The 56,333-nt window shown below is 55.4% G+C and carries 57 protein-coding genes (2 of these 57 cut by a window edge); 30 read left to right on the forward strand and 27 right to left on the reverse strand.

The genetic code is table 11. The features are described 5' to 3' along the window. The 3 genes in view from dacB to pmrB are tightly spaced (at most 2 nt apart) and all read left to right on the forward strand, a layout consistent with a single transcriptional unit that may run on beyond the window. Positions 1 to 350 carry the end of a serine-type D-Ala-D-Ala carboxypeptidase gene (dacB, locus tag BM007_RS11650; RefSeq protein WP_032650378.1) on the forward strand. The gene continues 1,084 nt to the left of window position 1, outside the view, so only the last 350 of its 1,434 coding nucleotides appear in the window; the start codon falls outside the window, past its left edge; its stop codon occupies positions 348 to 350. Between the two features lie 2 nt (positions 351 to 352). Further along, positions 353 to 1,015 carry a two-component system response regulator PmrA gene (gene pmrA, locus BM007_RS11655; RefSeq protein ID WP_024906362.1) on the forward strand — a complete coding sequence of 221 codons (663 nt, stop codon included), beginning with the start codon at positions 353 to 355 and terminating at the stop codon, positions 1,013 to 1,015. Then, positions 1,012 to 2,055, forward strand: a complete 1,044-nt coding sequence (pmrB, locus tag BM007_RS11660) for a two-component system sensor histidine kinase PmrB (RefSeq protein ID WP_032650381.1) — start codon at positions 1,012 to 1,014, stop codon at positions 2,053 to 2,055. The genes pmrA and pmrB overlap by 4 nt, the downstream gene beginning before the upstream one ends. Positions 2,056 to 2,089: 34 nt before the next feature. On the opposite strand, the gene cgtA is transcribed toward pmrB, so the two are convergent. From cgtA to rplU, 4 genes are all read right to left on the reverse strand, one after another. Beyond that, positions 2,090 to 3,265, reverse strand: a complete 1,176-nt coding sequence (cgtA, locus tag BM007_RS11665) for an Obg family GTPase CgtA (RefSeq protein ID WP_023333597.1) — start codon at positions 3,263 to 3,265, stop codon at positions 2,090 to 2,092. A 15-nt stretch (positions 3,266 to 3,280) separates the two neighbouring features. Continuing rightward, complete coding sequence (locus BM007_RS11670; RefSeq protein WP_090418869.1) at positions 3,281 to 4,246, reverse strand: DMT family transporter; 966 nt, start codon at positions 4,244 to 4,246, stop codon at positions 3,281 to 3,283. Positions 4,247 to 4,342: 96 nt separating this feature from the next. Beyond that, positions 4,343 to 4,600, reverse strand: a complete 258-nt coding sequence (rpmA, locus tag BM007_RS11675; protein WP_004385076.1) for a 50S ribosomal protein L27 — start codon at positions 4,598 to 4,600, stop codon at positions 4,343 to 4,345. Between the two features lie 19 nt (positions 4,601 to 4,619). After that, positions 4,620 to 4,931, reverse strand: a complete 312-nt coding sequence (gene rplU / locus BM007_RS11680) for a 50S ribosomal protein L21 (RefSeq protein ID WP_003025032.1) — start codon at positions 4,929 to 4,931, stop codon at positions 4,620 to 4,622. Positions 4,932 to 5,188: 257 nt separating this feature from the next. Between rplU and ispB the strand changes: the two genes are divergently transcribed. Together ispB and sfsB are read left to right on the forward strand one after the other, a co-directional pair. Beyond that, the gene (gene ispB / locus BM007_RS11685; protein ID WP_048989794.1) at positions 5,189 to 6,160 is read left to right on the forward strand and encodes an octaprenyl diphosphate synthase; all 972 of its coding nucleotides are present in this window, start codon (positions 5,189 to 5,191) and stop codon (positions 6,158 to 6,160) included. Between the two features lie 230 nt (positions 6,161 to 6,390). Next, the gene (sfsB, locus tag BM007_RS11690; protein WP_024906359.1) at positions 6,391 to 6,678 is read left to right on the forward strand and encodes a DNA-binding transcriptional regulator SfsB; all 288 of its coding nucleotides are present in this window, start codon (positions 6,391 to 6,393) and stop codon (positions 6,676 to 6,678) included. Between the two features lie 60 nt (positions 6,679 to 6,738). On the opposite strand, the gene murA is transcribed toward sfsB, so the two are convergent. The 7 genes from murA to mlaF form a co-directional block, all read right to left on the reverse strand. Beyond that, positions 6,739 to 7,998 (reverse strand): UDP-N-acetylglucosamine 1-carboxyvinyltransferase, encoded by a 1,260-nt coding sequence (gene murA / locus BM007_RS11695; protein ID WP_024906358.1) that lies wholly within the window; start codon positions 7,996 to 7,998, stop codon positions 6,739 to 6,741. Between the two features lie 50 nt (positions 7,999 to 8,048). After that, entirely contained in the window at positions 8,049 to 8,303 is a 255-nt protein-coding gene (gene ibaG / locus BM007_RS11700; protein WP_008501458.1) for a BolA family iron metabolism protein IbaG, read from the reverse strand. Positions 8,304 to 8,429: 126 nt separating this feature from the next. Continuing rightward, a complete protein-coding gene (mlaB, locus tag BM007_RS11705; protein WP_024906357.1) occupies positions 8,430 to 8,723 on the reverse strand; it encodes a lipid asymmetry maintenance protein MlaB in 294 nt (97 codons plus the stop codon). Then, positions 8,723 to 9,358 carry a phospholipid-binding protein MlaC gene (gene mlaC, locus BM007_RS11710; protein WP_032650393.1) on the reverse strand — a complete coding sequence of 212 codons (636 nt, stop codon included), beginning with the start codon at positions 9,356 to 9,358 and terminating at the stop codon, positions 8,723 to 8,725. The genes mlaB and mlaC overlap by 1 nt, the downstream gene beginning before the upstream one ends. Before the next feature lie 18 nt (positions 9,359 to 9,376). Beyond that, positions 9,377 to 9,925: an outer membrane lipid asymmetry maintenance protein MlaD gene (gene mlaD / locus BM007_RS11715; RefSeq protein WP_024906355.1), complete on the reverse strand. Its 549-nt coding sequence runs from the start codon at positions 9,923 to 9,925 to the stop codon at positions 9,377 to 9,379. A 4-nt stretch (positions 9,926 to 9,929) separates the two neighbouring features. Then, on the reverse strand, positions 9,930 to 10,712 hold the full coding sequence (gene mlaE / locus BM007_RS11720; protein ID WP_010436044.1) for a lipid asymmetry maintenance ABC transporter permease subunit MlaE: 783 nt from the start codon (positions 10,710 to 10,712) through the stop codon (positions 9,930 to 9,932). Positions 10,713 to 10,719: 7 nt separating this feature from the next. Next, the gene (gene mlaF, locus BM007_RS11725) at positions 10,720 to 11,532 is read right to left on the reverse strand and encodes a phospholipid ABC transporter ATP-binding protein MlaF (RefSeq protein ID WP_024906354.1); all 813 of its coding nucleotides are present in this window, start codon (positions 11,530 to 11,532) and stop codon (positions 10,720 to 10,722) included. A gap of 227 nt (positions 11,533 to 11,759) precedes the next feature. Between mlaF and BM007_RS11730 the strand changes: the two genes are divergently transcribed. The 11 genes from BM007_RS11730 to npr all read left to right on the forward strand — a co-directional run bounded on the left by BM007_RS11730 (position 11,760) and on the right by npr (position 19,678). Continuing rightward, entirely contained in the window at positions 11,760 to 12,737 is a 978-nt protein-coding gene (locus BM007_RS11730) for a calcium/sodium antiporter (protein WP_023309354.1), read from the forward strand. A 12-nt stretch (positions 12,738 to 12,749) separates the two neighbouring features. Continuing rightward, positions 12,750 to 13,736, forward strand: a complete 987-nt coding sequence (kdsD, locus tag BM007_RS11735) for an arabinose-5-phosphate isomerase KdsD (protein WP_008501450.1) — start codon at positions 12,750 to 12,752, stop codon at positions 13,734 to 13,736. Positions 13,737 to 13,750: 14 nt separating this feature from the next. Next, positions 13,751 to 14,317 carry a 3-deoxy-manno-octulosonate-8-phosphatase KdsC gene (gene kdsC, locus BM007_RS11740; RefSeq protein WP_023309356.1) on the forward strand — a complete coding sequence of 189 codons (567 nt, stop codon included), beginning with the start codon at positions 13,751 to 13,753 and terminating at the stop codon, positions 14,315 to 14,317. Beyond that, a complete protein-coding gene (gene lptC / locus BM007_RS11745; protein ID WP_024906353.1) occupies positions 14,314 to 14,889 on the forward strand; it encodes an LPS export ABC transporter periplasmic protein LptC in 576 nt (191 codons plus the stop codon). The genes kdsC and lptC overlap by 4 nt, the downstream gene beginning before the upstream one ends. Further along, positions 14,858 to 15,412 (forward strand): lipopolysaccharide ABC transporter substrate-binding protein LptA, encoded by a 555-nt coding sequence (gene lptA, locus BM007_RS11750; RefSeq protein WP_024906352.1) that lies wholly within the window; start codon positions 14,858 to 14,860, stop codon positions 15,410 to 15,412. The genes lptC and lptA overlap by 32 nt, the downstream gene beginning before the upstream one ends. 6 nt (positions 15,413 to 15,418) lie before the next feature. Then, complete coding sequence (gene lptB, locus BM007_RS11755) at positions 15,419 to 16,144, forward strand: LPS export ABC transporter ATP-binding protein (protein ID WP_025756692.1); 726 nt, start codon at positions 15,419 to 15,421, stop codon at positions 16,142 to 16,144. 47 nt (positions 16,145 to 16,191) lie between these two features. Beyond that, positions 16,192 to 17,625 carry an RNA polymerase factor sigma-54 gene (rpoN, locus tag BM007_RS11760; RefSeq protein WP_090418872.1) on the forward strand — a complete coding sequence of 478 codons (1,434 nt, stop codon included), beginning with the start codon at positions 16,192 to 16,194 and terminating at the stop codon, positions 17,623 to 17,625. A gap of 22 nt (positions 17,626 to 17,647) precedes the next feature. Next, a complete protein-coding gene (gene hpf / locus BM007_RS11765; protein ID WP_008501444.1) occupies positions 17,648 to 17,935 on the forward strand; it encodes a ribosome hibernation promoting factor in 288 nt (95 codons plus the stop codon). A gap of 82 nt (positions 17,936 to 18,017) precedes the next feature. After that, positions 18,018 to 18,509 (forward strand): PTS IIA-like nitrogen regulatory protein PtsN, encoded by a 492-nt coding sequence (ptsN, locus tag BM007_RS11770; RefSeq protein WP_008501443.1) that lies wholly within the window; start codon positions 18,018 to 18,020, stop codon positions 18,507 to 18,509. Between the two features lie 45 nt (positions 18,510 to 18,554). Then, a complete protein-coding gene (gene rapZ, locus BM007_RS11775) occupies positions 18,555 to 19,409 on the forward strand; it encodes an RNase adapter RapZ (RefSeq protein ID WP_014885397.1) in 855 nt (284 codons plus the stop codon). Further along, positions 19,406 to 19,678, forward strand: coding sequence for a PTS phosphocarrier protein NPr (gene npr, locus BM007_RS11780; protein ID WP_003861872.1), 273 nt, complete (start codon positions 19,406 to 19,408; stop codon positions 19,676 to 19,678). The genes rapZ and npr overlap by 4 nt, the downstream gene beginning before the upstream one ends. Positions 19,679 to 19,717: 39 nt before the next feature. Here the strand turns inward: npr and mtgA are convergent, their stop codons facing one another. The 5 genes from mtgA to lptF form a co-directional block, all read right to left on the reverse strand. After that, positions 19,718 to 20,443: a monofunctional biosynthetic peptidoglycan transglycosylase gene (gene mtgA / locus BM007_RS11785; protein WP_024906349.1), complete on the reverse strand. Its 726-nt coding sequence runs from the start codon at positions 20,441 to 20,443 to the stop codon at positions 19,718 to 19,720. Next, on the reverse strand, positions 20,440 to 21,093 hold the full coding sequence (gene elbB / locus BM007_RS11790; protein WP_090418875.1) for an isoprenoid biosynthesis glyoxalase ElbB: 654 nt from the start codon (positions 21,091 to 21,093) through the stop codon (positions 20,440 to 20,442). Before elbB ends, mtgA begins: the two co-directional genes overlap by 4 nt. A gap of 232 nt (positions 21,094 to 21,325) precedes the next feature. Next, complete coding sequence (gene arcB, locus BM007_RS11795) at positions 21,326 to 23,659, reverse strand: aerobic respiration two-component sensor histidine kinase ArcB (protein WP_024906347.1); 2,334 nt, start codon at positions 23,657 to 23,659, stop codon at positions 21,326 to 21,328. A gap of 135 nt (positions 23,660 to 23,794) precedes the next feature. Next, complete coding sequence (gene lptG, locus BM007_RS11800; protein WP_090418879.1) at positions 23,795 to 24,877, reverse strand: LPS export ABC transporter permease LptG; 1,083 nt, start codon at positions 24,875 to 24,877, stop codon at positions 23,795 to 23,797. Continuing rightward, the gene (gene lptF, locus BM007_RS11805) at positions 24,877 to 25,977 is read right to left on the reverse strand and encodes an LPS export ABC transporter permease LptF (protein WP_024906345.1); all 1,101 of its coding nucleotides are present in this window, start codon (positions 25,975 to 25,977) and stop codon (positions 24,877 to 24,879) included. The genes lptG and lptF overlap by 1 nt, the downstream gene beginning before the upstream one ends. Positions 25,978 to 26,243: 266 nt before the next feature. Here lptF and pepA point away from each other — a divergent pair, with 266 nt between their 5' ends. The 5 genes from pepA to BM007_RS11835 all read left to right on the forward strand — a co-directional run bounded on the left by pepA (position 26,244) and on the right by BM007_RS11835 (position 32,902). Continuing rightward, complete coding sequence (pepA, locus tag BM007_RS11815; RefSeq protein ID WP_024906344.1) at positions 26,244 to 27,755, forward strand: leucyl aminopeptidase; 1,512 nt, start codon at positions 26,244 to 26,246, stop codon at positions 27,753 to 27,755. Positions 27,756 to 27,873: 118 nt separating this feature from the next. Next, positions 27,874 to 28,317, forward strand: a complete 444-nt coding sequence (gene holC / locus BM007_RS11820; protein ID WP_008502815.1) for a DNA polymerase III subunit chi — start codon at positions 27,874 to 27,876, stop codon at positions 28,315 to 28,317. Next, the gene (locus BM007_RS11825) at positions 28,317 to 31,172 is read left to right on the forward strand and encodes a valine--tRNA ligase (protein ID WP_032650401.1); all 2,856 of its coding nucleotides are present in this window, start codon (positions 28,317 to 28,319) and stop codon (positions 31,170 to 31,172) included. The genes holC and BM007_RS11825 overlap by 1 nt, the downstream gene beginning before the upstream one ends. A gap of 123 nt (positions 31,173 to 31,295) precedes the next feature. Then, positions 31,296 to 31,799 (forward strand): GNAT family N-acetyltransferase, encoded by a 504-nt coding sequence (locus BM007_RS11830; RefSeq protein ID WP_024906342.1) that lies wholly within the window; start codon positions 31,296 to 31,298, stop codon positions 31,797 to 31,799. A gap of 83 nt (positions 31,800 to 31,882) precedes the next feature. Further along, the gene (locus tag BM007_RS11835) at positions 31,883 to 32,902 is read left to right on the forward strand and encodes an NADPH-dependent aldehyde reductase Ahr (protein WP_032650403.1); all 1,020 of its coding nucleotides are present in this window, start codon (positions 31,883 to 31,885) and stop codon (positions 32,900 to 32,902) included. A gap of 49 nt (positions 32,903 to 32,951) precedes the next feature. Here BM007_RS11835 and BM007_RS11840 read toward each other — a convergent pair whose 3' ends face one another. Beyond that, positions 32,952 to 34,586 (reverse strand): dihydroxyacetone kinase subunit DhaK, encoded by a 1,635-nt coding sequence (locus BM007_RS11840; protein ID WP_090418881.1) that lies wholly within the window; start codon positions 34,584 to 34,586, stop codon positions 32,952 to 32,954. 137 nt (positions 34,587 to 34,723) lie between these two features. Here BM007_RS11840 and BM007_RS11845 point away from each other — a divergent pair, with 137 nt between their 5' ends. Further along, positions 34,724 to 36,226, forward strand: coding sequence for a helicase HerA-like C-terminal domain-containing protein (locus tag BM007_RS11845; RefSeq protein ID WP_023309371.1), 1,503 nt, complete (start codon positions 34,724 to 34,726; stop codon positions 36,224 to 36,226). Here BM007_RS11845 and BM007_RS11850 read toward each other — a convergent pair. Next, positions 36,206 to 37,147, reverse strand: a complete 942-nt coding sequence (locus BM007_RS11850; protein WP_139210906.1) for a tRNA modification radical SAM protein MnmL/YtqA — start codon at positions 37,145 to 37,147, stop codon at positions 36,206 to 36,208. The two genes, BM007_RS11845 and BM007_RS11850, sit on opposite strands and share 21 nt — an antisense overlap. A gap of 687 nt (positions 37,148 to 37,834) precedes the next feature. On the opposite strand from BM007_RS11850, the gene gltB reads away from it, so the two are divergent. Continuing rightward, a complete protein-coding gene (gltB, locus tag BM007_RS11865) occupies positions 37,835 to 42,295 on the forward strand; it encodes a glutamate synthase large subunit (protein WP_032650412.1) in 4,461 nt (1,486 codons plus the stop codon). A 9-nt stretch (positions 42,296 to 42,304) separates the two neighbouring features. After that, positions 42,305 to 43,723 (forward strand): glutamate synthase subunit GltD, encoded by a 1,419-nt coding sequence (gene gltD / locus BM007_RS11870; RefSeq protein WP_023309377.1) that lies wholly within the window; start codon positions 42,305 to 42,307, stop codon positions 43,721 to 43,723. 29 nt (positions 43,724 to 43,752) lie between these two features. Here the strand turns inward: gltD and sspB are convergent, their stop codons facing one another. From sspB to zapE, 5 genes are all read right to left on the reverse strand, one after another. Continuing rightward, on the reverse strand, positions 43,753 to 44,250 hold the full coding sequence (sspB, locus tag BM007_RS11875; RefSeq protein ID WP_090418959.1) for a ClpXP protease specificity-enhancing factor: 498 nt from the start codon (positions 44,248 to 44,250) through the stop codon (positions 43,753 to 43,755). A gap of 5 nt (positions 44,251 to 44,255) precedes the next feature. Then, positions 44,256 to 44,894: a stringent starvation protein SspA gene (gene sspA, locus BM007_RS11880; RefSeq protein ID WP_023333624.1), complete on the reverse strand. Its 639-nt coding sequence runs from the start codon at positions 44,892 to 44,894 to the stop codon at positions 44,256 to 44,258. 308 nt (positions 44,895 to 45,202) lie between these two features. Beyond that, the gene (gene rpsI / locus BM007_RS11890) at positions 45,203 to 45,595 is read right to left on the reverse strand and encodes a 30S ribosomal protein S9 (RefSeq protein ID WP_003860436.1); all 393 of its coding nucleotides are present in this window, start codon (positions 45,593 to 45,595) and stop codon (positions 45,203 to 45,205) included. Between the two features lie 15 nt (positions 45,596 to 45,610). Next, positions 45,611 to 46,039, reverse strand: coding sequence for a 50S ribosomal protein L13 (gene rplM, locus BM007_RS11895; RefSeq protein WP_006178824.1), 429 nt, complete (start codon positions 46,037 to 46,039; stop codon positions 45,611 to 45,613). Between the two features lie 351 nt (positions 46,040 to 46,390). Then, entirely contained in the window at positions 46,391 to 47,515 is a 1,125-nt protein-coding gene (gene zapE, locus BM007_RS11900) for a cell division protein ZapE (protein WP_024906336.1), read from the reverse strand. Between the two features lie 189 nt (positions 47,516 to 47,704). Here zapE and zapG point away from each other — a divergent pair, with 189 nt between their 5' ends. The 3 genes from zapG (at position 47,705) to degS (ending at position 50,801) form a co-directional block, all read left to right on the forward strand. Further along, the gene (gene zapG, locus BM007_RS11905) at positions 47,705 to 48,103 is read left to right on the forward strand and encodes a Z-ring associated protein ZapG (RefSeq protein WP_008502832.1); all 399 of its coding nucleotides are present in this window, start codon (positions 47,705 to 47,707) and stop codon (positions 48,101 to 48,103) included. A 171-nt stretch (positions 48,104 to 48,274) separates the two neighbouring features. Then, on the forward strand, positions 48,275 to 49,642 hold the full coding sequence (gene degQ, locus BM007_RS11910; RefSeq protein WP_024906335.1) for a serine endoprotease DegQ: 1,368 nt from the start codon (positions 48,275 to 48,277) through the stop codon (positions 49,640 to 49,642). A 91-nt stretch (positions 49,643 to 49,733) separates the two neighbouring features. Then, positions 49,734 to 50,801: an outer membrane-stress sensor serine endopeptidase DegS gene (degS, locus tag BM007_RS11915; protein WP_090418889.1), complete on the forward strand. Its 1,068-nt coding sequence runs from the start codon at positions 49,734 to 49,736 to the stop codon at positions 50,799 to 50,801. 57 nt (positions 50,802 to 50,858) lie between these two features. On the opposite strand, the gene mdh is transcribed toward degS, so the two are convergent. Continuing rightward, positions 50,859 to 51,797, reverse strand: a complete 939-nt coding sequence (mdh, locus tag BM007_RS11920; RefSeq protein ID WP_023309387.1) for a malate dehydrogenase — start codon at positions 51,795 to 51,797, stop codon at positions 50,859 to 50,861. Between the two features lie 397 nt (positions 51,798 to 52,194). Between mdh and argR the strand changes: the two genes are divergently transcribed. From argR to yhcN (BM007_RS11935), 3 genes are all read left to right on the forward strand, one after another. Continuing rightward, on the forward strand, positions 52,195 to 52,665 hold the full coding sequence (argR, locus tag BM007_RS11925) for a transcriptional regulator ArgR (protein ID WP_023309388.1): 471 nt from the start codon (positions 52,195 to 52,197) through the stop codon (positions 52,663 to 52,665). A 375-nt stretch (positions 52,666 to 53,040) separates the two neighbouring features. Further along, positions 53,041 to 53,304 (forward strand): peroxide/acid stress response protein YhcN, encoded by a 264-nt coding sequence (gene yhcN, locus BM007_RS11930; RefSeq protein WP_024906333.1) that lies wholly within the window; start codon positions 53,041 to 53,043, stop codon positions 53,302 to 53,304. A 111-nt stretch (positions 53,305 to 53,415) separates the two neighbouring features. Beyond that, positions 53,416 to 53,682, forward strand: a complete 267-nt coding sequence (yhcN, locus tag BM007_RS11935; RefSeq protein WP_014885424.1) for a peroxide/acid stress response protein YhcN — start codon at positions 53,416 to 53,418, stop codon at positions 53,680 to 53,682. 62 nt (positions 53,683 to 53,744) lie between these two features. Here yhcN (BM007_RS11935) and BM007_RS11940 read toward each other — a convergent pair whose 3' ends face one another. The 3 genes from BM007_RS11940 to aaeB all read right to left on the reverse strand — a co-directional run. Next, on the reverse strand, positions 53,745 to 54,017 hold the full coding sequence (locus BM007_RS11940) for a barstar family protein (RefSeq protein ID WP_090418892.1): 273 nt from the start codon (positions 54,015 to 54,017) through the stop codon (positions 53,745 to 53,747). 45 nt (positions 54,018 to 54,062) lie between these two features. Next, complete coding sequence (locus BM007_RS11945; protein WP_090418896.1) at positions 54,063 to 55,517, reverse strand: NAD-dependent succinate-semialdehyde dehydrogenase; 1,455 nt, start codon at positions 55,515 to 55,517, stop codon at positions 54,063 to 54,065. A gap of 90 nt (positions 55,518 to 55,607) precedes the next feature. Beyond that, positions 55,608 to 56,333, reverse strand: the final stretch of a protein-coding gene (gene aaeB, locus BM007_RS11950) for a p-hydroxybenzoic acid efflux pump subunit AaeB (RefSeq protein ID WP_090418899.1). Its footprint extends 1,242 nt past the window's final position; the window shows 726 of its 1,968 coding nt (coding positions 1,243–1,968); its start codon lies beyond the right edge, outside the window; its stop codon occupies positions 55,608 to 55,610.

Here is a 56,333-nt window from a genome sequence, read left to right on the forward strand (position 1 = left end):
ATAATTTGATCTCTCCGGCCACGATGATGCAGGTGCTTCAGTACATTGCACAGCATGACACTGAGCTAAACTTTATTTCAATGCTGCCGCTGGCCGGGCATGACGGTTCACTGCAGTACCGCGCCGGGCTTCACGCTGCCGGTGTGGATGGCAAAGTATCCGCTAAAACAGGCTCACTGCAGGGGGTTTACAACCTTGCAGGCTTCATCACTACCGCCAGCGGACAACGCATGGCATTCGTGCAGTATCTTTCCGGCTATGCCGTCGAACCGACCGACCAGCGCAATCGTCGTATTCCGCTTGTTCGCTTCGAAAGCAGGCTTTATAAGGACATCTACCAGAATAACTAGCGATGAAACTACTTATAGTTGAAGACGATCTGTTATTGCAGGAAGGGCTGGCGCTGGGGCTGGCCAATGAAGGGTATGCCCTCGACTGTGCCGGCACCGCAGCGGAGGCGGACGCCCTGATTCAGAGCGGCGAATACAGTCTGGTGATCCTCGATTTGGGCTTGCCTGATAAAGACGGCGCTACGCTGCTCAGCCAGTGGCGACGCCGCGGTATCGCCAACCCGGTGTTGATCCTGACGGCACGCGATGCCATTGAAGACCGTATCACCGGTCTCGATGCAGGCGCAGATGATTACCTGGTGAAGCCTTTTGCGCTTGCGGAGCTGCAGGCTCGGGTGCGAGCGTTGATTCGCCGCTATCAGGGACATAGTGATAACTTACTGACCGACGGCGATATTACGCTGAATCTGCAAACCCAGCAGGTACTGCGCCAGGATCAGGCGGTCGAGGTAACACCAAAAGAGTTCGCCTTGCTTACGCGTCTGATCATGCGCAGCGGGCAAACGGTGCACAGAGAAACGCTCCAGCAGGATATCTACTCCTGGCAGGACGATCCGGGGTCAAATACCCTTGAAGTCCACATTCACAACCTGCGTCGTAAGCTCGGCAAGGACAGAATCAAAACCGTCCGTGGCGTTGGCTATCGCCTGGAGAGCCAGAAATGAACAGCATGCGTCGGCGTTTGATGGTGCTGCTGGCGGTCATTCTGTTATTTTTCCAGCTGATAAGCGTCATCTGGCTGTGGCATGAAAGCCGTGAGCAGATTAGTTTCCTGGTCAGTGAAACGCTGTCAGCAAAAGCGCGTAATAACCATGTCGAAAAAGAGATCCGCGAGGCGATTGCCTCGCTGCTGGTCCCTTCTCTGGTGATGGTCGGTTTTACCCTGCTCTTCTCCTTCTGGGCGGTCACCTGGATCACCCGGCCCCTGAATAAACTGCGTGTCAGCCTGGCTAACCGTTCGGCGGATAACTTAACCCCGCTTCCTATGTATTCCGACATGGAAGAGATCGGCGCGGTGACGACCTCCCTGAACCAGCTCCTCGCCCGGCTGGACAATACCATTCAACAGGAGCGTCTCTTCACTGCAGACGCCGCGCACGAGCTTCGAACGCCTCTTGCCGGTATCCGGCTCCATCTGGAGCTGATGTCGCAGTCTGGTGCGCCACAGGCGGCAACGCTGATTAGCCGTATCGATCAGCTCATGCATACCGTCGAACAGCTGCTGATGCTGGCCCGGGCCGGACAGGCAATGGCGAGCGGCCACTACGAAACCGTAAGCTGGACGGAAAATATCATTGAACCTCTCGGCCTGGGTCATGAAGCCAAAGAGCATACGGTGATTTGGCCCGCTAAAAGCGAGCTCACGGTTCAGGGAGACGCCGTGCTCCTGCGCCTGATGCTGCGCAACCTGCTGGAAAATGCAGGACGCTACAGCCCGGCAGGGACAACGATTACAGTGACGTTAACCGAGGTCGACGGGGGGACGCAGATCAGCGTTATCGATCAGGGCCCAGGGATTGATGAAGCGCACCGGCAGTCCATTACCGAGCCATTCCGCCGTCTTGACCAGCGCTACGGCGGCAGCGGTCTGGGGCTGAGCATCGTGCAGCGCATCGTCCAGCTTCACCACGGCAGGCTCACGCTTGAGAATGGCGCTGAAGGCGGTTTAATCGCCAGCTGCTGGCTGCCTGCGACGCTGGAATAAAAAAAGCCCCCATAATGGGGGCTTTGGACAGATATTAGTGCTTGTAGATGAACTCGACGCCTTCTTCGTCGTCTTCATCCCAGTCATCGTCCCAGTCTTCATCGTCTTCTTCCGCTTCCAGCTCTTCGAGCTGCTGGCGGTGGTAGTCATCCCACATGAATTCGACTTTTTCAGGCTGTTTGGCTTCTTCCGCCTGAACGATTGGGTTCTCAATGATGAAGGTCATCACATCCCAGCACAGATCTTTCACGCCAACCTGGCTTGCCGCAGAGATCAGGTAGTATTTATCTTCCCAACCCATCGCTTCAGCAATGGCTTTCGCTTTTGCTTCCGCTTCGGCTTTGTCCATCAGGTCGATCTTGTTGAAGACCAGCCAGCGTGGTTTATTCGCCAGTTTTTCGCTGTATTTTTCCAGCTCACCGATGATGATGCGGGCGTTTTCAACCGGATCGGAACCATCGATAGGATCGATATCAATGAGGTGCAGCAGTACGCGGCAACGCTCAAGGTGTTTCAGGAAGCGAATACCCAGACCCGCGCCTTCCGCAGCGCCTTCAATCAGACCCGGAATATCGGCAACCACAAAGCTCTTCTCGTTATCCATGCGGACAACGCCCAGGCTTGGTACCAGCGTGGTAAACGGATAGTCCGCCACTTTCGGTTTCGCCGCAGAGACGGCACGAATGAACGTTGATTTACCGGCGTTTGGCATACCCAGCATGCCCACGTCAGCCAGAAGCATCAGCTCCAGCTGCAGGTCGCGCTTATCGCCCGGGGTACCCATCGTTTTCTGACGCGGCGTACGGTTAACGGAAGATTTGAAACGGCTGTTACCCAGACCGTGCCAGCCGCCTTTCGCTACCATCAGGCGCTGACCGTGTTTGGTCATGTCACCCATGGTTTCACCGGTTCCCTGGTCAATCACACGCGTACCGACCGGAACCTTAATGGTGACGTCTTTACCGCGTTTCCCGGTACAGTCACGGCTCTGGCCGTTCTGGCCACGTTCAGCGCGGAAGGATTTTTCGAAACGGTAGTCGATCAGCGTGTTGAGGTTCTCATCCGCCTCCAGCCACACGTCACCACCATCCCCACCGTCGCCGCCATCAGGACCGCCACGAGGGATATACTTTTCACGGCGGAAGCTCACGCAACCGTTGCCGCCATCACCAGCCACGACCAGGATCGTCGCTTCATCAACAAACTTCATTTTACTCTCCGTAACTCATTCGCCTGAGCGGGGGACTACTACAACCGCTTCATTTTTGCGCCAACGTCCCCAAAGACGATGACCAATGGCGGAATACATCGCGCCCGCAACCACGACAAACGCACCGAGATAACCCAACAGGTTGAGCATCGGTCTGACGAAGACATCGGGCCAGGCCATTGATAACAAATCTGAAAATAACAGCGTAAACAGCGGGGTAAGCGTGATCAACGCGCTCACCTGTGCTGCCTGCCAGCGCGCCATCGCTTCGGCCAGCGCGCCATAACCGACCAGCGTGTTCAGCCCACAAAAAATGAGGCACGCCAGTTGCCAGTCGCTAAGCTGAGTAATCACACCCGGCTTCGCTAATGGCAGCAATGCTATTGTACACAAAGTGTACAGCAAAAAGAGGATCTGCTGTGAGGCAAGTCGACGCAATAACACCTTTTGCGAGACGCCATAGCTCACCCAGACCGTTGCTGCCCCCACACCGAAAATGACACCCCATGTGTAATCCGTCAGGCGGGTAAAAATCTCGATCAGACTGGTGTTGAAGAACATCACCAGACCGCACAGCAGCATGCTCGCCCCGATAATCTGCGTACCGCGCATCTTCTCCTTGAGGATAAAGACGCTGGCGACCATCATGCCCACCGGTGAAAGCTGACCTATTACCTGCGACGCCGTGGGGCTAAGATATTGCAGGGAAGAACTGAACAGGATGAAGTTACCGAACAGACCGCCCGTCGCGATAGCCAGCAGCACCAGCCAGCGCGGTTTACGGAAGAGCCGCAAGGGTGGAAGCTTACCTTTGACGGCCAGAATCGCCCCGAGGCCGATGCTTGCCATCAGAAAGCGATAAAAGACCACCGTAGGCGGCTCCATCACTTCCAGTACCTGCTTCATTGCAATTGGCAGCGCACCCCAGCACATTGCGGTTGTGAGCGCCAAAAGAATTCCTATGCCGGCCTGCTGCTTCATGCCCGTTTTCCCTACAGAAAAAATTACCGGGTTTCCAATGTAAAAAGCCCCGCAACAGGTTGCGGGGCTTTAATCCGTTACCGGACCGAGAAAACCTTACTCAGCAACGATGCTGATGTATTTACGGTTGTTCGGGCCTTTAACTTCAAATTTCACTTTACCGTCTGCTTTAGCAAACAGAGTGTGGTCACGACCGCAACCTACGTTGTTGCCAGCGTGGAATTTGGTACCACGTTGACGAACGATGATGCTACCCGCCAGAACGGATTCGCCACCGAAACGCTTAACGCCCAGGCGTTTAGCTTCTGAATCGCGACCGTTACGTGTGGAGCCGCCAGCCTTTTTATGTGCCATTTAAATCTCTCCTCAGGTCTTAGGCGCTGATGCCAGTAATTTTCACATCAGTGAACCACTGACGGTGGCCCTGCTGCTTACGGTAGTGCTTACGACGACGAAACTTAACGATTTTAACTTTCTCGCCACGACCGTGCGCAACAACTTCAGCTTTGATAACGCCGCCATCAACGAAAGGAACGCCGATTTTGACTTCTTCACCGTTTGCGATCATCAGAACTTCTGCGAACTCAACAGATTCGCCAGTTGCGATGTCCAGCTTTTCCAGGCGAACGGTCTGACCTTCGCTTACTCGGTGTTGTTTACCACCACTTTGGAAAACCGCGTACATATAAACTCCGCTTCCGCGCACATCCTCGTATGATTCAGAGTGCGCTATAAATATTCACAATAGGGCGCGAATATTACGCAAAACGCGAGCCTTTGACAAGTGCTACCGTCAATACATGAAGAAAAAAAACACAACACGTACGGTAACGTTTATCTGAGCCGTTTTTTCAGTACAATCAGCACTACTATTGATAAACCGAAACCCTTCGTTACCCCATTGAAGATGGGATCAACAGGATAAAAAGCCCGGCTTTTGCGATGAATTTAGAAAAAATCAACGAGTTAACCGCGCAAGATATGGCGGGTGTGAATGCAGCAATCCTGGAGCAACTCAACTCTGACGTCCAGCTGATCAATCAGTTGGGCTATTACATTGTCAGCGGCGGTGGTAAACGCATTCGTCCGATGATCGCCATTCTGGCTGCCAGAGCCGTTGGTTATCAGGGAAATGCCCACATCACTATCGCAGCGCTCATCGAATTTATCCACACGGCGACGCTTTTGCACGACGATGTGGTGGATGAATCGGATATGCGTCGTGGCAAAGCCACGGCTAACGCCGCGTTCGGGAACGCAGCCAGCGTACTGGTGGGGGACTTTATCTACACCCGCGCCTTCCAGATGATGACCAGTCTGGGCTCCCTGAAAGTGTTGGAAGTGATGTCCGAAGCCGTAAACGTCATTGCTGAAGGCGAAGTGCTGCAGCTGATGAACGTCAACGACCCGGACATCACCGAAGAAAACTACATGCGCGTGATCTACAGCAAAACCGCGCGCCTGTTTGAAGCGGCGGCCCAGTGTTCCGGCATTCTGGCTGACTGTACCGAAGCACAGGAAAAAGGCCTGCAGGACTATGGTCGCTATCTGGGTACGGCATTCCAGCTGATTGATGATTTGCTGGACTACAGTGCGGACGGCGAGACGCTCGGCAAAAACGTGGGAGATGACCTTAATGAAGGCAAACCGACCCTGCCGCTGCTCCATGCCATGCGTAACGGAACAGCCGAACAGGCGAAAATGATCCGTGAAGCGATTGAGCAGGGAAATGGCCGCCATCTTCTGGAACCTGTGCTGGAAACCATGGCTATCTGCGGATCGCTGGAATGGACGCGGCAGCGTGCGGAAGAAGAAGCCGACAAAGCCATCGAAGCTCTCCAGGTCATTCCCGACAGCCCGTGGCGCGAGGCATTGATAGGTCTTGCCCACATCGCCGTTCAGCGCGACCGTTAACCCTCCTTGTTTCTCCCCGCGACCAGGGCGGGGGGATTCCAGAAAAATCCTGTAAATTACGTATTCCTGTAAATCCATCGGTTTAGAGACCGCATGAATAAAGCCATGTCTTATTCTGAATATCCCTTCAAGTAACGCGAACTTTTTAGAACAAAAGCTTGAAATGGGTATATTAACCCCGTCGTTTCAGAAGAAACGGCGTAGGTGAATCCGAACTTAAGGACGGTGTTATGGATACGAAATTTATCGACTGGCACACGGCTGATATTATTGCCGCACTGCGCAAAAGAGGCACTTCACTGGCAGCAGAGTCCCGCCGCCATGGACTGAGTTCTTCAACTCTGGCAAACGCCCTCACCCGCCCCTGGCCCAAGGGAGAATTAATCATCGCGACGGCGCTGGATACGCATCCGTGGGTGATTTGGCCTTCGCGCTACCACGATCCCATCACCCATGAATTTATCGACAGAACGCGCATGATTCGCCAGAGAAAGGCAAAAAGAGAACCGCAGAAGTAATGCGTTTTTGACAGGAACAGCAACCCCCCGGTCATTGCTGGCAGGGGGCTGCCGGAACGATTACTCGCCCTTCACACGCTCGATATTGGCACCCAGCGCGCGCAGTTTATCTTCGATACGCTCATAACCACGATCGATGTGATAAATACGATCCACGATCGTTGTGCCTTCCGCGATACAACCCGCCAGCACCAGGCTTGCAGACGCACGCAGATCGGTTGCCATCACCTGAGCACCTGACAGTTTCTCAACGCCATGGCAAATCACGGTATTACTTTCGATCTCAGCATGCGCACCCATACGGATCAGCTCCGGTACGTGCATAAAGCGGTTTTCGAAAATGGTTTCTGTGATGAAGCCAGTACCTTCGGCGACCAGGTTCAACAGGGTGAACTGCGCCTGCATGTCCGTTGGGAACGCCGGATGCGGTGCCGTCCGCACATTGACCGCTTTTGGACGCTGGCCGTGCATATCAAGGCTGATCCAGTCTTCACCGATTTCGATATCCGCACCCGCATCGCGCAGTTTCGCCAGCACCGCATCCAGGGTATCGGGCTGCGCGTTGCGACAAACAATCTTACCGCCAGAGATCGCGGCAGCGACCAGGAAGGTACCGGTTTCGATACGGTCCGGCAGAACGCGATAAACACCACCGCCCAGACGCTCAACGCCTTCGATGGTGATACGGTCGGTACCCTGACCGGTGATCTTCGCACCCAGCGCCACGAGGAAGTTGGCGGTATCCACAATTTCCGGTTCGCGCGCGGCGTTTTCGATGATAGTGGTCCCTTCTGCCAGCGTCGCCGCAGACATAATGGTCACCGTTGCGCCCACGCTCACTTTGTCCATGACAATGTGCGCGCCTTTCAGACGACCATTGACGGACGCTTTAACGTAGCCTTCTTCCAGCTTGATCTCTGCGCCCAGTTTTTCCAGACCAAAGATGTGCAGGTCAACCGGACGCGCACCGATAGCGCAGCCGCCCGGCAGAGAGACCTGACCCTGACCAAAACGCGCCACCAGTGGGCCAAGCGCCCAGATGGATGCACGCATGGTTTTCACCAGATCGTAAGGGGCAGAGAAGTTGTTCACCTTGCTGGCGTCGATCCAGACGGAACCGTTACGCTCGACTTTCGTGCCCAACTGGGTGAGCAGCTTCATGGTGGTATCGATATCTTTCAGCTTCGGTACGTTCTGAATTTCTACCGGCTCTTCCGCGAGCAGCGCAGCAAAGAGGATTGGCAGCGCGGCGTTTTTCGCGCCAGAAATTGTGACTTCGCCCTGGAGACGCGTTGGCCCCTGTACACGAAATTTATCCATTGTGTGCTCTCTTATAAATTCAACCGTGCTGCGGGCCTGTCGCCCTCAGCTCAAAAACCGTTTAGTTTGCGATCGCGTGCCCACTCTTGCGGGGTGAACGCTTTAATCGACAGGGCGTGGATGCGGTTATCCGCAATATATTCCATCAGCGGCGCGTACACAGCCTGCTGTTTCTTCACACGGCTCATACCGTCGAACATCTCACCCACAGCAATAACCTGGAAGTGACTGCCATCGCCAGTGACGTGGGCTTCCTGAAGGGAGAGTGCATTCATCAGCACTGTCTGGATTTCATGATTTTCCATGGGTTCTTAATCATCTGATAGTGAAAACAAGCCCAACATCTTAGAGCAAAGTGGCGTCGTCTTAAACAAGCAAAAAGCCCCGACGATGAAACTGTCAGGGCTTTCGGAAGTAACGCACTGAAAATATTAACGAGGCAATACGTCCTGAGGCAGATTGTAGAGCTGCGCCAGGGTAACGACATTATCGCTCGCGCCGCGAAGCGTGACGCTCGCCCCCTGCTTTTTCCCTACCGCAACCAGATGGGCAAGCAGCGCAACGCCTGCCGTATCGACCCGTGTGATGTCGGTTAAGTCGATAAGCGTCACGCCCTGCATAGCCTCATGGCGTTTATCCCATAAGGGGTTCAGCAGATCCTGATCCAGCTCACCGGACAGCTTTAATGTCTCGCCTTCACGCGACCAGCTGAGTTGCTGTGACATTACTTCTTCTCGTCCAACGTGATTTTCTGACGAGCAATGGACTGCAGCTGCGCGGTCAGGCCATCAATACCCTTAGTGCGCAGCAGGTCACTCCACTCGTTCTGTTTGGTGGTGATCATGCTTACGCCTTCGGCGATCATGTCATACGCCTGCCAGTGGCCGGTCTGGCTGTTTTTACGCCACTGGAAATCCAGACGAACCGGCGGACGGCCGTTAGGATCGTTGATCGTTACGCGGATAGGCACGATGGTCGCATCACCCAGCGGCTGCTCAGGCGCAATCTGATAGGTCTGACCGTGGTACATTGCCAGCGCCTGACCATAAGCCTGCTTCAGGTATTCACGGAACGCGGCAAAGTAGGCATCACGCTGCGCAGGGGTCGCGTCTTTGTAATAACGGCCCAGTACCAGCGCACCCGCATATTTTATCTGCACATACGGCAGCAGTTCCTGGTCAACGACTTCACGCAGATAATCAGGATTAGCACGAATTTTAGGCTGTTCGTTTGTAAGGCGGTCAAAGGTCTTCTTCGCCGCTTCGTCCATCAGTTTGTACGGGTTACTCTGATCCGCAGCGTGGGCAGCGGTAAGAGGGGCGATGACCAGCATGGCAACCATTAACAGTCGTTTAAACATGAATGACTTCTCCTGAAATTAATTCGCAGCACCAGGTGTCGGTGCGGCGTCGGTATGCTCTTCGCTCTGCGCAGGGGCTGCATCGGATTTTTTCTCATCCCCTTTGCTGTTGTAAAGGAACTGACCAATCATATCCTCCAGAACCATCGCGGATTTCGTATCCTGAATGACGCTACCGTCTTTAAGGATAGTCGTTCCCAGCTCGGGGTCTTCAAAACCGACGTTAAGCGCCAGATATTGTTCACCCAGCAGGCCGGAAGTACGGATAGAAAGGGAACTGGTGTCCGGGATATGGTTATAACGCTCTTCGATATCCATCGCGACGCGTGGCAGATAGGTTTTCTCATCGAGCGTAATGTCCGTTACGCGTCCGATCACCACGCCGCCAATACGGACCGGTGAACGCGCCTTCAGCCCGCCGATGTTATCGAAGGTGGCATAGATGCGATACGTCGGCTCGGTGCGCACAGACGTAATATCCGCCGCTCTCAGGCAGATGAACAGCGCGGCCAGCAGCGCCAGAAGCAGGAATACACCGACCCAAATTTCATTTTTTCTCGTTTGCATGAACTCAATTCCCAAACATCAGTGCGGTGAGCACAAAATCCAGACCCAGTACGGCCAGCGACGAATGTACGACGGTACGTGTAGTTGCACGGCTAATGCCCGCCGACGTCGGAATGGCATCGTAACCATTGAACAATGCAATCCACGTGACCGTAATGGCAAATACCACGCTTTTAATCAGGCAGTTAACCAGATCCATTCGCAGGTCAATGGCGTCCTGCATCGCGGACCAGAAGAAACCAGCGTCAATGCCTTTCCAGTGCACGCCAACCAGCGAACCGCCCCAGATACCCACGGCGACAAACAGAATAGTCAGTAACGGTAAAGAGATCACCCCAGCCCAGAAACGCGGCGAGATCACGCGACGTAGCGGATCGACCGCCATCATCTCCATGCTGGAGAGCTGCTCGGTCGCACGCATCAGGCCAATTTCAGCCGTTAATGCCGACCCCGCACGCCCGGCGAACAACAGCGCCGCCACAACCGGCCCCAGTTCTCGTAGCAGCGAGAGCGCCACCAGCATCCCGAGGCTGGTTTCCGCACTGTAGGTTGTCAGAACAAGATAGCCCTGTAGCCCAAGCACCATACCGATAAAAAGACCGGAGACAATGATGATGAGCATCGACAGCACGCCGACATTATAAAGCTGCCGCACCAGCAGCGGTGCGTGCTTACGGAATTCCGGCTTGCCGACCAGCGCGTTGAATAACATCAATCCGGCACGCCCGAACGTCCTGATGGTTTTTATGCCACGGTGTCCGAGAGCGGCCAACGCATTTAACAGCATGAGTGGCTTAACTCCCTATTCCCAGTAAATCGTCACGATAGTCGCCCGCCGGGTAGCGGAACGGCACAGGGCCATCGGCAATACCGTCGAGGAACTGCCGCACGCGCGGATCGCAATTCTCCTGCAGCGCCTGGGCGCTACCGTGCGCGACGATCTTTTTGTCCGCCACGATATAGGCGTAATCGGCAATGCTCAATACTTCCGGTACATCGTGAGATACCACAATGCAGGTGACGCCAAGCGCACTGTTCAGTTCAGAGATGAGCTTCACCAGCACGCCCATCGTGATGGGATCCTGTCCAACGAACGGTTCGTCAAACATGATTAAATCAGGTTCGAGTGCAATGGCTCGCGCCAGCGCGGCGCGGCGCGCCATCCCCCCGGATAGCTCTGAAGGCATCAGTTTCGCGGCGCCCCGCAAACCGACGGCTTCAAGCTTCATCATCACCGTGCTTTTCAGCAGTTCAGGCGGCAGGCTGGTATGCTCGCGCAGCGGATAGGCCACGTTATCAAAGACATTCATGTCGGTGAACAAGGCTCCAGACTGAAAGAGCATGCTCATGCGTTTGCGGACAGTATACAGGCGCGAGCGTGACATCTCCGGGATGTTTTCGCCATCAAAGAGAATTTCACCGCTATCCGGTGGGATCTGCCCACCAATAAGGCGCAACAGGGTCGTTTTACCGATCCCGGACGGCCCCATGATGGCAGTGATCTTGCCACGCGGTACGGTCAATGAAATATCATCAAATATCAATCTGTTGGCGCGAGAAAAACTCACACCGCGAACATCGACTAAATTCGCCATCGTTTGGCTCATTTATGGTTCCTTTATTACCCTGCTCACATTAAGGCATGCTGCCTGAATCAGCCCTCAACTCCGCATTTTTACAGAATAATAGCCGTTGAGGTTAGCGAAAGCTGGCATTTGTTTTACTTTTCCGGCGCATAAAGTCAAAATTAGGAATTCGTTACGCCTCAGACTGTATGCAGTCCAGCCATTTCCGCGCGATGGACCGACGAGTATACCTGAAGAAAGGACTTTTGATGCTTTTAGCAACAGCACTGTTAATAATTGGTTTACTTTTGGTGGTCTACAGTGCTGACCGTTTAGTGTTTGCTGCATCTATCCTGTGTCGCCTGACGGGCGTACCGCCTGTCGTCATCGGGATGACCGTGGTCAGTGTTGGAACGTCACTTCCTGAAATCATCGTCTCTGTCTCGGCATCGCTGCATGGTCAGTTAGACCTGGCAGTAGGCACTGCGATTGGCTCTAACATCGTCAATATACTCTTGATTTTAGGCCTGGCGGCACTGCTCCATCCATTTCGCGTGCATTCTGATGTTCTGCGCCGTGAATTGCCGCTAATGTTAATCGTAAGTCTGCTGGCAGGGTGCGTATTTTACGATGGTGTACTGAGCTACAGCGACGGCATTTTCTTGCTGGCGCTGGCCGTTATTTGGCTGCTGTATAGTGTTAAAATCGCCCGTCTGGCTGAAAAGCAGGGCCAGGATAGCCTCACGCGTGAGCAGGTCGCCGAACTTCCGCGAGAAGGCACGCTGCCTGTTGCCCTGCTGTGGCTTGGCGTTGCGCTGATCATCATGCCGATGGCAACGCGTATGGTTGTGGATAACGCGACGGTGCTGGCGAACTATTTCGCCATCAGTGAACTGACCATTGGTCTGACGGTGATTGCCATCGGTACCAGCCTGCCGGAGCTGGCCACGGCCATTGCGGGGGCACGCAAAGGTGAGGATGACATTGCCATTGGTAATATCATCGGTTCCAACATATTTAATATCGCCATTGTGATGGGTCTGCCGGCCCTGATTACGCCAGGGCCCTTTAATCCCCTGGCGTTCTCACGCGACTACGGCGTGATGTTATTGGTCAGCGTGATATTTGCCCTGCTCTGCTGGCGGCGGCAACGACAGATCGGCAAAGGCGCAGGCGCGCTGCTGACGGGTGGATTTATCGTATGGATGGCGATGCTGTACTGGCTCTCGCCTCTTCTCTCTGGGTAACGGAAACGCATTATGTCGCAAATAGAATTGCAGCCGGGTTTTGACTTTCAGAAAGCAGGCAAAGACGTTCTGGAGATTGAACGTGAAGGTCTGGCGCAGTTAGATCAGTACATTAATCAGGATTTTAGTCTGGCATGTGAGAAGATATTCTACTGTGCCGGCAAAGTCGTGGTGATGGGGATGGGTAAGTCCGGCCACATTGGACGCAAAATGGCGGCAACATTTGCCAGTACCGGCACCTCGTCCTTCTTTGTGCACCCGGGAGAAGCCGCGCATGGCGACCTGGGTATGGTCACGCCGCAGGATATCGTCATCGCGCTGTCCAACTCCGGTGAGTCCAATGAGATCCTGGCGTTGATTCCGGTACTGAAGCGCCTGCAGGTGCCGCTTATTTGCATGACCAGCCGTCCGGAAAGCAGCATGGCGCGGGCGGCAGACATTCACCTGTGCGTGAAAGTGCCCAAGGAGGCCTGTCCGCTCGGCCTGGCGCCGACGTCCAGCACCACCGCCGCGCTGGTCATGGGTGATGCGCTTGCCGTCGCGCTGCTCGAAGCCCGTGGTTTTACGCCGGAAGATTTCGCGCTTTCCCACCCGGGCGGTGCGCTGGGGCGCAAGCTGCTGCTTCGGGTAAACGATATTATGCACACCGGGGATGAGATCCCTCACGTCAGTAAAGAAGCCTCCCTGCGTGATGCGCTGCTGGAAATCACCCGCAAGAATCTGGGGATGACGGTCGTGTGCGACGATCTGATGAAAATTCAGGGGATCTTCACCGATGGCGACCTGCGTCGCGTGTTCGACATGGGTGTCGATGTCCGCACGCTCGGCATTGCCGACGTGATGACGCCAGGCGGTATCCGCGTGCGTCCGGGTACGCTGGCCGTGGATGTGCTGAACCTGATGCAGTCCCGCCATATCACCTCCGTTATGGTTGCCGATGGCGACCAGTTGCTGGGTGTGGTACATATGCATGATCTGCTGCGCGCAGGCGTAGTGTAATGAAGGATAAGACAATGAGTAATGCGGGTGCATCCCTTGCAACCTGTTATGGTCCGGTCAGTACCCAGATGATGGCAAAGGCGGAAAACATTCGTCTGCTCATCCTGGATGTGGATGGGGTACTCTCCGACGGCCTGATTTACATGGGCAATAATGGTGAAGAGCTGAAAGCGTTTAACGTTCGCGACGGCTACGGTATCCGCTGTGCGCTCACCTCAGGTATTGAGGTGGCTATCATCACCGGGCGAAAAGCTAAACTGGTAGAAGACCGCTGTGAAACCTTAGGCATTACCCATCTGTATCAGGGGCAATCCGATAAGATGGCGGCGTTTAAAGATTTACTGGGTAAACTGGCTATCGCACCGGAAAACGTGGCCTACGTCGGGGACGATCTGATTGACTGGCCCGTGATGGCTGAAGTTGGGCTGAGCATCGCCGTTGCCGATGCGCATCCGCTGCTGATCCCGCGCGCTGACTACGTTACCCACATCAACGGGGGCCGCGGTGCCGTACGTGAAGTCTGCGATCTGCTCCTGCTGGCGCAGGGCAAGCTTGATGAGGCCAAAGGGCAATCGATATGAGTAAAACCAGACGTTGGATTATCATTTTGCTTTCGCTTGTCGCACTGGTATTGATTGGCGTGAACCTTGCCGATCGCGACGATACGCAAACGGAAGTGATCAACAATAACGATCCAACCTATAAAAGCGATCACAGCGACACCGTGGTCTACAGCCCTGAAGGCGCGCTGAACTATCGCCTGATTGCCCAGCATGTTGAATATTTTTCAGATGACGGTATTTCGTGGTTTACCCAACCTGTCATGACCACATTTGATAAGGACAAAGTGCCGACGTGGTCAATTAAGTCAGATCGGGCAAAACTGACAAATGACCGTATGCTTTATCTGTATGGCCACGTTGAAGTCAACGCCCTGACCGCTGACTCGCAGCTACGAAAAATTACGACGGATAATGCCCAGATCAACCTGGTAACCCAGGACGTGACGTCGCAGGATCTGGTCACACTGTATGGCACAACATTTAATTCCAGCGGTTTGAGAATGCGCGGGAACTTACGCAGCAAAAACGCCGAGCTGATTGAAAAGGTTAGAACCTCCTATGAAATTCAAAACAAACAAACTCAGCCTTAAAGTAATTATCGCCAGCGCGATGCTGGCGACCAGTCTCCCCGCGCTTGCTGTAACGGGCGATACCGACCAACCGATCCATATCGAGTCCGATACCCAGTCTCTCGATATGCAGGGCAATGTCGTCACCTTCACGGGTAACGTCGTCATGACTCAGGGCACCATCAAAATTAACGCCGACAAAGTGGTCGTGACCCGTCCGGGTGGCGAGCAGGGCAAAGAGATCATTGATGGTTACGGTAACCCGGCCACCTTCTACCAGATGCAGGACAATGGCAAGCCGGTGAAAGGTCACGCTACGCACATGCACTATGAGCTGGCGAAGGACCTGGTCATCCTGACCGGTAATGCGTACCTGGAACAGCTGGACAGCAACATTACCGGCGACCAGATTACCTATCTGGTAAAAGAGCAAAAAATGCAGGCCTCCAGCGAGAAAGGCAAACGCGTCACCACCGTACTGGTTCCGTCGCAGCTGCAGGACAAAGGCAAAGGCCAGGCCCCGGCACAGAAGAAGAGTAACTAATTCGTTATGGCAACATTAACTGCAAAAAATCTCGCAAAGGCCTATAAGGGCCGCCGTGTCGTAGAAGATGTCAGTCTGACCGTCAACTCCGGCGAAATTGTAGGGCTGCTTGGCCCTAACGGTGCGGGTAAAACCACCACTTTCTACATGGTCGTTGGCATTGTGCCGCGCGATGCCGGCAACATTGTCATTGACGATGAAGACATCAGTCTTCTGCCGCTGCACGCGCGCGCGCGTCGCGGGATCGGCTACCTGCCGCAGGAAGCCTCCATTTTCCGTCGTCTTAGCGTTTACGATAACCTGATGGCGGTCCTGCAAATTCGTAACGATCTGACCAGCGAACAGCGTCAGGATCGTGCCAACGAGCTGATGGAAGAGTTCCACATTGAGCATCTGCGCGACAGCCTCGGTCAGGCTCTCTCCGGGGGCGAACGCCGTCGTGTTGAGATTGCCCGTGCGCTGGCCGCAAACCCGAAGTTTATTCTTCTGGATGAACCGTTTGCGGGCGTTGACCCGATCTCGGTTATCGACATTAAACGTATCATTGAACACCTGCGTGACAGCGGGCTTGGCGTACTGATCACCGACCACAACGTCCGTGAAACGCTGGCCGTGTGTGAACGCGCGTATATTGTGAGCCAGGGCAATCTGATCGCCCACGGTACGCCGCAGCAGATCCTCGAAGACGATCATGTTAAGCGCGTCTATCTTGGGGAAGACTTCAGACTCTGATAGGGTAGAGGTAACGTAACGCCGAACCGGAGAAAAATGCTCTGAACATGAAGCAAGGTTTGCAATTAAGGCTCAGCCAACAACTGGCGATGACGCCGCAGCTACAGCAGGCAATTCGCCTGTTGCAACTGTCCACGTTAGAACTTCAGCAGGAGCTCCAGCAGGCGCTGGACAGCAACCCCCTGCTGGAACAAACCGATCTTCATGACGAGGTAGATACCCAGCAATCGCAGGATACAGAAGCGCTCGACACCGCGGATGCACTCGAACAAAAAGAGATGCCGGACGAGCTTCCGCTGGATGCCAGCTGGGATGAAATCTACACCGCCGGAACCCCTTCCGGTACGCGTGCAGACTACCAGGATGATGAGCTACCGGTCTACCAGGGCGAAACCACCCAGTCACTGCAGGATTACCTGATGTGGCAGGTGGAACTTACTCCCTTCTCCGATACCGACCGCGCGATTGCCACCTCAATTGTCGATGCCGTTGACGACACTGGCTATTTGACCGTCACGCTGGACGATATTCTGGAAAGCATGGGCGACGACGAGATAGAGCTTGAGGAAGTTGAAGCCGTTCTGAAGCGCATCCAGCGTTTCGATCCGGTAGGCGTGGCCGCAAAAGATCTGCGCGACTGCCTGCTGATCCAGCTTTCTCAATTCAGCAAAGAGACGCCGTGGCTCGACGAGGCGCGCTTAATCATCAGCGATCATCTGGATCTGCTGGCGAACCACGATTTCCGCTCCCTGATGCGCGTCACGCGCCTGAAGGAAGAAGTGCTGAAAGAAGCGGTGAATCTGATCCAGTCGCTCGATCCGCGCCCGGGACAGTCGATCCAGACCAGCGAGCCCGAGTACGTCATCCCGGATGTACTGGTCAGAAAACACAATGACCGCTGGGTCGTTGAACTGAATTCAGACAGCATCCCTCGTCTGCAAATCAACCAGCAGTATGCCTCCATGTGCACCAGCGTGCGTAACGACTCCGACAATCAATATATTCGTAGCAATTTGCAGGAAGCGCGATGGCTGATCAAAAGTCTGGAGAGCCGAAATGATACGCTGCTTCGCGTCAGCCGCTGTATTGTCGAACAGCAGCAGGCGTTCTTTGAGCAGGGCGAAGAGTATATGAAACCGATGGTACTGGCGGATATCGCCCAGGCCGTCGAAATGCATGAATCAACCATTTCCCGTGTCACCACGCAGAAGTATCTGCACAGTCCACGCGGTATTTTTGAGCTTAAGTATTTCTTCTCCAGCCATGTGAATACCGAGGGCGGCGGCGAAGCGTCGTCAACGGCCATTCGTGCCCTGGTGAAGAAGTTGATCGCCGCGGAGAATCCCGCGAAGCCACTAAGCGACAGTAAGTTAACCACCATGCTGTCCGATCAGGGTATTATGGTGGCACGTCGTACTGTTGCGAAGTATCGAGAGTCTTTATCCATTCCGCCGTCCAACCAGCGTAAACAGCTGGTCTGACACAACCGATAAGGAAGACACTATGCAGCTCAACATCACTGGACAAAACGTCGAAATTACTGAGGCTTTACGCGACTTTGTGAACGCGAAGTTTGCAAAACTCGAGCAGTATTTCGAAAGGATCAATCAGGTCTATATTGTGTTGAAAGTGGAGAAAGTGACTCATATCTCGGATGCCACCCTGCATGTTAACGGGGGTGAACTGCATGCCAGTGCGGAAGGGCAAGACATGTACGCTGCTATCGACGGCTTGATTGATAAGCTTGCACGACAGCTCAATAAACATAAAGATAAACTGAAACAACACTAATTGTCCGGGCAGTTAACGGGTGCAGGACGGCCTGTTGTGAAACACAACAGGCCATTTGTACAGTTAGCGCTTAGGTGAAATTATGATGAACAACGATTCCGCTCTTCAACTGAGCAATGTCCTTAACCAGGAATGTACCCGCAGTGCGGTTCACTGCCAGAGCAAAAAACGTGCGCTGGAGATCATCAGTGAACTGGCTGCAAAACAGCTGGGCCTGCCGCCGCAGGTGGTATTCGAAGCGATTCTGACCCGTGAAAAAATGGGCAGTACTGGTATCGGCAACGGCATCGCGATCCCGCACGGCAAACTGGAAGAGGATACCCTGCGTGCCGTTGGTGTGTTTGTGCAGCTTGAAACACCCATCGCCTTCGATGCCATTGATAACCAGCCCGTCGATCTCCTCTTCGCGCTGCTGGTGCCTGCCGATCAGACTAAAACCCATCTGCATACGCTGTCGCTGGTCGCAAAACGTCTGGCCGATAAAACCATTTGCCGTCGACTGCGTTCGGCCCAAAGTGATGAAGAGCTCTATCAGATTATCACTGAAGCAGAAGGCAATCAGGATGATGCATAACCAGGAGATGGCCTTCACATCTGTTGTCCTGAGGAGAAACGGAACATGGTGCTGATGATTGTCAGTGGCCGTTCAGGGTCGGGGAAATCCGTTGCTCTGCGCGCGCTGGAAGACATGGGTTTTTACTGCGTCGATAACCTGCCGGTCGTGTTATTGCCTGACCTGGCCCGTACGCTTGCGGAGAGGCAAACCTCTGCCGCCGTCAGCATCGACGTCCGTAACATGCCTGAATCGCCAGAGATCTTCGAGCAGGCCATGAGCAACCTGCCTGATGCGTTCTCCCCTCAGCTGCTTTTCCTTGATGCAGACCGCAATACGCTGATCCGTCGCTACAGCGATACCCGTCGCTTGCACCCGCTTTCCAGTAAGAACCTCTCACTGGAGAGCGCGATCGATGAAGAGAGCGATCTGCTGGAGCCGCTGCGCTCTCGTGCCGACCTGATTGTCGACACTTCTGAGATGTCCGTTCACGAGCTGGCGGAAATGCTGCGTACCCGACTGTTGGGCAAGCGCGAGCGCGAACTGACGATGGTGTTCGAATCCTTCGGCTTTAAGCACGGTATTCCGATTGATGCGGATTACGTTTTCGACGTGCGCTTCCTGCCGAACCCGCACTGGGATCCGAAGCTGCGCCCAATGACAGGTCTGGATAAACCCGTCGCGGCCTTCCTCGACCGGCACACAGAAGTTCACAATTTTATCTACCAGACGCGAAGCTACCTTGAGCTATGGTTACCTATGCTGGAGACAAACAATCGTAGCTACCTGACGGTGGCGATTGGCTGTACCGGCGGTAAACATCGTTCGGTTTATATCGCCGAACAGCTGGCCGACTATTTCCGCTCGCGCGGGAAGAACGTTCAGTCCCGTCATCGCACGCTGGAAAAACGTAAAACATGACCGTAAAACAAACCGTTGAGATCACCAATAAGCTGGGTATGCATGCACGCCCGGCGATGAAACTGTTTGAGCTGATGCAGGGTTTCGATGCAGAGGTTCTGCTGCGGAATGACGAAGGTACCGAAGCGGAAGCGAACAGCGTGATAGCCCTGCTAATGCTGGATTCCGCCAAAGGGCGTCAGATTGAAGTCGAAGCCACAGGACCTCAGGAAGAGGAAGCGCTGGCGGCGGTGATTGCCCTGTTTAACGCCGGATTTGACGAAGACTAACGTTCGCCCCTTCGGCGGGTGGCGCTGCGCTTACCCGCCCTACTTAAGATTGTTACGCTGCATAAAACCCTCTCCACCCAGCTGATTCATCTGGCGTAGGATCCACGCCTGACGGCTTCGCACGTACCCTGATGGGGCGCTGGCTTTAAAGCGGATGGGATTCGGTAAGACAGCGGCCAATAGTGCTGCTTCTGACATGCTCAGACGGCTGGCTGGCTTATTGAAATAACGCTGCGCGGCAGCTTCCACGCCAAAAATACCGTCGCCAAATTCAGCGACGTTGAGATAGACGGTCAGAATGCGCTTTTTGCTCCAGACCGTTTCCATCCCCAGGGTCAACCCCGCTTCCAGCCCCTTTCGCACCCAGCTGCGGCCGTCCCACAGAAACAGATTTTTGGCCGTCTGCTGCGACAAGGTTGAGGCACCGCGCACGCGGTTTTCATGGCGTTCGTTATGGGCCAGCGCCTTCTCGATGGCCGCCACGTCGAACCCCCAGTGCTCCGGGAATTTCTGGTCCTCCGCCGCGATGACCGCCAGACCCATGAACGGCGAGATCTCGTCCATGCTTACCCAGTCAGAGTGGGCAACATAGCTGAAATCGCCGCTGAGCCACGCGCCGAGCTGGCGCTCAACCATCACGGCAGAGAACGGGACTGGCATAATGCTGAACAGGGCGAGTCCACCGCCCCAAAACACCGCCAGCACCAGAACGATGCGCAACAGGGTACGTTTTACCCACGCGCCGGCACCGGATTGACGACTCATTCAGCCAACACCAGCACGCGGGCGACCAGCTTTTCGATCCCCATAGCCGCTTCTGCAATATTCTTCGCCAGCATATACGCAGGCGTGGTGACAATTTTGTTATCTTCATCAACCACAATGTCATCTACCGGGCACGGAACGTGTTCGCCCCCCATTTCCTCGACGATCTCTGCGGTATCGATATCCGTCCCGATGGTCAGGCGCAGCGGGAAATCAAAAATCTTAGGCAACATCGCCGGTGCGATACAGATAAAGCCCAGCGGTTTTCCTGCCGCATGCATAGCCTGCGACAGCGCTTTCAGATGAGGATCGATCTGACACTCCGCGCCCTGCGCAGCAAAGGTACTGAGATTTTTGGCCGCGCCAAACCCACCCGGCACAATGAGCGCATCAAGCTCTGTAGGGGCTGCCTGGATAAGAGGATGGATATCACCTCGCGCAATACGCGCGGCTTCAATCAGTACATTACGGGTTTCCGCCATCGGCTCACCGGTCAGATGGTTAATCACATCCGCCTGATTTTTGTCTGGCGCAAAACAAATAACCTCTGCTCCCTGCTTAGCCAGGGCTAGCAGCGTAATGACGGCTTCGTGTATTTCAGAACCATCGTAAACACCGCATCCGCTCAGCACGACACCAATCTTTTTCATCATGACAATCCTTTTCTGCAACTTGCTGAAGCACATTAATAATTTTGATTAAAACGCTATGCTTCACACATTTCACTGATTCATGTAACAAACCATTTAAGATTTGCTATCTTATCTGCGTGCGGCCTAAATTTTTCAGGCGGCGCCCTTTCGAAAATAACGTTTAAAAACAGGCGCAGCCACGATTTCCCTGGTGTTGGCGCAGTATTCGCGCACCCCGGTTAATCCGGGGTCATTTTTTTCTGGCGTCAACCCAGGCTTTAAGCACCGCAACATCGTTTTGCCACTCTTGCTTCATCTCTTCAACCCAATCACCCACGTTATCTTCCCATGCAGGTAAATCAGGCGACTGAATCTGTTGACCCAGCTGCTGCAGGTGGCGTAGGCCAACCGAGCCGGCGGCACCTTTAATTTTATGTCCTTCTTCCACGATGCCCTTCTGATCACGCGCCGTCAGGTTGGATTCCAGCACGCTCAGATAGCCCGGCATCATTTTTTCGAACACCGCCAGACCATCGGTAATCAGTTTCGGGCCGACCAGATCGATGTACTGCTCCAGCATCGCGGTATCGAGTATCGTTTGGGCTTTTGCGCTATCAACAGACGTCATGGTGCTCTCCTCTTCATCACGGGTATCCCAGAACTTCTTAATCATGGCGGTCAGAGCAGGCACCGCCAGCGGCTTGCTGAGTACATCGTCCATACCGGCATCGAGATACTCTTTTTTATCTTTCAGTACGTTCGCCGTCAGAGCAACCAGCGGCGGCAGTTCGTCGGCCGCGTACTGACGCGTCAGCTCGCGCGAGATATCCAGCCCGGTCATATCCGGTAACTGAATATCCAGCAGAACAAGATCGTATTCGCCGGGTTTAAACATCTCCAGCGCGGCTTTGCCGGTCATCGCGACATCCACGCTGTTGCCCAGTTTTTCCAGCACGGAGCGCGCCACGATCACGTTCAGCTCAATGTCTTCCACCAGCAGGACGTGCAGCGCAGGCAGCGGCATATCGTCATTTTCAAAGGTATCTTCTACCTCTTCCGCCACCGCCGGCGCATGGACCGTCAGCGTGAAGGTTGACCCTTTGCCCGGCTGGCTGGCAACGGTGATATCGCCCCCCATGCTCTTCGCCAGTCGTTTAGAGACCGCCAGGCCAATGCCCGTTCCGGTAGCTGGTTTTCCGCCGTTGCTGTCCTTCACCTGGTAGTACATGGCGAAGATTTTGTCCTGCTCCTCCTGCGGAATACCCATCCCGGAGTCCTCTACCTCAAAGTGCAGCATGTCGCCTTCGTCAAAGCGGATGCGCACCGCAACCTGCCCCTTCTGGGTAAATTTCACCGCGTTGCTGATAAGGTTCCACAGGATCTGGCGCAAACGCGTACCGTCAGTCACCACTTTATGCGGCAGCGGCAAGGTTGGCTCCATGACAAAACTTAGCCCCTTCTGCTGCGCCTGCAGGCCGGACAGGTTTTCCAGATCGGCAAGGAAGCTGGTGAAATCAACAGGCTGATTATCAAGCTGAACTTTACGGCGCTCCATCTTATCCATATCAATAATATCGTTGAAGATATTACCCAGCGTGACCGCCGAAACATGGATAGTCTTGAGGTATTTTTCCTGCTCTGCGGTCAGGTCGGTATCCAGCAGAATACGGCTCAGCCCGACGATGCCGTTAAGCGGCGTACGCAGCTCGTGGCTGATGGTGGAGATAAAGGTGGTCTTGTCGCGGCTGGCACGCTCAAGGGCATCCTGATAGCGCTTACGCTCGGTAATGTCGCGGCCAAAGCCCATCAGGCCATGGCGTTTCCCCACGCGGTCATAGTAGGGCACCTTACGGATCTCAAAGCAGGCTTTGCGTCCGTCCGGGTAATCCAGCCACTGTTCATAGGTCAGCGAGACGTTATGACGGAAGACTTTTTCGTCGGTCTCCATGACCTTGGCCGCCGCCTCTTCAGAGTAAACGTCCTGCGGTTTCAGGTTAATCAGCTGCTTCTCGCTTTTCCCGGTGAGCAACTCCATCGCCCGGTTACAGCCGGAAAACTCTTTATCTTCATTACGGTAAAACACCAGATCCGGCGAAGCATCGAGGAACGACCGCAGGAAAGAGGATTGCTGCTCAAGCTGGATCTGCGTGACCTCGCGCTCTTTCATTTCGATTTTCAGCTGCTCCAGCGTGGCCTGGCGCTCGGCCTCCGCCTTCTCACGATCTGAAATCTCCTGGTTCAGCTGCGCAATGTTGTCTTTAAGCTGGACGTTGAGCTTCAGGTCGCGCTCGCGCATCTCTTCCAGTTTATCGACCAGCTTAGACAAACGCTGACGGGACTCTTCCAGCTGTTCAACCACCACGGAAAGGAAATAGACCGCCCAGGGGGTAATAAGCAAGCCAAAGAAGATGGAGCGGATGACGTCGATACTCTCGACCTGACCATGCAGAACCATGGTGACGGCCATTTGCACGACAATGGCCAGAACGACCAGTGCCAGCGCAAGCAGCATAGAGAAACGCACCAGCCCAAGCTTCATCATCAGGTCGACGTAATACTGGGCAAGCATTCGAATTTGCTTCATAGAGGATCCCTTCACGACTTTATCGCTCAATAATACTCAAATTCAGGGCGAGGCGTTGAAGGTTGTGAGAAAAAGTGCGGGGTGAAACAGGAGATTAGCCTCGCTCCCGGTGAACCGGAAGCGAGGAGAGGTCAATCAGGAGCGTTTCAACAACAGCCAGAGGCTGATCAGGAGGAAACTGGCGCTTGGCAGCAGCGCACCAATTATCGGCGGAATGCCATAAACCAGCGTCAGCGGACCGAAGATCTGGTCGAGCACGTAGAACACAAAGCCGAAACTGATACCGGTCACGACGCGCACGCCCATCGGCACGCTGCGTAACGGGCCGAAGATAAACGACAGCGCCATCAGCATCATCACCGCCACGGACATCGGCTGGAAGATTTTGCTCCACATGTTGAGCTGATAACGTCCCGCATCCTGCCCGCTCGACTTCAGGTATTTCACATAGTTGTGTAAACCGCTGATGGAGAGCGCGTCTGGATCCAGCGCCACGACCCCGAGCTTATCGGGCGTCAGGTTGGTCTTCCACGTCCCGGTTACCGTCTGAGAACCCGTAATCTGTTTCGGATCGGTCAGGTTAGATTCATCAACCTGGGACAACCGCCACTGCTTATGTTCGGCGTCAAATTTCGCCGAAGAGGCGTGGCGAACGGACTCCAGACGGCGCTTGTCATCGAAAGCGTAGATGCTCACCCCACCCAGTTCGTCATTCCCCTTTACCCGCTCGATGTAGACGAAGTTTTTACCGTCTTTCGCCCATAAACCTTGTTGAGTCGAGAGCAGTGAGCCACCGTACATTGCCTGCGCACGGTAGTTACGCGCCATCTGTTCGCCCTGCGGCGCGACCCACTCGCCGATCGCCATGGTCAACAGCACCAGTGGGATCGCGGTTTTCATTACCGACAGCGCAACCTGCATGCGGGTAAAGCCTGAGGCCTGCATAACGACCAGCTCACTACGCTGCGCCAGCATTCCCAGCCCCAGCAGCGCGCCCAGCAGGGCCGCCATCGGGAAGAAGATCTGCACATCTTTCGGCACACTGAGCAGGGTATACATCCCCGCGCCCATCGCGTCATAGCTCCCCTGCCCGGCTTTTTTCAGCTGATCGACAAATTTGATAATGCCGGAGAGCGACACCAGCATGAACAAGGTCATCATGATGGTGGTAAAAATGGTTTTACCGATATAGCGATCAAGAACGCCAAACGCCTGCATTAGATGGCTCCTTTACGCGAGAATCGGGCACGTATGCGGCGCACAGGCACCGTATCCCACAGGTTTAACCCTAGCGCCAGTAAGATGTACAGGCTGTTGACGAACCATGTCCAGACCATAGGGTCCAGCTTACCCTTCGCGCCGTTAGAACGAATCGAGGTTTGCAGCAGGAAATAGATCAGGTAAAGCAGCATCGCCGGCAGCATAGAGAGCACGCGTCCCTGGCGAGGGTTCACCACGCTCAGCGGAACGACAATCAGCGCCATCATAAACACGGTGAAGACGAGCGTAATACGCCAGTGGAACTCAGCGCGCGCTCTGTCGGTATCGGTATTCCAGAGGGTCCGCATGTCCATTTGCTCGGTATCCGTTGGATCGAGCGCCACCGCCTGATGGCCGATAATGGCCTGATAGTTCTGGAAATCCGTGATACGGAAGTCGCGCAGCATCGCGGTGCCTTCGAAACGGGTGCCTTTATTCAGCGTCACGATCTGAGAACCATCTTTGCGCTGAGCAAGCTGACCGGAATCTGCAACCACCACGGAAGGACGCGCGTTACCTTTGGGACGTAACTGCGCCAGGAAGACGTCGTTGAATTTACTGCCGTCAACGCTCTCAATAAACAGCACGGAGTTGCCGTCGGTCGCCTGCTGGAACTGCCCCTGGGCTAACGCCGCCATGCCGGGGTTGGCTTTCGCTTCGGCCAGCACTTCGTCCTGATGACGGGAAGACATGGGGCCCGCCCACATCACATTCACCGCGGCAACAATACCCGTGAACAGCGCCAGTATCATGGCCGCTTTCACCAGTACCGCTTTGCTCAGGCCACAGGCATGCATCACCGTGATTTCACTCTCGGTGTAGAGTTTCCCAAGCGTCATGAGCAGGCCAAGGAAAAGACTTAGCGGCAGGATGAGCTGCGCCATTTCCGGGATCCCTAAACCAAGCAGGGAAAGCACCAGATTTGTTGGAATTTCGCCGTCAACGGCCGCACCGAGGATCTTAACCAGCTTCTGACAGAAAAAAATCAGCAGCAGGATGAAGAGGATCGCCAGTTGGCTTTTGAGCGTCTCCCGCACCAGATATCTTATGATTATCACTTTAAATACGCCCGTAAAAACCCGTCTCTTTGCAGGAATTTCGCTTGTTTCATGGCTTAAACGTCATTTATTCTCTTGAGTCGTCGAAATCATCGCTAAGATTAAAACATCCAGCGGATTCACGCTTCAGGACTTTTTCTGACGTGTCGAAACCGTAGTAACGTAAGATTAACACGAAGTCACCACAACAGCGGACATGAGTTACGAAAGGTTTCAATTCTATCCGTAGCAGCCGCCGTTGTCTTTAAGATTCAGGAGCGTAGTGCATGGAGTTCAGTGTAAAAAGCGGTAGCCCGGAGAAACAGCGGAGTGCCTGCATCGTTGTGGGCGTCTTTGAACCACGCCGACTCTCCCCGATCGCCGAGCAACTCGATAAAATCAGTGACGGCTATATTAGCGCCCTGCTGCGCCGTGGCGAACTGGAAGGCAAACCTGGGCAGACGCTGTTACTGCACCATGTTCCGAACGTACTGTCAGAGCGTATTCTGCTGATTGGCTGCGGCAAAGAACGCGAGCTGGATGAACGTCAGTATAAGCAGGTGATTCAGAAAACAATCAATACGCTGAATGATACCGGCTCAATGGAAGCCGTCTGCTTCCTGACTGAATTGCACGTCAAAGGGCGTAACACCTACTGGAAAGTGCGTCAGGCGGTCGAAACGGCAAAAGAGAGCCTCTACAGCTTCGATCAGTTGAAGACCAATAAAAGCGAGCCGCGTCGTCCGCTGCGTAAAATGGTCTTTAACGTGCCAACCCGTCGCGAACTGACCAGCGGCGAACGCGCGATCCAGCACGGTCTGGCGATCGCAGCCGGCATTAAAGCGGCCAAAGATCTCGGCAACATGCCGCCTAACATCTGTAACGCGGCGTACCTGGCCTCTCAGGCGCGTCAGCTGGCCGACGCCTACAGCAAAAACGTCATTACCCGCGTCATCGGCGAACAGCAGATGAAAGAGCTCGGGATGCACTCTTACCTGGCGGTCGGTAACGGCTCGCAGAATGAATCCCTGATGTCCGTCATCGAGTACAAGGGCAACCCGGCCGAAGACGCGCGCCCTGTCGTGCTGGTCGGTAAAGGCCTGACCTTCGATTCCGGCGGTATCTCCATCAAGCCTGCCGAAGGCATGGACGAGATGAAATACGATATGTGCGGCGCGGCGGCGGTTTACGGCGTGATGCGCATGGTCGCTGAACTTCAGCTGCCGATTAACGTTATCGGCGTACTGGCGGGCTGCGAAAACATGCCTGGCGGGCGTGCTTATCGTCCGGGTGACGTGCTGACCACCATGTCCGGCCAGACCGTTGAAGTGCTGAACACCGACGCCGAAGGCCGTCTGGTGCTGTGTGACGTGCTGACCTACGTTGAGCGCTTCGAGCCTGAAGCGGTAATTGACGTCGCCACCCTCACCGGTGCCTGCGTGATTGCGCTGGGTCACCACATCACCGGCCTGATGTCGAACCACAATCCGCTGGCGCACGAGCTTATCGGCGCCTCGGAACAGGCCGGTGACCGCGCATGGCGTCTGCCGTTGGGTGACGAATATCAGGAGCAGCTGGAGTCTAACTTCGCGGATATGGCAAACATCGGTGGACGTCCTGGCGGGGCGATCACCGCGGGCTGCTTCCTGGCACGCTTCACCCGCAAGTACAACTGGGCGCACCTGGATATCGCGGGCACCGCATGGCGCTCCGGCAAAGCCAAAGGCGCAACCGGTCGTCCAGTGGCGCTGCTGTCGCAGTTCCTGCTCAATCGTGCGGGTTTTAACGGCGACGAGTGATGTAAAACGCCGGGTGGCGGCTTCGCCTTACCCGGCCTACAGCGTCACTCAACCGTAGGCCGGGTAAGCGTAGCGCCACCCGGCTTTGCATTTAAATCCACGACAAGAAGCCCCATATATGAAGAATGCAACGTTCTACCTTCTGGACAACGACACCCATCAGGATGGCCTCAGCGCCGTCGAACAGCTGGTGTGTGAAATTGCCGCAGAACGTTGGCGCGCAGGTAAACGCGTTCTGATTGCCTGTGAAGATGAACAGCAGGCCATTCGCCTTGATGAGGCGCTGTGGGCGCGTCCGCCGGAGAGTTTTGTCCCGCATAACCTGTCGGGCGAAGGCCCGCGCGGTGGAGCACCGGTTGAAATTGCCTGGCCGCAAAAGCGCAACAGCAGCGCGCGCGATATTCTGATTAGCCTGCGGATAGATTTTGCAGATTTTGCCACCGCTTTCACAGAAGTGGTAGACTTTGTCCCTTACGAAGAATCTTTGAAACAACTGGCGCGCGAACGCTATAAAGCGTACCGCCTGGCTGGTTTTAACCTGAATACGGCAACCTGGAAATAATGGAAAAGACATATAACCCACGCGATATCGAACAGCCGCTTTACGAGCACTGGGAACAGCAGGGCTATTTCAAGCCTAACGGCGACGAAAGCAAAGAGTCCTTCTGCATCATGATCCCGCCGCCGAACGTCACCGGCAGTTTGCATATGGGTCATGCTTTCCAGCAGACCATCATGGACACCATGATCCGCTACCAGCGCATGCAGGGTAAAAACACCTTGTGGCAGGCGGGGACTGACCACGCGGGTATCGCGACCCAGATGGTGGTTGAGCGTAAAATTGCCGCTGAAGAAGGAAAAACCCGCCACGACTACGGTCGCGACGCGTTCATCGACAAAATCTGGCAGTGGAAAGCGGAATCCGGCGGCACCATTACCCGTCAGATGCGCCGTCTCGGCAACTCCGTGGACTGGGAGCGCGAGCGCTTCACCATGGACGAAGGCCTGTCCAACGCCGTGAAAGAAGTCTTCGTGCGCCTGTATAAAGAAGATCTGATTTACCGTGGCAAGCGCCTGGTAAACTGGGATCCGAAACTGCGCACCGCCATCTCTGACCTGGAAGTGGAAAACCGCGAGTCTAAAGGCTCCATGTGGCACATCCGCTATCCGCTGGCCGATGGCGCAAAAACCGCCGACGGTAAAGATTACCTGGTGGTCGCAACCACCCGTCCGGAAACCCTGCTGGGCGATACCGGCGTGGCCGTTAACCCGGAAGATCCACGTTATAAAGATCTGATCGGCAAATTCGTGGTGCTGCCGCTGGTAAACCGCCGTATTCCGATTGTGGGCGACGAACACGCCGACATGGAAAAAGGCACCGGCTGCGTAAAAATCACCCCTGCGCACGACTTTAACGACTATGAAGTCGGTCGTCGTCACGCCCTGCCAATGATCAACATCCTGACCTTTGACGGTGATATCCGTGAAAGCGCAGAAGTGTATGACACCAAAGGCGAAGAGTCTGACGTTTACTCCAGCGACATCCCGGCGGAGTTCCAGAAGCTGGAACGCTTTGCCGCGCGTAAAGCGATCGTGGCTGCCGTCGACGCACTCGGCCTGCTGGAAGAGATCAAACCTCATGATCTGACCGTGCCGTACGGCGACCGTGGCGGCGTGGTGATCGAGCCAATGCTGACCGACCAGTGGTACGTGCGTGCCGACGTGCTGGCGAAACCGGCTGTTGAAGCGGTTGAGAACGGCAGCATTCAGTTCGTGCCGAAGCAGTACGAAAACATGTACTTCTCCTGGATGCGCGATATTCAGGACTGGTGTATCTCCCGTCAGCTGTGGTGGGGTCACCGTATCCCGGCATGGTACGACAACGACGGCAACGTCTACGTTGGCCGCACCGAAGACGAAGTGCGTCAGGAAAACAACCTGAGCGCGGACGTTGCCCTGCGTCAGGACGAAGACGTGCTGGATACCTGGTTCTCCTCCGCGCTGTGGACCTTCTCCACCCTCGGCTGGCCAGAAAACACCGACGCGCTGCGTCAGTTCCACCCGACCAGCGTGATGGTGTCCGGCTTCGACATTATCTTCTTCTGGATTGCCCGCATGATCATGATGACCATGCACTTCATCAAAGACGAAGACGGCAAGCCGCAGGTTCCGTTCCATACCGTCTACATGACTGGTCTGATCCGCGACGACGAAGGCCAGAAGATGTCCAAGTCCAAGGGTAACGTGATTGACCCGCTGGACATGGTTGACGGTATCTCTCTGGAAGAGCTGCTGGAAAAACGTACCGGTAACATGATGCAGCCGCAGCTGGCGGAGAAAATCCGCAAGCGCACCGAGAAGCAGTTCCCGAACGGGATCGAGTCTCACGGTACCGACGCCCTGCGCTTCACCCTGGCGGCACTGGCCTCTACCGGCCGTGACATCAACTGGGACATGAAGCGTCTGGAAGGTTACCGTAACTTCTGTAACAAGCTGTGGAACGCCAGCCGCTTCGTGCTGATGAACACCGAAGATCAGGATTGCGGCTTCAACGGCGGAGAAATGACCCTGTCTCTGGCGGACCGCTGGATCCTGGCGGAATTCAACCAGACGGTGAAAGCGTTCCGCGAGGCGCTGGACAGCTACCGCTTCGATATCGCGGCGGGCATCCTGTATGAATTCACCTGGAACCAGTTCTGCGACTGGTATCTGGAGCTGGCGAAGCCGGTGATGAACGGCGGTACTGAGGCGGAACTGCGCGGCACGCGCAACACGCTGATTACCGTTCTGGAAGGTCTGCTGCGCCTGGCGCATCCGGTCATTCCATTTATCACCGAAACCATCTGGCAGCGCGTGAAGGTGATTGCAGGCATCAACGCTGACACCATCATGCTGCAGCCGTTCCCGGAATTCGATGCGGCTAAGGTTGATGAAGCGGCGTCCGCGGATACCGAGTGGCTGAAACAGGCGATCGTGGCGGTGCGTAACATTCGTGCTGAAATGAACATCGCCCCGGGCAAACCGCTGGAATTGCTGCTGCGCGGCTGCAGCGAAGCGGCTGTTCGTCGCGTCACCGAGAACAACACTTTCCTGAAGACCATGGCGCGTCTGGAAAGCATCACCGTGCTGCCTGCGGATGACAAAGGTCCGGTTTCCGTGACCAAAATCATCGACGGCGCCGAGCTGCTGATCCCAATGGCAGGTCTGATCGACAAAGACGCTGAGCTGGCTCGTCTGGCGAAAGAAGTGGCGAAAGTCGACGTGGAAATTGGCAAAATCGAAGGCAAGCTGGCGAACGAAGGCTTTGTCGCCCGCGCGCCGGAAGCGGTCATCGCGAAAGAGCGTGAGCGTCTGGTTGCCTTCGCCGATGCGAAGACCAAGCTGATTGAGCAGCAGGCGGTTATCGCCGCGCTGTAATGCTTTTACCCCTTACGCTTCAGGGCGTAAGGGGTAACCTTCCTGAAAACTCCTCGCTTGCACTCCCCCTTCTGCGGTGCTATTAACAGCAGTTATGTGTCAATTTTTGTAATGAGTAATGCTATGAGCGTGATTACCCCCGTCGCGACGACGATGCGTCGGATCACTGAGCAGGATAACCCGGCTATCGCCGCCGTTATTCGCACCGTTTCTGCCGAATATGGCCTGACGGCTGACAAAGGCTACACGGTTGCGGACCCGAACCTGGACGCGCTTTTCCAGCTCTACAGCCAGCCAGGGCATGCCTACTGGGTAATCGAGCAGAATGGCCAGGTGGTGGGCGGTGGCGGCGTGGCGCCCCTCAGCTGCAGCGAGCCGGACATCTGCGAGCTGCAGAAAATGTATTTCCTGCCAGCGGCGCGCGGACAAGGACTGGCAAAAAAGCTGGCGCTGATGGCGCTGGACCACGCGCGCAAGCAGGGCTTTACCCGGTGCTACCTGGAAACGACCGCCTTCCTCAAAGAGGCCATCGGCCTGTATGAACATCTGGGCTTTGAGCATATCGATGCGCCGCTGGGCTGTACCGGCCATGTTGATTGCGAAGTCAGGATGCTGAAAAGTCTGTAAATATCTTTGCTGCCCCCTTCTGTTAAGCGGCGCTGAACTGAATACTCTACACTCTCAGTTCACACCACAACGGGGGAAACACGATGTCAAAGATAAAAAGCTACGCCGCACCGCAGGCGGGTGCAGAACTTGAGCTGTACGAGTACGACGCGGGCGAACTAAAAGCAGAAGACGTCGAAGTACAGGTTGATTACTGCGGGATCTGCCACTCGGATCTCTCGATGATCGACAACGAATGGGGCTTTTCAAGCTATCCACTGATTGCCGGGCACGAGGTCATTGGCCGCGTCGTGGCGCTCGGTAGCGCCGCGCAGGACAAAGGGCTGAAAGTGGGCCAGCGCGTAGGCATTGGCTGGACAGCGCGCAGCTGTGGTCACTGCGATGCCTGTATCAGCGGTAATCAGATCAACTGCCTCGAAGGCGCCGTTCCCACCATTCTGAACAAAGGCGGTTTCGCCGACAAGCTGCGCGCCGACTGGCAATGGGTCATCCCGCTGCCGGACAGCATTGATATCGAATCCGCCGGTCCGCTGCTGTGCGGCGGTATCACCGTCTTCAAACCCCTGCTGATGCACCATATCACCGCCACCAGCCGCGTGGGCGTCATCGGTATTGGTGGCCTTGGGCATATCGCCATCAAGCTGCTGCACGCGATGGGCTGCGAAGTCACGGCGTTCAGCTCGAACCCGGCGAAAGAGAAAGAAGTGCTGGCGATGGGTGCGGATAAAGTCGTGAACAGCCGCGATCCTGAAGCACTGAACGCGCTGGCGGGTCAGTTTGACCTGATCATCAACACCGTTAACGTCGATCTCAACTGGCAGCCGTACTTTGAAGCGCTGGCCTATGGCGGTAACTTCCATACCGTAGGTGCCGTGATGAAGCCGCTGCCGGTTCCGGCGTTTACCCTGATCGGCGGCGATCGCAGCGTGTCAGGCTCCGCGACCGGTACGCCGTTTGAGTTGCGCAAGCTGATGAAGTTTGCCGGACGCACCAAAGTGGCCCCGACCACCGAACTCTATCCGATGTCGAAAATCAACGAAGCAATCCAGCACGTGCGTGACGGCAAAGCCCGCTACCGCGTGGTGTTGAAAGCGGATTTCTGATGTGAGTTTGCCGGGTGGCGGCTTCGCCTTACCCGGCCTACTTTCACTGCTACGCCAATTCGTTAAATACTTCCGCTACCGCGACCGCTCCCGGATCCATCACCCCATCCAGGTTCTCTTTATTGACATACGACGAGCGTCCCGCGCCGGCTTTCGCCATTTTCGACGTTGCTTCTGCGCCCTGCAGCGCGGCCTGCGCTGCCGCCTGAATATTGCCTTTCTGTAACGCCTCCAGCGCCGGTTGCAGCGCATCGATCAGCGTGCGATCGCCAAGATCCGCTCCGCCGTACTGCTTCATCTGCGCCAGTCCGCTCAACAGCGCATCCGGCAGGGCGTGTCCGTCATGCAGCTTTTGTCCGGCCGCCGTAAAGAAGATCGACATCAATACGCCGCTCGATCCGCCCATCACCGTTGCAAGCCGCTCGCCAACCAGCAGCAGCAGCTTAGGCACGTCATTAAGCGGGAGCGTGTTCTGCTCCAGACGCTGCGCAATATCCCGCGCCCCTTGCGCAAAGGTGGAGCCGGTATCACCGTCGCCCACTTTGGCATCCAGCGCGTTCAGGCGGTTTTCCAGCTGGATCAGCGTTGTCGACACGGAGGAGACAAATGCACGCACCTGCGGATTGTCAGAGGGGGTATACTCCACACGGTCATGAATGGCGCTATGCGCCACGGTGCGCAGCGGCGCAAACGCCACGGGCTTCTGCCAGCCCAGCGTTTCAACCTCGGCGTGAATCGCCTTTTCGAAGAAATCGTTGAGCTTCAGCAGCGTGAGCGAAAAGCCCTTCATGTCCAGCGCGCTCACCAGCGGCGCGGGGCCTATCAGATACGCGATCTCCTCTTTCAGCGCCGAATGCGCCAGCTCTTTGGTCAGCAGCGCCATCTCCAGCGCCGATACGCCGCCAAGATTGTTAATCAATACCGCAAAGCGCCCCTCTCCCGCCTGCGCGCGTAGCGGCGTCACCAGCGTGTCGATAATCGCTTTGCTGTTCTGCGTATCTACGACGGAAGCGCCGGGCTCGCCGTGAATGCCCAGACCCAGCTCGACGTGGCCTTGCTTAATGCGCCCCTCTTCATCGTCGCTGCCCGGCAGGTTACAGGTTTGCATCGCCACGCCCAGGCTCCAGAGGTTGTCGCAGGCCTGTTGCGCAATCTCCCGCACCTCGCTCAACGATTTCCCCTGTTCCGCCGCATAGCCCGCAATCTTATGCACCAGTGCCGTACCGGCAATACCGCGCGGCTGCTTGTTGTCCGGCAGCGCGATATCGTCCGCCACGATCACCATCTCCACCTTAAGACCGTAGCGTTTGGCCTTTTCTGCCGCCAGACCAAAGTTCAGGCGATCGCCGGTGTAGTTTTTGACGATCAGCAGACAGCCGCGATCGCCCGTGACCGCCACAATGGCATTCAGCACCGCATCCACGCTCGGCGAGGCAAACAGATCGCCACATACCGCCGCCGTCAGCATCCCTTTGCCGACAAACCCGGCGTGTGCGGGTTCGTGGCCTGAGCCTCCGCCGGAGATCACTGCCACGCGGCTTTTGTCCCAGTCGCCGCGTGCGACGATCCTGATGGCCGGATCGATATCAAGCTTGACGAGATTGGCATGTGGCGCAGAAAGCAGTATGCCTTCAATGGCATCGTTGACCAGCTGTTTGCGATCGTTAAAGAAGAATCTGGACATAGTTTCCCACTATTTTGTGAACCGTATGCAAAAGCATAGTCCGCGCTGGATAATGCGCCGCAAAGTCAGGAATTTACTCAACCAAATTGCTATCAGGTTGCCTATACTCCACCCAGGACTAAGAGAGGAAGCGCATCATGAGTACACCATTGTTAATTGCCCGGACGCTGGAAAAAGAGCTGTATTTACTGCCCGCGATGGCGAACCGCCACGGTTTGATCACCGGCGCGACCGGGACGGGGAAAACCGTCACCCTGCAAAAGCTGGCGGAGTCGCTTTCGGAGATTGGCGTGCCGGTCTTTATGGCTGACGTGAAAGGCGATTTAACCGGTGTCGCTCAGGAAGGGACGGCCTCTGAAAAACTGCTCGAACGGCTGAAGAATATAGGCATCACGGACTGGACGCCGCATAACAATCCGGTAGTGGTGTGGGATATCTTTGGTGAGAAAGGCCATCCGGTGCGCGCCACCGTCTCCGATCTCGGCCCGCTGCTGCTGGCCCGTCTGCTTAACCTCAATGACGTGCAGTCCGGCGTGCTGAATATTATCTTCCGCATTGCCGACGATCAGGGGCTGTTGCTGCTTGATTTTAAAGATCTGCGCGCCATTACCCAATACATCGGCGATAACGCTAAATCCTTCCAGAACCAGTACGGCAACATCAGCAGCGCCTCGGTGGGCGCCATTCAGCGTGGGCTACTGACCCTGGAGCAACAGGGTGCCGAACACTTCTTTGGCGAGCCAATGCTGGATATCAAAGACTGGATGCGCACCGACAGCAGCGGCAAAGGCATCATCAACATTCTGAGTTCGGAAAAACTCTACCAGATGCCAAAGCTCTACGCCGCCAGCCTACTGTGGATGCTCTCCGAACTGTATGAACAGCTACCGGAAGCGGGCGATCTGGAAAAACCGAAGCTGGTGTTCTTCTTTGACGAGGCGCATCTGCTGTTTAACGACGCGCCGCAGGTATTGCTGGATAAAATTGAACAGGTCATTCGCCTGATCCGCTCCAAAGGCGTCGGCGTCTGGTTTGTCTCGCAAAACCCGTCGGATATCCCGGATAACGTGCTCGGTCAGCTCGGTAACCGCGTGCAGCACGCCCTGCGCGCCTTTACGCCGAAAGATCAGAAAGCGGTGAAAGCCGCCGCGCAAACCATGCGCGCCAATCCTGCCTTTGATACTGAAGCGGCGATTCAGGCGTTAGGCACTGGTGAAGCGCTGATCTCTTTCCTGGATGCGAAGGGCAGCCCGTCCGTGGTGGAACGCGCCATGGTGATTGCCCCCTGCTCGCGCATGGGGCCGGTTACCGACGATGAACGTAACGGCCTGATTAACCACTCTCCGGTTTACGGGAAGTACGAAGACGAGGTGGATCGCGAGTCCGCTTTTGAGATGCTGCAAAAAGGGGTACAGGCGACCACCGAATCGCAGGATGCGCCCGCCGCTAAAGGACAGTCTGTCGCCGTGGATGACGGTATTCTCGGAGGGCTCAAAGACATCCTGTTCGGCAGCACCGGGCCGCGTGGCGGCAAGCGCGACGGCGTGGTACAGACCATGGCGAAAAGCGCGGCGCGACAGGTCACCAATCAGATCGTGCGCGGCATGCTGGGGAGTCTGTTAGGCGGCCGTCGCCGGTAGACGGGGAATCCACGGGCGGCCCAGCGCCGAACCCTGTACACCGTTCTCCTGCAGATAGCGGTCGATTTCCACCATCCCCGTCCAGCGGTTCTCACACCATAGCGGTGCCAGAAGCGTTGGACGGCGGGCGCTGGCCGAAATACGGTGGTAGACAATTTCCGGCGGCGTGTGGCGAATCATCTCCCCCGCCGTCACTGAATAGTCCTCAAGCGCAATACCGCTTAACCGCCCCGCTTCCCAGGCTTTCGCCATAATGCTTCCCGTAACGATATGCAGCGGGTGCAGCTTAATGCCGTCCACGCCGGTCTCAACCACCTTTTCCAGCGTTTCAAGACCATGCGGTTGACCTTCACCGGGTAACCCAACAATCAGGTGCGAACAGACCTTCAGCCCGCGCTCGCGGGCCAGGCGCGTGGTGCGCTGGTAGCAGGCGAAATCATGGCCACGGTTAATACGGTGCAGGGTTTTGTCGTGCGCGGTTTGCAGGCCCAGCTCCAGCCAGATCTCGTAGCCTTGTTCTTTGTACTCGCTGAGCAGGTCCAGCACCGCGTCCGGCACGCAGTCCGGGCGCGTGCCCACGCACAGCCCAACGATGTTAGCCTGGCTGACGGCCTGCTGATACATAGAGCGCAGCACCTGCACCTCCGCCCACGTGCTGGTGTAGGCCTGGAAATAGGCCAGATATTGCTTCGCGCGGTTCACCAGGCTGGCCTGATGGGCAAGCTGTTCCGCGATAGATTTATGCTGCTGGGCTTCGTCAGCAAAGGACGCAACGTTACAGAAGGTGCAGCCGCCGCGCCCGATGGTGCCATCACGATTCGGGCAGCTAAACCCGCCGTGCAGCGTCAGCTTGTGAACCTTTTGCCCGTACCGCTGCAAAAGATCCCCACCAAACATATTGACTAATTTCTGTAACTGCATAATCTGATAGACCGTCCCGAAGAAAGGGGACAAGCCTGCCACTTTTAGCCTCTGTCGGCGATGACCTGGATCAATCGCCCTGGACGGCCTTTATCTATATGAATAAATACTCAGGATTACTGCAATTTCATTCACGCCACTCGTGATTACTTTTCCTTATGTTCTGATTGTTTTTTTCATTTATAGCGCCGCCACTGAAAAACAGTAACTTTATGCGGGTTTGAAGACAATGCCAGATTATTATTCTGCTATAAAACCGCTATTCAGCACGCTACATTGATAATACCGCTTACATATAGTGAGTCAGATCACACTCCGCTACGTCCTGTCAGGGCATACAATCAATGTAAATATAGTTAAATATCGTTTAATTACAATTAGATAAACTCTCTTTAGCACATTTTTGTATAAATAAGAATGCCATTTGACCTGTGTACCAATTCCCGATAAGTTGGAAATCCGCTGGAAGCTTTCTGGATGAGCGGCCTGCTCATCATATTTATGCAGTAATTGAGATTCCCTCTGAAGCAAGTCCTCAAACTTGTTTACCTGCGCGAAAGGATGAAAAAGAGGGCGAATGCGAGGTCCGCGTATGAAACGCAAACCCCGTCGCCATGCTCTTTCTGTGCCTGTGCGCCACGGTAAAGTTCAGTGGGAAGCCCGACGAGCCTGGGGAGGTTCACTGATATGTTGTACGATAAATCCCTTGAGAAGGATAACTGTGGTTTCGGCCTGATCGCCCACATAGAAGGCGAACCTAGCCACAAGGTAGTGCGTACTGCTATTCACGCACTGGCCCGTATGCAGCACCGTGGCGCCATCCTTGCCGATGGTAAAACCGGCGACGGTTGCGGCCTGCTGCTGCAAAAACCGGATCGTTTCTTCCGCATCGTGGCGGAAGAGCGCGGCTGGCGTTTAGCCAAAAACTACGCTGTCGGCATGCTGTTCCTGAATCAGGATCCTGAAAAGGCTGCCGCCTCACGCCGCATCGTCGAAGAAGAACTTCAGCGTGAAACCCTGTCGATTGTCGGCTGGCGCAATGTGCCAACCAACGAAGGGGTACTCGGTGAAATCGCCCTCTCCTCGCTGCCTCGTATTGAACAGATTTTCGTCAACGCGCCTGCGGGCTGGCGTCCGCGTGATATGGAACGCCGTCTGTTTATTGCCCGCCGCCGTATTGAAAAACGTCTCCAGGACGATAAAGAGTTCTACGTCTGTAGCCTCTCTAACCTGGTGAACATTTATAAAGGTCTGTGTATGCCGGCTGACCTGCCGCGCTTCTACCTGGACCTGGCGGACCTGCGTCTGGAATCGGCCATTTGCCTGTTCCACCAGCGCTTCTCCACCAACACCGTTCCACGCTGGCCGCTGGCTCAGCCGTTCCGCTACCTGGCGCACAACGGCGAGATCAACACCATCACCGGTAACCGCCAGTGGGCCCGCGCCCGTACCTATAAGTTCCAGACGCCACTGATCCCCGATCTGCACGATGCCGCACCGTTCGTGAACGAAACCGGCTCTGACTCCAGCTCGATGGATAACATGCTGGAACTGCTGCTGGCGGGCGGGATGGACATCGTGCGTGCTATGCGTCTGCTCGTGCCGCCGGCCTGGCAGAACAACCCGGATATGGATCCTGAGCTGCGCGCGTTCTTCGACTTTAACTCCATGCACATGGAGCCGTGGGACGGCCCGGCGGGCATCGTCATGTCCGACGGCCGTTTTGCCGCCTGTAACCTGGACCGTAACGGTCTGCGTCCGGCGCGCTACGTCATCACCAAAGACAAGCTCATCACCTGCGCCTCTGAAGTCGGTATCTGGGATTACCAGCCTGACGAAGTGGTCGAGAAAGGCCGCGTCGGTCCGGGCGAGCTGATGGTAATCGACACCCGCGGTGGGCGCATCCTGCACTCCGCCGAAACCGACAACGATCTGAAAAGCCGCCATCCGTACAAAGAGTGGATGGAGAAGAACGTGCGTCGTCTGGTGCCGTTCGAAGATCTGTCGGACGAAGAAGTGGGCAGCCGCGAGCTGGACGACGATACCCTCGCAAGCTACCAGAAGCAGTTTAACTACAGCGCAGAAGAGCTGGACTCCGTCATCCGCGTGCTCGGTGAGAACGGCCAGGAAGCGGTCGGCTCGATGGGTGACGATACCCCGTTTGCCGTGCTCTCCAGCCAGCCGCGCATCATTTACGATTACTTCCGTCAGCAGTTCGCGCAGGTCACCAACCCGCCGATCGACCCGCTGCGTGAAGCGCACGTGATGTCGCTGGCCACCAGCATCGGTCGCGAGATGAACGTCTTCTGCGAGGCCGAAGGCCAGGCACACCGTCTGACCTTTAAATCGCCGATCCTGCTGTACTCCGATTTCAAACAGCTCACCACCATGAAAGAGGAGCACTACCGCGCCGACACGCTCGACATTACCTTCGACGTGAACGAAGCGAGCCTCGAAGAGACGGTGAATGCGCTGTGTGACAAAGCCGAACAGATGGTGCGTAACGGTACCGTGCTGCTGGTGCTGTCCGACCGCAACATCGCGAAAAACCGTCTGCCGGTACCGGCCCCGATGGCGGTGGGCGCTATCCAGACGCGTCTGGTCGATAAGAGCCTGCGATGCGACGCCAACATCATTGTGGAAACCGCAAGCGCGCGCGATCCGCACCACTTTGCCGTGCTGTTAGGCTTCGGTGCGACGGCGATCTACCCGTACCTGGCCTACGAAACGCTGGCCCGTCTGGTGGATACCCGCGCGATCGACAAAGATTACCGCGCGGTGATGCTGAACTACCGTAACGGCATCAACAAAGGTCTGTACAAGATCATGTCCAAAATGGGCATCTCGACCATTGCCTCCTACCGCTGCTCGAAGCTGTTTGAAGCGGTCGGCCTGCATGACGAGGTCGCCAACCTCTGCTTCCAGGGCGTGGTCAGCCGCATCGGCGGCGCCGGTTTTGCTGACTTCCAGCAGGATCTGGTGAACCTGTCCAAACGCGCCTGGCTGGCACGTAAGCCGCTGGATCAGGGCGGTCTGCTGAAATACGTTCACGGCGGCGAATACCACGCCTACAACCCGGACGTGGTGCGCACGCTGCAGCAGGCGGTTCAGAGCGGCGAATACCGTGATTATCAGCAGTACGCTGAGCTGGTGAACAACCGTCCGGCGGCAACGCTGCGCGACCTCATTGCCCTGAATCCGGGTGATGAAGCGGTCAGCATTGACGACGTTGAACCGGCATCCGAACTGTTCAAACGCTTCGACACCGCGGCGATGTCCATCGGCGCGCTGAGCCCGGAAGCCCACGAAGCGCTGGCGGAAGCCATGAACAGTATCGGCGGCAACTCTAACTCCGGCGAAGGCGGTGAAGATCCGGCCCGTTACGGCACCAACAAGGTGTCCCGTATCAAGCAGGTGGCATCCGGTCGCTTTGGCGTAACGCCAGCGTACCTGGTCAACGCCGACGTGATTCAGATTAAAGTCGCTCAGGGTGCGAAACCGGGCGAAGGCGGCCAGCTGCCGGGTGATAAAGTTACCCCGTACATCGCCAAACTGCGCTACTCGGTACCGGGCGTGACGCTGATCTCCCCGCCGCCGCACCACGATATCTACTCTATCGAGGACTTAGCGCAGCTGATTTTCGACCTGAAGCAGGTCAACCCGAAGGCGATGATCTCCGTGAAGCTGGTTTCCGAACCGGGGGTCGGCACCATCGCCACCGGCGTGGCGAAAGCCTATGCGGACCTCATCACCATCGCCGGCTACGACGGCGGTACCGGTGCAAGCCCGCTCTCCTCCGTGAAATATGCGGGCTGTCCGTGGGAGCTTGGCCTGGTGGAAACCCAGCAGGCGCTGGTGGCTAACGGTCTGCGTCATAAGATCCGCCTGCAGGTGGACGGTGGTCTGAAAACCGGCCTCGACATCATCAAGGCGGCGATCCTCGGCGCGGAAAGCTTCGGCTTCGGTACCGGCCCAATGGTTGCGCTTGGCTGTAAATACCTGCGTATTTGCCACCTGAACAACTGCGCAACCGGCGTGGCAACCCAGGACGAGAAGCTGCGTAAGAATCACTATCACGGTCTGCCGTTCAAAGTAACCAACTACTTTGACTTCATCGCCCGCGAAACCCGCGAGCTGATGGCGCAGCTGGGCGTTAAACGTCTGGTGGATCTGATTGGTCGTACCGACCTGCTGAAAGAGCTGGAAGGCTTCACGGCGAAGCAGCAGAAGCTGGAGCTGTCTAAGCTGCTGGAAACCGCGCAGCCGCACCCTGGCAAAGCGGTCTACTGCACCGAGAACAACCCGCCGTTCGATAACGGCGTGCTGAACGCACAGCTGCTGCAGCAGGCGAAGCCGTACGTGGACGACAAGCAGAGCAAAACGTTCTGGTTTGATATCCGCAACACCGACCGCTCCGTGGGCGCCTCCCTTTCCGGTTATATCGCGCAAACGCACGGTGACCAGGGGCTGGCGGCGGATCCGATTACCGCGCACTTCAGCGGTACTGCGGGTCAGAGCTTCGGCGTGTGGAACGCAGGCGGCGTTGAGCTTTACCTGACCGGCGATGCCAACGACTACGTCGGCAAAGGCATGGCGGGCGGTCTGCTGGCGGTGCGTCCTCCGGTCGGCTCAGCTTTCCGCAGCCATGAAGCCAGCATCATCGGTAACACCTGCCTGTACGGCGCGACCGGCGGTCGTCTGTTCGCAGCAGGCCGTGCGGGCGAGCGTTTTGCGGTGCGTAACTCCGGTGCCATCACCGTGGTGGAAGGCATTGGCGATAACGGTTGTGAATACATGACGGGCGGGATTGTTTGCGTTCTGGGTAAAACCGGCGTGAACTTTGGCGCGGGCATGACGGGTGGTTTTGCCTACGTCCTGGATGAAGACGGTGAGTTCCGCAAACGCGTGAACCCGGAGCTGGTGGAAGTGCTGGACGTTGATACGCTGGCTATCCACGAAGAACATCTGCGCGGTTTGATCACCGAACACGTGCAGCATACCGGTTCTTCGCGCGGCGAAGAGATCCTGGCGAACTGGCCAGCGTTCTCTGCGAAATTCGCGCTGGTTAAGCCGAAGTCCAGCGATGTTAAAGCCCTGTTGGGTCACCGTAGTCGTAGCGCAGCAGAGCTGCGCGTGCAGGCGCAGTAAGGAATTCAGATGAGCCAGAACGTATACCAGTTTATCGACCTGCAGCGTGTTGATCCGCCAAAGAAACCGCTGAAGATCCGCAAAATTGAATTTGTTGAAATCTACGAGCCGTTTTCAGAGGGCCAGGCCAAAGCGCAGGCAGACCGCTGCCTGTCCTGCGGTAACCCTTACTGCGAATGGAAATGCCCGGTACATAACTACATCCCGAACTGGCTGAAGCTGGCCAACGAAGGACGTATTTTTGAAGCCGCCGAGCTGTCTCACCAGACCAACACCCTGCCGGAAGTGTGCGGCCGCGTGTGTCCTCAGGACCGTCTGTGCGAAGGTTCCTGTACGCTGAACGACGAGTTCGGCGCGGTGACCATCGGCAACATCGAGCGCTATATCAACGATAAAGCGTTCGAGATGGGCTGGCGTCCGGATATGACCGGCGTGAAGCAAACCGACAAGCGCGTGGCGATCATCGGCGCGGGCCCGGCGGGCCTGGCCTGTGCGGACGTGCTGACCCGCAACGGCGTGAAGGCGGTGGTCTTTGACCGTCATCCGGAGATCGGCGGTCTGCTAACCTTCGGTATCCCGGCCTTCAAGCTGGAAAAAGAGGTCATGACCCGTCGCCGTGAAATCTTCACCGGCATGGGCATTGAGTTCAAACTGAACGTGGAAGTGGGCCGCGACGTGCAGCTCGACGACCTGCTGAAGGATTACGACGCCGTGTTCCTGGGCGTGGGCACCTATCAGTCCATGCGCGGCGGTCTGGAGAACGAAGACGCGCCGGGCGTGTACGACGCGCTGCCGTTCCTGATTGCCAACACCAAGCAGATCATGGGCTACGGCGAAACCGCCGATGAGCCTTTCGTCAGCATGGAAGGCAAACGCGTGGTGGTGCTGGGCGGCGGTGATACCGCGATGGACTGCGTGCGTACCTCCATTCGTCAGAATGCGGCACACGTGATCTGCGCCTACCGTCGTGACGAAGAGAACATGCCGGGTTCTAAACGCGAAGTGAAAAACGCGCGTGAAGAGGGCGTGGAGTTCCAGTTCAACATCCAGCCTCTGGGTATTGAAGTGAATGCCAACGGTAAAGTGAGCGGCGTGAAGATGGCGCGCACGGAGATGGGGGCACCGGATGCGAAAGGCCGTCGTCGTGCGGAAATCGTCGCCGGTTCTGAACACGTGATCCCGGCCGATGCCGTGGTGATGGCGTTCGGTTTCCGTCCTCACAGCATGGAGTGGCTGGCGAAGCACAGCGTTGAGCTGGATTCGCAGGGCCGCGTGATTGCGCCAGAAGGCAGCGATAACGCGTTCCAGACCAGCAACCCGAAAATCTTCGCCGGTGGCGATATCGTTCGCGGTTCTGACCTGGTGGTGACGGCGATTGCCGAAGGCCGCAAGGCGGCTGACGGTATACTGAACTACCTGGAAGTGTAAAAAAACAGGCCCGATTGGGCCTGTTTTTTTTATTTCACGACGCGAAGAGCCGGACGGCCACCGCGCGGAGGCGGATCGTCATCAGGGTCATTGTCGTCGTGATGATCGGGTTTATCGCCATCAATAAGTGACATCACCGTGTCGCTTTCGCGCTCATCGGATGCGTTGTCATCATTCAGGCTGGCAACATCTTCATCATACGCCGCTTCCGGCTCGAACATGGTACCCGCACCGTTTTCACGCGCGTAGATAGCCAGCACGGCTGCCAGAGGTACGGAAACCTGACGCGGCACGCCGCCGAAACGCGCGTTGAAGTGCACTTCATCGTTTGCCAGCTCCAGGTTACCCACCGCACGCGGCGCAATGTTCAGTACGATCTGTCCGTCACGCGCGTATTCCATTGGAACCAGCACGCCCGGCAACGTCACATCCACAACCAGGTGCGGCGTGAGCTGGTTATCCAGCAGCCATTCATAGAAGGCGCGCAGCAGATACGGACGGCGTGGGGTAAGTTGTGACATTTCCACAGTCATTAGCCTCGGCCGAGACGCATTTCACGTTCCGGTTCAGTTAAAGATGCCAGGAAAGAGTCGCGTTCAAATACGCGAGTCATATAGCCTTTCAGCTCTTTCGCGCCAGGACCGCTGAACTCTACGCCCAGGGTTGGCAGACGCCACAGCAGCGGTGCCAGGTAGCAATCCACCAGGCTGAACTCATCGCTCAGGAAGAACGGTTTCTGACCAAACACAGGCGCGATTGCCAGCAGCTCTTCACGCAGCTGCTTACGTGCAGCGTCAGCTTCAGAAGCGGAACCGCTGACGATAACGTTCATCAGCGAGTACCAGTCTTTTTCAATACGCTGCATGTACAGGCGGCTTTCACCACGCGCGACAGGGTAAACAGGCATCAGTGGCGGATGCGGGAAACGCTCATCCAGATATTCCATAATGATACGGGATTCCCACAGGGTCAGCTCGCGATCCACCAGCGTCGGTACGCTTTGGCTCGGGTTGAGATCGATCAGATCCTGAGGCGGGTTATCCTTTTCCACATGCTCGATCTCAAAACTGACACCCTTCTCGGCCAGCACGATACGAACCTGATGGCTATAAATGTCAGTAGGACCAGAAAACAGCGTCATTACCGAACGTTTGTTGGCAGCGACAGCCATGAAAACCTCCAGGTATATTCAGAATTTTTACTGCTACCAGCCCAACAGGGGCCAGCCAGATGTTGTATCGCCCATCCCAGAGAAAACACATTGTTCAAGAAACGAACAAAAATCGAGTATTCACCGATATTTGGGCAGAAAATTGGATGATAGTTTACCAGATTTTGATGGCTTTGTGGTGAGGGGATTCTGGAAATGTGGAAAAAGAGAAGATATATGCATGGAGATTGTGGATAACCTGCGCATTATCCATAAAAAAACCCGCCGAAGCGGGTTTTTCGCCAATCGTTCTGCGTAAGCAGAATGGATTAACGTTTGGAGAACTGTGGACGACGACGTGCTTTACGCAGACCCACTTTCTTACGTTCAACCTGACGCGCGTCACGAGTAACGAAGCCAGCTTTACGCAGTTCAGAACGCAGGGATTCGTCGTACTCCATCAGAGCGCGGGTGATACCGTGACGGATCGCACCTGCCTGACCGGAGATACCACCACCTTTAACGGTGATGTACAGATCCAGTTTTTCTACCATGTCAACCAGTTCCAGCGGCTGGCGAACTACCATGCGGGCAGTTTCGCGACCGAAGTATTGTTCCAGAGAACGCTGGTTGATTACGATTTTACCACTGCCCGGTTTGATGAAAACGCGAGCTGCGGAACTTTTGCGGCGACCAGTGCCGTAGTATTGATTTTCAGCCATTGCCTATAATCCCGATTAGATGTCAAGAACTTGCGGTTGCTGTGCCGCGTGGTTGTGCTCGTTGCCTGCGTAAACTTTCAGTTTACGGAACATAGCACGACCCAGCGGGCCTTTTGGCAGCATGCCTTTAACCGCGATTTCAATCACACGCTCAGGACGGCGAGCAATCATCTCTTCAAAGGTCGCTTCTTTGATACCACCGATGTGGCCGGTGTGGTGATAGTACACTTTGTCAGTACGCTTGTTGCCGGTTACAGCAACTTTATCAGCGTTCAGAACGATGATGTAATCACCGGTATCAACGTGCGGAGTGTATTCCGCTTTGTGCTTACCGCGCAGGCGACGAGCCAGTTCAGTAGCCAGACGGCCCAGAGTTTTACCGGTCGCGTCAACAACATACCAGTCGCGCTGTACGGTTTCTGGTTTAGCTGTAAAAGTTTTCATTAAAAGCTTACCCAAATAATAAGTTACACGTTGGTGAACACCCAAACGTTTAGTCAGTTGAGGTTCACACGACAAAGTCCGGCAAACCTACCCCTTCGAATAGCTAATGCCGACACATAGAAAGTTTCGGGAAAAAAACCTTCTCGTAACGTGGGGTCGCAAGATTATAGAGAAGTTGAGGTCAAAGATCGACCCTTAAATGTGATTTGGAATGGGTTTTTCGGGGTTAAGTATTGTACGGTCTGGTGCCCTCACCCCCGGCCCCTCTCCCACAGGGAGAGGGTGGCATTTATTAACGTCTGGTGCCCTCCCCCCCCCAGCCACTCTCCCACAGGGAGAGGGTGACGTTTGTTACGGCATATGCTCCAGCTTCAGGTATTCCTCGCTCTGCATCTCCTGCAGGCGAGACAGGCAGCGCTGGAACTCAAACTTCAGCCGCTCGCCCTGGTAGATCTCATATAAAGGAACCTCGGCGCTGACCACCAGCTTGACGTGGCGCTCATAAAACTCGTCCACCAGCGCAATGAAGCGCCGCGCCTCGCTCTCCATCAGCCGCGTCATCACCGGCACATCCAGCACCATCACGGTGTGGAACAGACGCGAAAGCGCAATGTAGTCGTGCTGGCTACGGGCATCGACACAGAGCGTCGTAAAGGAGACCGCCAGCGTTTGGTTTTCAACGCCGAGCGTAGGCAACGGACGATGGTTAATCTCAAGTTCCGGGGCGTGATCGCGTTTTGCCCCCGCCAGCGCCAGCCAAAGCTTATCCATCTCGCGGGTGGTCTCTGCATTTAACGGCGAAAGCCACAGGTGCGCCTGTGTCAGGGTTCGCAGACGATAATCGACACCGGCATCGACGTTCATGATGTCGCAGTGCTGCTTGAGGGCGTCGATGGCGGGCAGAAAGCGTGCCCGCTGCAGGCCGTTACGATAGAGCTCATCCGGCGGGATATTCGACGTGGCCACCAGCGTGATTCCGCGGGCAAATAGCGCTTTCATCAGGCCACCTAACAGCATGGCATCGGTGATGTCAGACACAAAAAACTCATCGAAGCAGAGCACGTCGGTTTCCGCCTTGAACCTGTCGGCCACAATCTCCAGCGGATCGCTTTTACCCTGCAGTGCGGTCAGCTCTTCATGCACCCGCAGCATAAAACGATGGAAGTGCAGGCGCTGTTTACGTGCGCCCGGCAGGCTCAGATAGAACAGGTCCATCAGCCAGGTTTTTCCGCGACCGACCCCGCCCCACATATATAAACCGCGCACCGGCACATGAGCCTGCGGCGTTTTTTTACCGAGCAACCGCCCAAACGCCGCCTTTAGGCCACCGTTCTGTTCGACTTCAGCGGGTTTTGCCGTGAGCTCCTGATAAATCGTCTCCAGACGGTTTACCGCCTCACGTTGAACGTCATCCGGCTGATGAGTGCCCTCGTTTAGGGCCAGTTGATATCGCGATGCAGGGGACAGGTTTTGCATAATCTTATTGTTATTCCTTCAATTAACGCTCACCAGCAGACGCGACTGATGAAAAAAAGGCCGTTCTACACTACGCGATGATACGTCAGGATTCCACTTCTACGGAAATAGCGGTTATAGTGGCATTATCAGGCACAGGCAGGAGCCGAGCCAACACCCTACGGAACAACAAGACAACGGGAGAAGTTCATGACCTGGGAATATGCGCTAATCGGTTTAGTCGTCGGCATCGTCATCGGTGCTGTGGCCATGCGTTTCGGTAATCGCAAATTGCGTCAGCAGCAGTCACTGCAGTACGAACTGGAAAAGAACAAAGCCGAGCTGGAAGAGTATCGTGAAGAGCTGGTCAGCCATTTTGCCCGTAGCGCCGAGCTGCTGGACAACATGGCGACCGACTATCGTCAGCTGTATCAACATATGGCCAAAAGCTCCAGCAGCCTGCTGCCGGAAATGACCGCGGAAACCAACCCGTTCCGCAACCGTCTGGCTGACTCTGAAGCCGGTAACGATCAGGCGCCCGTTCAGATGCCTCGCGACTATTCCGATGGCGCGTCCGGCCTGCTGCGCGGCGGTGTAAAACGCGATTAATCGCACAACCTGAATTTATTTTACGGGCGCAGCGATTGCGCCCGTCCTTTCTTGATGACCCCAGCTATCATTTAGTTAAACACCTCATTGTTCAGCGGTTTAAAATTCAATAACATCAACGTGTTTTTGGGGCCGTTTTTCCTTTATTCCAGGTTACGAGAGTCAACATCGATGAAGAAAAAAAACCAGCTGTTGAGCGCTATCGCGTTAAGTGTCGGGTTATCTCTCTCGGCGTCCGTCCCTGTATTCGCCGCCATCCCCACCCAGGTGCCTGGCCAGGCGGCCATTCCAAGCCTCGCACCCATGCTGGAAAAAGTGTTGCCTGCGGTCGTCAGCGTTCAGGTTGAGGGTACCGCAGTACAAAGCCAACGCGTCCCTGAAGAACTGAAAAAATATTTTGGCGATGAGTCTCCCGACCAGCAGGCGCAGCCTTTTGAAGGCCTGGGCTCTGGCGTCATTATTGATGCGGCAAAAGGCTATATTCTGACCAACAATCATGTCATCAGCCAGGCCGATAAAATCAGCGTCCAACTGAACGATGGCCGCGAATTCGATGCCAAACTGATCGGCGGAGATGATCAGAGCGACATCGCGCTGTTGCAGGTGCAAAACCCGAGCAACCTGACCCAGATTGCCATCGCGGACTCCGACAAACTGCGCGTCGGCGATTTTGCCGTCGCCGTGGGCAACCCCTTTGGTTTAGGGCAGACCGCGACTTCCGGGATCGTCTCCGCGCTGGGACGCAGCGGCCTCAATCTGGAAGGGCTGGAAAACTTTATCCAGACCGATGCCTCCATCAACCGTGGGAACTCCGGCGGGGCATTGCTCAACCTTAACGGCGAGCTGATAGGGATTAACACGGCGATTCTGGCCCCGGGCGGCGGCAGCATCGGGATCGGTTTTGCTATCCCCAGCAATATGGCCAAAACCCTCTCTCAACAGCTCATTCAGTTTGGCGAAGTCAAACGCGGGCTGCTGGGTATTAAAGGTATGGAGATGAGCGCGGATATTGCAAAAGCGTTCAACATCAACGTACAGCGCGGGGCGTTTGTCAGTGAAGTGCTGCCAAACTCCGGCTCGGCAAAAGCGGGCGTGAAATCGGGTGATGTGATCGTCAGCCTGAACGACAAGCCGCTGAGCAGCTTTGCCGAACTGCGCTCGCGGATTGCCACCACCGAACCCGGTGCCAAAGTGAAGCTGGGCCTGATACGTGACGGTAAGCCGCTGGACGTTGAAGTCACGCTGGATAAGAGCACCTCTTCCTCTGCCAGTGCGGAGCTTATCGCCCCGGCCCTGCAAGGGGCTACGTTGAGCGATGGGCAGTTGAAAGACGGTACGAAAGGCATTCGCATCGACACCGTCGAGAAGAGCAGCCCTGCTGCACAGGCCGGATTGCATCAGGATGACGTGATCATTAGCGTAAACCGCAATCGCGTGCAGTCCATTGCCGAACTGCGCAAGTTGCTGGAAAGTAAACCGGCGGTTATTGCCCTGCAGGTCATGCGTGGCAATGAGTCCATCTATATACTGTTGCGCTAAGCATTTGTGACCCGGACATCACCGCTGCGTGTGATGTCCGGATAACTCATGTTATGCTGCAAATCGTTCCTTTTTTAACGACACGCGCATCATGCTTTTAAAGCTCTTACGTTCTATTGTCATCGGTTTGATTGTTGCTGGCCTGCTGCTGCTGGCGCTGCCGTCTATACGTCAGTTCAATAAACTGTCGGCTCCCCAGTTCGATAGCACGGATGAAACGCCAGCCACCTATAACCAGGCCGTCCGCCGTGCCGCACCTGCCGTGGTTAACGTCTATAACCGTGGTCTGAACACCTCATCCCACAACCAGCTGGAGATCCGTACTCTCGGCTCCGGCGTAATCATGGACGAGCGCGGCTACATTATTACCAACAAGCACGTGATTAACGATGCCGACCAGATCATCGTCGCCCTGCAGGATGGCCGCGTATTTGAGGCGTTACTCGTTGGATCTGACAGCCTGACCGACCTGGCCGTGCTGAAAATTAACGCCACGGGCGGTTTGCCGGTCATCCCGATCAACCGTAAACGTACCCCGCATATTGGTGACGTCGTCCTGGCGATTGGTAACCCTTACAACCTGGGTCAGACCATCACCCAGGGGATTATTAGCGCGACCGGTCGTATTGGCCTCAACCCCTCCGGGCGGCAGAACTTCCTGCAAACCGATGCCTCCATCAACCACGGTAACTCCGGCGGGGCGCTGGTCAACTCGCTGGGTGAACTGATGGGCATCAACACCCTCTCGTTCGATAAGAGTAACGACGGCGAGACGCCGGAAGGGATCGGCTTTGCTATTCCATTCCAGCTGGCGACCAAGATCATGGATAAGCTGATCCGCGACGGACGCGTGATCCGCGGCTATATCGGTATCGGCGGGCGCGAAATTGCACCGATGCATACCCAGGGCGGCGGTATCGATCAGATTCAGGGGATTGTGGTGAATGAAGTGTCGCCTGGTGGCCCGGCCGCTAATGCGGGTATTCAGGTAAATGACGTCATTGTGTCGGTCAACGGCACGCCAGCGGTCTCTGCGCTGGAGACGATGGACCAGGTGGCAGAGATTCGTCCGGGCTCTATCATCCCTGTTGAAGTCATGCGCAACGATAAGAAACTGACGCTGCATGTGACAATTCAGGAATATCCGGCCACTAACTGACAGGCATAAAAAAACGGAGCGATAAGCTCCGTTTTTTTTGCCGGAAGACGGTTCGTTTTACTTGTTAACGAACTCTTCACCCAGGGTGATATCTTTCTTCAGCGTATCCAGCATACCTTCCATCGCGTGTTGTTCAAACGCGCTCAGCGTACCAATGGATTTACGCTCTTCGATACCGTTTTTACCCAGCAGCAGCGGTTGAGAGAAGAAGCGAGCGTGTTCGCCATCGCCTTCAACGTAAGCGCATTCAACAACGCCTTTCTCGCCCTGCAGAGCGCGAACCAGTGACAGACCAAAACGCGCAGCTGCCTGGCCCATAGACAGGGTTGCAGAACCGCCACCCGCCTTCGCTTCCACCACTTCGGTGCCCGCGTTCTGGATGCGTTTAGTCAGGTCAGCCACTTCCTGCTCGGTGAAGCTCACGCCTGGGATCTGCGACAGCAGAGGCAGGATGGTGACGCCAGAGTGACCGCCAATGACCGGCACTTCCACTTCTGTTGGCTGTTTGCCTTTCAGCTCAGCAACAAAGGTGTTGGAACGGATGATATCCAGCGTGGTCACGCCGAACAGTTTGTTTTTGTCGTAAACACCCGCTTTCTTCAGCACTTCTGCCGCGATAGCCACGGTAGTGTTCACCGGGTTAGTGATGATACCGATGCATGCTTTCGGGCAGATTTCTGCAATCTGCTGCACCAGGTTTTTCACGATGCCCGCGTTGACGTTGAACAGGTCTGAACGATCCATGCCTGGCTTACGCGCCACGCCTGCAGAAATCAGCACCACGTCAGCACCCTGCAGTGCAGGACGTGCATCTTCACCGGAGAAGCCTTTGATTTTTACAGCGGTCGGGATGTGGCTCAGGTCAACCGCCACACCTGGGGTTACCGGAGCAATATCGTACAGGGAGAGTTCTGAGCCTGAAGGCAGTTGGGTTTTCAGTAGTAGGGCAAGCGCCTGGCCGATACCACCAGCAGCGCCGAGGACTGCGACTTTCATCCTAAACTCCTTATTATGGTTAACTTAAGTATCTGTAAATCCGTTGCGGCGACCATAATTCAGCAAGTAAATAATTACAATTTTCGTAGCTAAAGAATTTGAGGTCACGCGACTTTATCTCTCATCAGAAGACTATCTGACGACAAATGGCAACGCATTAAGAGGTGGTTACAATACACCCTGCCCCGCCACCAAAACAACATCATTTTGATAACATTTAATTTACTTTTAAGCTTATTTGCGCGGCGTGACCCAGGCATGTTTTCTGATAACGAAATCTGATAAAATCACTCCCTTTCATAACATTATTTCAGCCTGGCGCTGGGTAGATAATTTGCATAAAAATTCATCCACATGCATAATAATGTTGTTTCTATCGTCATATTCCGGGTGACTTATGCGAAGCTCGTCTAAGCAAGAAGAATTAGTAAAGGCGTTTAAGGCGCTACTCAAAGAAGAGAAATTCAGTTCTCAGGGAGAAATTGTTCAGGCGCTGCAGGAACAAGGCTTCGATAACATCAATCAGTCGAAAGTCTCCCGCATGTTAACGAAATTTGGCGCGGTGCGTACCCGTAACGCCAAGATGGAGATGGTCTATTGCCTGCCGGCAGAACTTGGCGTGCCGACCACCTCCAGCCCGCTCAAAAATCTGGTTCTGGATATCGATCATAACGACGCCGTAGTGGTGATCCACACAAGCCCTGGGGCCGCACAGCTGATTGCCCGCATGCTGGACTCGCTGGGTAAAACGGAGGGTATCCTCGGGACTATCGCCGGCGATGACACCATCTTTACCACACCAGCCAGCGGTTTCTCCGTGAAAGATCTCCACGAAGCGATTCTGGTTCTGTTCGAACAGGAACTCTAATCCCCTCTCCCCGTAGCGTCGCTACGGGGATCGTTCTGCTTACGCTGCGTTTCCCCCTCTTTTCTACTGCCCTTCACTTTGACAAATAGTGCTTTTTACCACCCATTAACATTCATCTGGTGAATGCTAAATCAAAAAATCGCACAAAAAATCAAAAGCTACTATCCATATGATTTAATTAGATATAACCACCACAATCGAACAAAAAACACCCAATATTATGCAATTTGGTTATAAAAAATAGTCTGGTTAACACGTAATAACAATAGAAACCATTAGTCTGGTATTAATTTTTACCGTTATTAGTGTATACTTGATTTCGTGATGAGGGTCACGAAACAAGACCCCACTAAAAAATTCGACGAGGTAAGAATCATGAAAATCAAATCAACTGTAGCGGCGCTGAGCGTCCTGTCTGTCCTGTCATTCGGTGCTTTCGCTGCCGACTCTATCAATGCTGACCAGGCGCAATCCCGCCAGGCCATCGGTACGGTTTCTGTCGGCGCGGTCGGCACATCGCCAATGGACATGCGTGAGATGCTGAACAAAAAAGCGGAAGAACAGGGTGCGTCATCCTATCGCATCATCGAAGCGCGTTCTGGTGACCACTGGCACGCCACCGCTGAGCTGTACAAATAAGTTTTAGTAATAACTGAAAACGTAAATCTCCCCTCAACGGCACCAGGCATAAAAATAGCAGTTCAACCCTTCTCGCCGTTGAGTAAAAAACCCTATTCAGGAGTAAAGACTATGAAAACCAAATTGATCATCGCAACCCTCGGTCTGGCATCCGTTCTCTCTTTCGGCGCAAGCGCAGCCGTACAGCAGGTGAATGCTGACCAGGCACAAAATCTACAGCGTATGGGCAGCGTGTCCGTGACGTCAGTCACCGGTTCCCCAATGGATATTCGTCAGGAACTGGCCGCCAAAGCTGAAAAAGCAGGCGCCAGCAGCTATCGCGTCACCGAACTGAATCAGGGTGACCACTGGCATGCAACGGCTGAACTGTATAAATAAACCCTCGTCGTATCTCATCATACGACTTGCCCCTGGCCTCATGGTCAGGGGCTTTTTTTGATTCAATGCCGCGCGTTAAAGCGCAGCTGCCCTTCAAGCTCTTCTTCCGCTTCATCGAAAAGCAATATCAGCGCGCCAAAACGTCTGCGAAGCTTATCGGGCAAATGGATGAACTCAATTTCCAGCGGTAGCGGCAGCAGACTGCCGGTCACCACGTCCCACAGCGTATCCAGATTCGTCACGCTTTCCCGTTCAAGATCAAACATCCGGATAAATTCACGGTAGAAGTCTTCCTGACTGTCGATCTCGTCAAAATCAAACGTATAGGTTTTCATTGCCAGCCACCCAGTCCAGGCGAGCGGCAGATGCCGCCCTGTCTATTATAATCCCCCAATATGCAGGGTTTTAACTTCCAGATACTCTTCCAGCCCCAGCACGGAGCCCTCTCGTCCAAGACCTGACTCTTTTACGCCGCCAAAGGGCCCGAGCTCCGTGGAGACGGCACACTCGTTAATGCCAATCATCCCGCTCTCGATTGCCTGTGAAACGCGGAAGACCCGTGAGAGATTCTGGGTATAGAAGTAAGCCGCCAGCCCATAGGGCGTGTTGTTGGCGCGCTGGATAACTTCATCTTCCGAGGTGAAACGGAAGCACGCTGCCACCGGGCCAAACGTCTCTTCTTCTGCCAGCTTCATGCCTTCATGGCAGTCGCCCAGTACGGTTGGCATCCAGAAATTCCCACCAAGCGGATGGGGCTTACCCCCAGCCAGTACGGTTGCGCCCCGGGCAACGGCATCGTCGACATGCTCACGCACCTTGTTGACCGCAGAAGGTTCAATCAGCGGCCCGACGACCACCCCTTCGTCAAGACCATTCCCCACCTTCAGCCCATTCACCGCATCGGCAAGTTTATTCACAAATTTGTCGTAGACGGTTTCCTGAATATAAAAACGGTTCACGCTGACGCAGACCTGCCCGGCATTGCGGAACTTGTTGGCGATCGCCCCCTTAACCGCTGCGTCGATATCCGCATCCTCAAAAACGATATAAGGAGCATTTCCCCCCAGCTCCATCGAGACTTTCTTCATGGTTTCTGCGGCGTTACGCACCAGCGTTTTGCCGACGGAGGTTGAACCCGTAAAGGAGATTTTACGCACGTCCCGGCTTGCCATAATCGCATCGCTGATTTCATGCGTATTCCCGGCCACGGCGTTGAGCACGCCGTCGGGTACGCCGGCCTGTTTTGCCAGGGTAAGCAGCGCAAAGGCACTGAGCGGTGTGTTATTGGCCGGTTTGATCACCCCGGTACATCCTGCTGCCAGCGCCGGGCCTAACTTGCGGGTGAGCATGGCCATCGGGAAGTTCCACGGCGTAATCGCCGCGACCACACCAATGGGTTCACGGGTCGCCAGAATGCGTGAGCCGGGTTTGATCGGCGGAATAATTTCACCATTAGCGCGTTTGGCCTCTTCGGCAAACCACTGGATAAAGCTGGCGGCGTACTCGACTTCTCCCTCCGCTTCTTTCAGGGGTTTGCCCTGTTCGGTGGTCATTAACCGCCCGAGCCAGCTTTTATTCTCAATAATCAGTTCGTACCAGCGGTAGAGAATCGCCGAACGCTCTTTTGCAGTTTTGGCACGCCAGGCCGGGAAGGCTTTGGTGGCCGCTGCGATAGCCTCTTCGGTTTGTGCTTTACCCGCTTTGGCGACTTTCGCGATGACTTCCCCGGTAGCGGGGTTAAGCACATCGAAGGTCGTGTCCAGCGTCTTCCAGATTCCGTTGACCAGATAACCGGTCTGAAAAAGGATGTGATCCTGAAGCGCCTGGGTCGTCATGTGTCCTCCCTTCCTGAAATGTAAGAACGTGCTGGAATAAGTATAGCCACAAAAAAACCGACGCTTTTGGCGTCGGTTTTTTTACTTCAGTCAGTTATCCGTGAGGGCATTCTGGTAGCGATGCAGCATAAACACCAGCCGTCCTACCGGCTCGGTCACCTGAGGCGGTGCTTCCCAGTGCTTTAGCTTCTCCTGGTAGATATCGAGCTCTTCAAGCAGCTGCGTAAAGTAACGACGCCGTTTGTCATCGCTGCTGGCGGAAAGCACGTGATCGGCAGTACGACGCAGCTGGCGGTGCCAGGCCGACAGATCGTCGTTGATCGGCACCGGCGCGTTACGCAGACGCTGGTGCGCGATGATCATGGTTAACGCCAGGCGGAACTTCGCGATATCGCCAGGGAACTTGTTCAGCAGTAAAAACAGCTGCTGGTAGAGCGCGGGCAGGTGGTTCTCTTTACGGCGCGCGGTATTGGTTGTCATCGACGACACGGCAGCCGACACGAACTGGTTCAGCAGCACGCGGCCCGTTCTTGCCTGCGAGTTATCCCGTACCAGCAGTATCACCATCATGGCCAGGAAACAGCCCACCAGCTGACCTAATGCGCTGTCGAGGAACTGGCTGAAATGGAAGGTCATCGGGTTATCGAGCACGATGATGTTAATCGTACTTGCCAGCGCCCCCAGCGATCCCAGGCGCCGCTTTTGTACTTCAATGCCGATAAAGAACGCCATTACCGCCAGACTAATACAGAGCAGCAGCATGCTCTGCTGCGTCGACGGGATGATGACCAGAAAATAGAGCGCGCCTATCGGCAG

The sequence above is a fragment of the Enterobacter sp. NFIX59 genome (assembly GCF_900113755.1).
Lineage (GTDB): Bacteria > Pseudomonadota > Gammaproteobacteria > Enterobacterales > Enterobacteriaceae > Enterobacter > Enterobacter pseudoroggenkampii.

Coding starts and splice junctions, on each gene's coding strand:
- BM007_RS11840 (WP_090418881.1), bottom strand. CDS start 34,586: ATGTCCAGATTCTTCTTTAACGATCGCAAACAGCTGGTCAACGATGCC.
- zapG (WP_008502832.1), top strand. CDS start 47,705: ATGACCTGGGAATATGCGCTAATCGGTTTAGTCGTCGGCATCGTCATC.
- BM007_RS11945 (WP_090418896.1), bottom strand. CDS start 55,517: ATGACGACCCAGGCGCTTCAGGATCACATCCTTTTTCAGACCGGTTAT.
- ptsN (WP_008501443.1), top strand. CDS start 18,018: ATGATGAACAACGATTCCGCTCTTCAACTGAGCAATGTCCTTAACCAG.
- npr (WP_003861872.1), top strand. CDS start 19,406: ATGACCGTAAAACAAACCGTTGAGATCACCAATAAGCTGGGTATGCAT.
- BM007_RS11830 (WP_024906342.1), top strand. CDS start 31,296: ATGAGCGTGATTACCCCCGTCGCGACGACGATGCGTCGGATCACTGAG.
- mlaE (WP_010436044.1), bottom strand. CDS start 10,712: ATGCTGTTAAATGCGTTGGCCGCTCTCGGACACCGTGGCATAAAAACC.
- sfsB (WP_024906359.1), top strand. CDS start 6,391: ATGGATACGAAATTTATCGACTGGCACACGGCTGATATTATTGCCGCA.
- ibaG (WP_008501458.1), bottom strand. CDS start 8,303: ATGGAAAATCATGAAATCCAGACAGTGCTGATGAATGCACTCTCCCTT.
- sspA (WP_023333624.1), bottom strand. CDS start 44,894: ATGGCTGTCGCTGCCAACAAACGTTCGGTAATGACGCTGTTTTCTGGT.
- murA (WP_024906358.1), bottom strand. CDS start 7,998: ATGGATAAATTTCGTGTACAGGGGCCAACGCGTCTCCAGGGCGAAGTC.
- mlaD (WP_024906355.1), bottom strand. CDS start 9,925: ATGCAAACGAGAAAAAATGAAATTTGGGTCGGTGTATTCCTGCTTCTG.
- rapZ (WP_014885397.1), top strand. CDS start 18,555: ATGGTGCTGATGATTGTCAGTGGCCGTTCAGGGTCGGGGAAATCCGTT.
- mlaC (WP_032650393.1), bottom strand. CDS start 9,358: ATGTTTAAACGACTGTTAATGGTTGCCATGCTGGTCATCGCCCCTCTT.
- mdh (WP_023309387.1), bottom strand. CDS start 51,797: ATGAAAGTCGCAGTCCTCGGCGCTGCTGGTGGTATCGGCCAGGCGCTT.
- BM007_RS11845 (WP_023309371.1), top strand. CDS start 34,724: ATGAGTACACCATTGTTAATTGCCCGGACGCTGGAAAAAGAGCTGTAT.
- mtgA (WP_024906349.1), bottom strand. CDS start 20,443: ATGAGTCGTCAATCCGGTGCCGGCGCGTGGGTAAAACGTACCCTGTTG.
- kdsD (WP_008501450.1), top strand. CDS start 12,750: ATGTCGCAAATAGAATTGCAGCCGGGTTTTGACTTTCAGAAAGCAGGC.
- mlaB (WP_024906357.1), bottom strand. CDS start 8,723: ATGTCACAGCAACTCAGCTGGTCGCGTGAAGGCGAGACATTAAAGCTG.
- lptB (WP_025756692.1), top strand. CDS start 15,419: ATGGCAACATTAACTGCAAAAAATCTCGCAAAGGCCTATAAGGGCCGC.
- lptA (WP_024906352.1), top strand. CDS start 14,858: ATGAAATTCAAAACAAACAAACTCAGCCTTAAAGTAATTATCGCCAGC.
- lptC (WP_024906353.1), top strand. CDS start 14,314: ATGAGTAAAACCAGACGTTGGATTATCATTTTGCTTTCGCTTGTCGCA.
- elbB (WP_090418875.1), bottom strand. CDS start 21,093: ATGAAAAAGATTGGTGTCGTGCTGAGCGGATGCGGTGTTTACGATGGT.
- degQ (WP_024906335.1), top strand. CDS start 48,275: ATGAAGAAAAAAAACCAGCTGTTGAGCGCTATCGCGTTAAGTGTCGGG.
- gltB (WP_032650412.1), top strand. CDS start 37,835: ATGTTGTACGATAAATCCCTTGAGAAGGATAACTGTGGTTTCGGCCTG.
- holC (WP_008502815.1), top strand. CDS start 27,874: ATGAAGAATGCAACGTTCTACCTTCTGGACAACGACACCCATCAGGAT.
- mlaF (WP_024906354.1), bottom strand. CDS start 11,532: ATGAGCCAAACGATGGCGAATTTAGTCGATGTTCGCGGTGTGAGTTTT.
- pepA (WP_024906344.1), top strand. CDS start 26,244: ATGGAGTTCAGTGTAAAAAGCGGTAGCCCGGAGAAACAGCGGAGTGCC.
- cgtA (WP_023333597.1), bottom strand. CDS start 3,265: ATGAAGTTTGTTGATGAAGCGACGATCCTGGTCGTGGCTGGTGATGGC.
- BM007_RS11825 (WP_032650401.1), top strand. CDS start 28,317: ATGGAAAAGACATATAACCCACGCGATATCGAACAGCCGCTTTACGAG.
- pmrB (WP_032650381.1), top strand. CDS start 1,012: ATGAACAGCATGCGTCGGCGTTTGATGGTGCTGCTGGCGGTCATTCTG.
- zapE (WP_024906336.1), bottom strand. CDS start 47,515: ATGCAAAACCTGTCCCCTGCATCGCGATATCAACTGGCCCTAAACGAG.
- arcB (WP_024906347.1), bottom strand. CDS start 23,659: ATGAAGCAAATTCGAATGCTTGCCCAGTATTACGTCGACCTGATGATG.
- rpsI (WP_003860436.1), bottom strand. CDS start 45,595: ATGGCTGAAAATCAATACTACGGCACTGGTCGCCGCAAAAGTTCCGCA.
- argR (WP_023309388.1), top strand. CDS start 52,195: ATGCGAAGCTCGTCTAAGCAAGAAGAATTAGTAAAGGCGTTTAAGGCG.
- lptG (WP_090418879.1), bottom strand. CDS start 24,877: ATGCAGGCGTTTGGCGTTCTTGATCGCTATATCGGTAAAACCATTTTT.
- hpf (WP_008501444.1), top strand. CDS start 17,648: ATGCAGCTCAACATCACTGGACAAAACGTCGAAATTACTGAGGCTTTA.
- BM007_RS11850 (WP_139210906.1), bottom strand. CDS start 37,147: ATGCAGTTACAGAAATTAGTCAATATGTTTGGTGGGGATCTTTTGCAG.
- rpoN (WP_090418872.1), top strand. CDS start 16,192: ATGAAGCAAGGTTTGCAATTAAGGCTCAGCCAACAACTGGCGATGACG.
- BM007_RS11670 (WP_090418869.1), bottom strand. CDS start 4,246: ATGAAGCAGCAGGCCGGCATAGGAATTCTTTTGGCGCTCACAACCGCA.
- pmrA (WP_024906362.1), top strand. CDS start 353: ATGAAACTACTTATAGTTGAAGACGATCTGTTATTGCAGGAAGGGCTG.
- ispB (WP_048989794.1), top strand. CDS start 5,189: ATGAATTTAGAAAAAATCAACGAGTTAACCGCGCAAGATATGGCGGGT.
- rpmA (WP_004385076.1), bottom strand. CDS start 4,600: ATGGCACATAAAAAGGCTGGCGGCTCCACACGTAACGGTCGCGATTCA.
- gltD (WP_023309377.1), top strand. CDS start 42,305: ATGAGCCAGAACGTATACCAGTTTATCGACCTGCAGCGTGTTGATCCG.
- yhcN (WP_024906333.1), top strand. CDS start 53,041: ATGAAAATCAAATCAACTGTAGCGGCGCTGAGCGTCCTGTCTGTCCTG.
- rplU (WP_003025032.1), bottom strand. CDS start 4,931: ATGTACGCGGTTTTCCAAAGTGGTGGTAAACAACACCGAGTAAGCGAA.
- BM007_RS11940 (WP_090418892.1), bottom strand. CDS start 54,017: ATGAAAACCTATACGTTTGATTTTGACGAGATCGACAGTCAGGAAGAC.
- rplM (WP_006178824.1), bottom strand. CDS start 46,039: ATGAAAACTTTTACAGCTAAACCAGAAACCGTACAGCGCGACTGGTAT.
- yhcN (WP_014885424.1), top strand. CDS start 53,416: ATGAAAACCAAATTGATCATCGCAACCCTCGGTCTGGCATCCGTTCTC.
- kdsC (WP_023309356.1), top strand. CDS start 13,751: ATGAGTAATGCGGGTGCATCCCTTGCAACCTGTTATGGTCCGGTCAGT.
- BM007_RS11835 (WP_032650403.1), top strand. CDS start 31,883: ATGTCAAAGATAAAAAGCTACGCCGCACCGCAGGCGGGTGCAGAACTT.
- degS (WP_090418889.1), top strand. CDS start 49,734: ATGCTTTTAAAGCTCTTACGTTCTATTGTCATCGGTTTGATTGTTGCT.
- BM007_RS11730 (WP_023309354.1), top strand. CDS start 11,760: ATGCTTTTAGCAACAGCACTGTTAATAATTGGTTTACTTTTGGTGGTC.